This window comes from Paenibacillus sp. SAFN-117 (assembly GCF_051966115.1).
Taxonomy (GTDB): Bacteria; Bacillota; Bacilli; order Paenibacillales; family NBRC-103111; genus Paenibacillus_L; species Paenibacillus_L residui.
Genome location: NZ_JBQCLK010000033.1, coordinates 1 through 57671 on the forward strand (window position 1 = coordinate 1; position 57671 = coordinate 57671).

The 57671-nt window shown below is 46.5% G+C and carries 53 protein-coding genes and 1 pseudogene (1 of these 54 running past the window's edge); 19 read left to right on the forward strand and 35 right to left on the reverse strand.

Annotated features, from left to right (window positions below):
- The first annotated feature begins 311 nt into the window (after positions 1-311).
- From ACTHRH_RS19500 to ACTHRH_RS19525, 6 genes are all read left to right on the forward strand, one after another.
- Entirely contained in the window at positions 312-617 is a 306-nt protein-coding gene (locus tag ACTHRH_RS19500; protein ID WP_440417262.1) for a PadR family transcriptional regulator, read from the forward strand.
- Entirely contained in the window at positions 617-964 is a 348-nt protein-coding gene (locus tag ACTHRH_RS19505; protein WP_379290656.1) for a DUF1048 domain-containing protein, read from the forward strand. Before ACTHRH_RS19500 ends, ACTHRH_RS19505 begins: the two co-directional genes overlap by 1 nt.
- Positions 965-978: 14 nt before the next feature.
- Entirely contained in the window at positions 979-1320 is a 342-nt protein-coding gene (locus ACTHRH_RS19510; RefSeq protein ID WP_440417169.1) for a DUF1048 domain-containing protein, read from the forward strand.
- Positions 1321-1335: 15 nt separating this feature from the next.
- Positions 1336-2100, forward strand: coding sequence for an ABC transporter ATP-binding protein (locus ACTHRH_RS19515; RefSeq protein WP_440417171.1), 765 nt, complete (start codon positions 1336-1338; stop codon positions 2098-2100).
- Complete coding sequence (locus ACTHRH_RS19520) at positions 2097-2855, forward strand: ABC transporter permease (protein WP_440417173.1); 759 nt, start codon at positions 2097-2099, stop codon at positions 2853-2855. Before ACTHRH_RS19515 ends, ACTHRH_RS19520 begins: the two co-directional genes overlap by 4 nt.
- Positions 2856-2971: 116 nt before the next feature.
- The gene (locus tag ACTHRH_RS19525; protein WP_440417175.1) at positions 2972-3841 is read left to right on the forward strand and encodes a GNAT family N-acetyltransferase; all 870 of its coding nucleotides are present in this window, start codon (positions 2972-2974) and stop codon (positions 3839-3841) included.
- 201 nt (positions 3842-4042) lie between these two features.
- On the opposite strand, the gene ACTHRH_RS19530 is transcribed toward ACTHRH_RS19525, so the two are convergent.
- Positions 4043-4387: a DUF1801 domain-containing protein gene (locus ACTHRH_RS19530; protein WP_379290648.1), complete on the reverse strand. Its 345-nt coding sequence runs from the start codon at positions 4385-4387 to the stop codon at positions 4043-4045.
- Positions 4388-4615: 228 nt separating this feature from the next.
- Between ACTHRH_RS19530 and namA the strand changes: the two genes are divergently transcribed.
- The 4 genes from namA to xerS all read left to right on the forward strand — a co-directional run bounded on the left by namA (position 4616) and on the right by xerS (position 9371).
- Positions 4616-5632, forward strand: a complete 1017-nt coding sequence (namA, locus tag ACTHRH_RS19535) for an NADPH dehydrogenase NamA (protein WP_440417178.1) — start codon at positions 4616-4618, stop codon at positions 5630-5632.
- 336 nt (positions 5633-5968) lie between these two features.
- Entirely contained in the window at positions 5969-6859 is an 891-nt protein-coding gene (locus tag ACTHRH_RS19540; protein ID WP_379290644.1) for a Vgb family protein, read from the forward strand.
- A gap of 153 nt (positions 6860-7012) precedes the next feature.
- Entirely contained in the window at positions 7013-7681 is a 669-nt protein-coding gene (locus tag ACTHRH_RS19545) for a DUF4085 family protein (protein WP_379290642.1), read from the forward strand.
- A gap of 619 nt (positions 7682-8300) precedes the next feature.
- A complete protein-coding gene (gene xerS / locus ACTHRH_RS19550; RefSeq protein WP_440417181.1) occupies positions 8301-9371 on the forward strand; it encodes a tyrosine recombinase XerS in 1071 nt (356 codons plus the stop codon).
- 364 nt (positions 9372-9735) lie between these two features.
- Here xerS and ACTHRH_RS19555 read toward each other — a convergent pair whose 3' ends face one another.
- The 7 genes and pseudogenes from ACTHRH_RS19555 to ACTHRH_RS19585 all read right to left on the reverse strand — a co-directional run bounded on the left by ACTHRH_RS19555 (position 9736) and on the right by ACTHRH_RS19585 (position 17799).
- Complete coding sequence (locus tag ACTHRH_RS19555; protein ID WP_440417183.1) at positions 9736-10278, reverse strand: CopD family protein; 543 nt, start codon at positions 10276-10278, stop codon at positions 9736-9738.
- A 589-nt stretch (positions 10279-10867) separates the two neighbouring features.
- Complete coding sequence (locus tag ACTHRH_RS19560; RefSeq protein ID WP_440417264.1) at positions 10868-11086, reverse strand: GNAT family N-acetyltransferase; 219 nt, start codon at positions 11084-11086, stop codon at positions 10868-10870.
- 148 nt (positions 11087-11234) lie between these two features.
- A complete protein-coding gene (locus tag ACTHRH_RS19565) occupies positions 11235-12251 on the reverse strand; it encodes an aminoglycoside phosphotransferase family protein (RefSeq protein WP_440417185.1) in 1017 nt (338 codons plus the stop codon).
- The gene (gene rsgA / locus ACTHRH_RS19570; RefSeq protein ID WP_440417187.1) at positions 12248-13315 is read right to left on the reverse strand and encodes a ribosome small subunit-dependent GTPase A; all 1068 of its coding nucleotides are present in this window, start codon (positions 13313-13315) and stop codon (positions 12248-12250) included. Before rsgA ends, ACTHRH_RS19565 begins: the two co-directional genes overlap by 4 nt.
- A 511-nt stretch (positions 13316-13826) precedes the next feature.
- Positions 13827-16458 (reverse strand): annotated as a pseudogene (ppsA, locus tag ACTHRH_RS19575) (phosphoenolpyruvate synthase).
- Between the two features lie 276 nt (positions 16459-16734).
- Complete coding sequence (locus ACTHRH_RS19580) at positions 16735-17202, reverse strand: phage tail protein (protein ID WP_440417189.1); 468 nt, start codon at positions 17200-17202, stop codon at positions 16735-16737.
- 117 nt (positions 17203-17319) lie between these two features.
- Positions 17320-17799 carry a GyrI-like domain-containing protein gene (locus tag ACTHRH_RS19585; protein ID WP_379290630.1) on the reverse strand — a complete coding sequence of 160 codons (480 nt, stop codon included), beginning with the start codon at positions 17797-17799 and terminating at the stop codon, positions 17320-17322.
- Between the two features lie 110 nt (positions 17800-17909).
- On the opposite strand from ACTHRH_RS19585, the gene ACTHRH_RS19590 reads away from it, so the two are divergent.
- Positions 17910-18866: a helix-turn-helix transcriptional regulator gene (locus tag ACTHRH_RS19590; protein WP_440417191.1), complete on the forward strand. Its 957-nt coding sequence runs from the start codon at positions 17910-17912 to the stop codon at positions 18864-18866.
- A gap of 368 nt (positions 18867-19234) precedes the next feature.
- On the opposite strand, the gene ACTHRH_RS19595 is transcribed toward ACTHRH_RS19590, so the two are convergent.
- Positions 19235-19639, reverse strand: coding sequence for a GNAT family N-acetyltransferase (locus ACTHRH_RS19595; protein ID WP_440417193.1), 405 nt, complete (start codon positions 19637-19639; stop codon positions 19235-19237).
- 336 nt (positions 19640-19975) lie between these two features.
- Here ACTHRH_RS19595 and ACTHRH_RS19600 point away from each other — a divergent pair, with 336 nt between their 5' ends.
- On the forward strand, positions 19976-20506 hold the full coding sequence (locus ACTHRH_RS19600; protein ID WP_440417195.1) for a hypothetical protein: 531 nt from the start codon (positions 19976-19978) through the stop codon (positions 20504-20506).
- A gap of 84 nt (positions 20507-20590) precedes the next feature.
- Here the strand turns inward: ACTHRH_RS19600 and ACTHRH_RS19605 are convergent, their stop codons facing one another.
- From ACTHRH_RS19605 to ACTHRH_RS19615, 3 genes are all read right to left on the reverse strand, one after another.
- On the reverse strand, positions 20591-21487 hold the full coding sequence (locus ACTHRH_RS19605) for an RCC1 domain-containing protein (protein ID WP_440417197.1): 897 nt from the start codon (positions 21485-21487) through the stop codon (positions 20591-20593).
- Between the two features lie 295 nt (positions 21488-21782).
- The gene (locus tag ACTHRH_RS19610; protein ID WP_440417199.1) at positions 21783-22853 is read right to left on the reverse strand and encodes a flavin-containing monooxygenase; all 1071 of its coding nucleotides are present in this window, start codon (positions 22851-22853) and stop codon (positions 21783-21785) included.
- Positions 22854-22905: 52 nt separating this feature from the next.
- Positions 22906-23355, reverse strand: a complete 450-nt coding sequence (locus ACTHRH_RS19615) for a MarR family winged helix-turn-helix transcriptional regulator (RefSeq protein WP_440417201.1) — start codon at positions 23353-23355, stop codon at positions 22906-22908.
- A gap of 178 nt (positions 23356-23533) precedes the next feature.
- Between ACTHRH_RS19615 and ACTHRH_RS19620 the strand changes: the two genes are divergently transcribed.
- Genes ACTHRH_RS19620 through arsC form a run of 3 tightly spaced genes read left to right on the forward strand, consistent with a single transcriptional unit; the run spans position 23534 to position 25374 of the window.
- A complete protein-coding gene (locus ACTHRH_RS19620; protein WP_440417266.1) occupies positions 23534-23857 on the forward strand; it encodes an ArsR/SmtB family transcription factor in 324 nt (107 codons plus the stop codon).
- A 15-nt stretch (positions 23858-23872) separates the two neighbouring features.
- Positions 23873-24928, forward strand: a complete 1056-nt coding sequence (arsB, locus tag ACTHRH_RS19625) for an ACR3 family arsenite efflux transporter (protein ID WP_440417203.1) — start codon at positions 23873-23875, stop codon at positions 24926-24928.
- Positions 24929-24945: 17 nt separating this feature from the next.
- On the forward strand, positions 24946-25374 hold the full coding sequence (gene arsC, locus ACTHRH_RS19630; protein WP_144939004.1) for an arsenate reductase (thioredoxin): 429 nt from the start codon (positions 24946-24948) through the stop codon (positions 25372-25374).
- An 83-nt stretch (positions 25375-25457) separates the two neighbouring features.
- Here the strand turns inward: arsC and ACTHRH_RS19635 are convergent, their stop codons facing one another.
- Both ACTHRH_RS19635 and ACTHRH_RS19640 read right to left on the reverse strand, forming a co-directional pair.
- Positions 25458-26342: a hypothetical protein gene (locus tag ACTHRH_RS19635; protein ID WP_144939002.1), complete on the reverse strand. Its 885-nt coding sequence runs from the start codon at positions 26340-26342 to the stop codon at positions 25458-25460.
- Positions 26343-26389: 47 nt separating this feature from the next.
- Positions 26390-27322: a helix-turn-helix transcriptional regulator gene (locus tag ACTHRH_RS19640; protein ID WP_440417268.1), complete on the reverse strand. Its 933-nt coding sequence runs from the start codon at positions 27320-27322 to the stop codon at positions 26390-26392.
- Between the two features lie 158 nt (positions 27323-27480).
- Here ACTHRH_RS19640 and ACTHRH_RS19645 point away from each other — a divergent pair, with 158 nt between their 5' ends.
- Positions 27481-27732, forward strand: coding sequence for a hypothetical protein (locus ACTHRH_RS19645; RefSeq protein ID WP_440417206.1), 252 nt, complete (start codon positions 27481-27483; stop codon positions 27730-27732).
- Between the two features lie 208 nt (positions 27733-27940).
- Here ACTHRH_RS19645 and ACTHRH_RS19650 read toward each other — a convergent pair whose 3' ends face one another.
- The 21 genes from ACTHRH_RS19650 to ACTHRH_RS19750 form a co-directional block, all read right to left on the reverse strand.
- On the reverse strand, positions 27941-28102 hold the full coding sequence (locus ACTHRH_RS19650) for a hypothetical protein (RefSeq protein ID WP_440417208.1): 162 nt from the start codon (positions 28100-28102) through the stop codon (positions 27941-27943).
- Between the two features lie 98 nt (positions 28103-28200).
- Positions 28201-29235 (reverse strand): sensor histidine kinase, encoded by a 1035-nt coding sequence (locus ACTHRH_RS19655; RefSeq protein WP_440417210.1) that lies wholly within the window; start codon positions 29233-29235, stop codon positions 28201-28203.
- Between the two features lie 9 nt (positions 29236-29244).
- Complete coding sequence (locus tag ACTHRH_RS19660) at positions 29245-29910, reverse strand: response regulator transcription factor (RefSeq protein ID WP_440417212.1); 666 nt, start codon at positions 29908-29910, stop codon at positions 29245-29247.
- Between the two features lie 36 nt (positions 29911-29946).
- Positions 29947-32115 carry an ABC transporter permease gene (locus tag ACTHRH_RS19665; protein WP_144938993.1) on the reverse strand — a complete coding sequence of 723 codons (2169 nt, stop codon included), beginning with the start codon at positions 32113-32115 and terminating at the stop codon, positions 29947-29949.
- Positions 32105-32884 (reverse strand): ABC transporter ATP-binding protein, encoded by a 780-nt coding sequence (locus ACTHRH_RS19670; protein ID WP_144939033.1) that lies wholly within the window; start codon positions 32882-32884, stop codon positions 32105-32107. Before ACTHRH_RS19670 ends, ACTHRH_RS19665 begins: the two co-directional genes overlap by 11 nt.
- 264 nt (positions 32885-33148) lie before the next feature.
- Entirely contained in the window at positions 33149-34333 is a 1185-nt protein-coding gene (locus ACTHRH_RS19675) for an aminotransferase class I/II-fold pyridoxal phosphate-dependent enzyme (protein WP_440417215.1), read from the reverse strand.
- Between the two features lie 92 nt (positions 34334-34425).
- Positions 34426-35916, reverse strand: a complete 1491-nt coding sequence (locus tag ACTHRH_RS19680) for a PLP-dependent aminotransferase family protein (protein WP_440417217.1) — start codon at positions 35914-35916, stop codon at positions 34426-34428.
- Positions 35917-36032: 116 nt separating this feature from the next.
- Complete coding sequence (locus ACTHRH_RS19685) at positions 36033-36512, reverse strand: nucleoside deaminase (RefSeq protein ID WP_144939031.1); 480 nt, start codon at positions 36510-36512, stop codon at positions 36033-36035.
- A 279-nt stretch (positions 36513-36791) separates the two neighbouring features.
- A complete protein-coding gene (locus ACTHRH_RS19690) occupies positions 36792-36941 on the reverse strand; it encodes a hypothetical protein (protein ID WP_440417219.1) in 150 nt (49 codons plus the stop codon).
- Between the two features lie 215 nt (positions 36942-37156).
- Positions 37157-38170, reverse strand: a complete 1014-nt coding sequence (locus tag ACTHRH_RS19695) for a phosphotransferase family protein (protein ID WP_144938987.1) — start codon at positions 38168-38170, stop codon at positions 37157-37159.
- Positions 38171-38580: 410 nt separating this feature from the next.
- Complete coding sequence (locus tag ACTHRH_RS19700) at positions 38581-39780, reverse strand: VWA domain-containing protein (RefSeq protein WP_379290597.1); 1200 nt, start codon at positions 39778-39780, stop codon at positions 38581-38583.
- A 2-nt stretch (positions 39781-39782) separates the two neighbouring features.
- Entirely contained in the window at positions 39783-42206 is a 2424-nt protein-coding gene (locus ACTHRH_RS19705) for a DUF5682 family protein (protein WP_440417221.1), read from the reverse strand.
- On the reverse strand, positions 42203-43306 hold the full coding sequence (locus ACTHRH_RS19710) for an ATP-binding protein (protein ID WP_440417223.1): 1104 nt from the start codon (positions 43304-43306) through the stop codon (positions 42203-42205). The genes ACTHRH_RS19705 and ACTHRH_RS19710 overlap by 4 nt, the downstream gene beginning before the upstream one ends.
- Complete coding sequence (locus ACTHRH_RS19715) at positions 43306-45138, reverse strand: HEAT repeat domain-containing protein (protein ID WP_440417225.1); 1833 nt, start codon at positions 45136-45138, stop codon at positions 43306-43308. Before ACTHRH_RS19715 ends, ACTHRH_RS19710 begins: the two co-directional genes overlap by 1 nt.
- A gap of 29 nt (positions 45139-45167) precedes the next feature.
- Complete coding sequence (locus ACTHRH_RS19720) at positions 45168-46610, reverse strand: SWIM zinc finger family protein (protein WP_440417227.1); 1443 nt, start codon at positions 46608-46610, stop codon at positions 45168-45170.
- 471 nt (positions 46611-47081) lie between these two features.
- The gene (locus tag ACTHRH_RS19725; protein WP_440417229.1) at positions 47082-47822 is read right to left on the reverse strand and encodes an ABC transporter permease; all 741 of its coding nucleotides are present in this window, start codon (positions 47820-47822) and stop codon (positions 47082-47084) included.
- On the reverse strand, positions 47819-48733 hold the full coding sequence (locus ACTHRH_RS19730) for an ATP-binding cassette domain-containing protein (RefSeq protein ID WP_440417231.1): 915 nt from the start codon (positions 48731-48733) through the stop codon (positions 47819-47821). Before ACTHRH_RS19730 ends, ACTHRH_RS19725 begins: the two co-directional genes overlap by 4 nt.
- Before the next feature lie 89 nt (positions 48734-48822).
- Positions 48823-49428 carry a response regulator transcription factor gene (locus tag ACTHRH_RS19735; protein WP_440417233.1) on the reverse strand — a complete coding sequence of 202 codons (606 nt, stop codon included), beginning with the start codon at positions 49426-49428 and terminating at the stop codon, positions 48823-48825.
- A complete protein-coding gene (locus ACTHRH_RS19740; RefSeq protein ID WP_440417235.1) occupies positions 49425-50525 on the reverse strand; it encodes a sensor histidine kinase in 1101 nt (366 codons plus the stop codon). Before ACTHRH_RS19740 ends, ACTHRH_RS19735 begins: the two co-directional genes overlap by 4 nt.
- A gap of 591 nt (positions 50526-51116) precedes the next feature.
- Entirely contained in the window at positions 51117-51515 is a 399-nt protein-coding gene (locus tag ACTHRH_RS19745) for a VOC family protein (RefSeq protein WP_213582675.1), read from the reverse strand.
- Between the two features lie 91 nt (positions 51516-51606).
- Positions 51607-52410 (reverse strand): AraC family transcriptional regulator, encoded by an 804-nt coding sequence (locus ACTHRH_RS19750; RefSeq protein ID WP_440417238.1) that lies wholly within the window; start codon positions 52408-52410, stop codon positions 51607-51609.
- 196 nt (positions 52411-52606) lie between these two features.
- Here ACTHRH_RS19750 and ACTHRH_RS19755 point away from each other — a divergent pair, with 196 nt between their 5' ends.
- From ACTHRH_RS19755 to ACTHRH_RS19765, 3 genes are all read left to right on the forward strand, one after another.
- On the forward strand, positions 52607-54031 hold the full coding sequence (locus ACTHRH_RS19755) for a PQQ-dependent sugar dehydrogenase (protein ID WP_440417240.1): 1425 nt from the start codon (positions 52607-52609) through the stop codon (positions 54029-54031).
- A gap of 222 nt (positions 54032-54253) precedes the next feature.
- Positions 54254-54436 (forward strand): hypothetical protein, encoded by a 183-nt coding sequence (locus ACTHRH_RS19760; RefSeq protein WP_379287481.1) that lies wholly within the window; start codon positions 54254-54256, stop codon positions 54434-54436.
- An 808-nt stretch (positions 54437-55244) separates the two neighbouring features.
- A protein-coding gene (locus ACTHRH_RS19765) for an S-layer homology domain-containing protein (RefSeq protein WP_440417242.1) crosses the window boundary here: on the forward strand, positions 55245-57671 show its 5' end (the start). It continues 2439 nt past the right edge of the window; only the first 2427 of its 4866 coding nucleotides appear in the window; it begins with the start codon at positions 55245-55247; its stop codon lies off the right edge, out of view.

Consider the following 57671-nt stretch of genomic DNA (forward strand, 5'->3'; position numbering starts at 1 on the left):
GCAACTCCAACAATGGTTTGCTGGTTTACCCAGCTACATCAAGGCCTATCTGCCGAATTTAAGCTGCGAAAGTTGAGATAGTAACGTTTAAGCTCCTCTTCCGTAGGCATTAGGGGGAGCTTTTTGCTGCTTTTGGAAGCATTAATACACTGATTTGAACTTGAGATAAGGTATAATAACCCGTCAATTGTTCGTGCAAACGCCATTGACAAAACAAACTACTATGTGTTACTTTATAGCGGTAGTAAGTAACACTTCATACTAGTCACACAGAATAGCAAGGAGCGATTGTCTTGGAAAATCTTACGGAAATGCTCAAAGGAGTGCTTGAGGGCTGCGTCCTTGAAATTATAAGCCGCCAAGAAACCTACGGGTACGAAATCACACGGCGGCTGAACGCCCTCGGCTTTAAAGATGTTGTGGAGGGAACGGTATACACCATCCTGGTCCGTCTTGAAAAAAACAAGTTGGTGACGATCACCAAGAAACCCTCCGACATGGGACCGCCGCGAAAGTTTTTTGCGATCAACGACGCGGGGCGCGAAGAACTGCGGAGGTTCTGGGACAAATGGGAGTTCGTATCATCAAAAATAAACGAGTTAAAGGAGAAAGAATAATGAATTTTTGGGAAAAAATCACCGGCAGCGACATGACCAAGAAAATGAAAAGTTTTGAATCGCGAGCCTCAAAGCTGCCGGCTGATTATCAGGCGGCATGGAAACAAATTAATGCATGCCTTTGGCCGCGCTCCGATTTTTCCGGTCGCAACCTTATGCCAATTCTTGACGGTGTGCTTGGCCTCCTTGAAGAAACGGCGGCGGACGGTCAGCGTGTCCAAGAGGTGTTAGGTGACGATATCCAAGGTTTCTGTTCGGCGCTGGCCGGCGAAGAAGGGGCAAAGTCTTTTCGCGACAAGTGGCGCGAGCAACTCAATCATAATATCGCAAAAAAATTAGGCAAGTAGGAGTGGAGGATAACATGAGAATACGAGATATCATCGAAGGAAAAAAAGAGTGGCGGGCGCATGTGGCGCGTGTCAAAGCGCTCCCGCGAGATTATCAGATCGTTTATAAAGAGATCCAAAAATATCTCTTTAAGGTCGGCCCTGTTGAGCTAACCGAAGTGCTCTCGGGGATTGTCGATCTTTTTGAAGAGGGCGCTGCCGTGGGAAAAGACGTGCTCGAAGTGACGGGGCGTGACGTAGCGGCATTCTGCGACGATCTAATCAAAGATTCCAAAACTTACGCTGATAATTATCAAGAATCTGTCGAGCAGGAAGTTAACAAGGCCATACAAAAGGTTACGGATAAAACAAAGTAAAAGAGGGATGTCCGGATGGAAAAAGCAATTGAAGTCAAAGGTCTGCGAAAATGTTTCAAGGCCACAGATGTCCTAAAGGGTGTCGATCTTGAAGTGAAGCGAGGTGAGATTTTCGCCCTGCTTGGCTCGAACGGGGCGGGCAAGACGACGATGGTCAGAATCCTCACCACGCTGCTCAAACCGGACGGAGGCACCGCCGCCGTAAACGGCTTTGACGTCGCGTCAAAGCCCGACCAAGTACGACAATCAATCAGTTTGACGGGACAATTTGCCGCCGTGGACGAGATATTGACCGGACGGGAAAATGTGATCATGATCGCCAAACTGCGGCACCTCAATAATCCGCGCCAGGTTGCGGATTACATGCTTGAACGCTTCGGCCTGACAGAAGCTGCGGACCGCAAGGCCTCTACCTATTCGGGCGGTATGCGCCGCAGGCTCGACATCGCCCTAAGCCTGGTGGGTAATCAGCAGATCATTTTCCTCGACGAGCCGACCACAGGGCTTGACCCCGAGGCTCGCATCGAGGTTTGGAAGACCGTCAAGGAGCTTGCCGACGGCGGCACGACGATATTTCTAACCACTCAGTACTTGGATGAGGCCGAACAGCTTGCCGATCGAATTGCCATTTTGCATGAGGGTCGGATTATAACCAACGGCACGCTTAAGGAACTGAAAAAGCTGTTCCCGCCCGCAAAGGTGGAGTATGTGGAAAAACAACCTACCTTGGAAGAGATTTTCCTCGCAATCATCGGTAATAAGGAGGGGAAAAAATCATGACTAAATACTTTTTCAGCGACATGAGCGTTATGCTTGGACGTTCCATGCGTCATATTTTCCGCAGCATGGACACCATCATCACGGTCTGTATCACCCCGATCGCGATGATGCTGCTGTTTGTCTATGTGTTTGGCGGCGCAATCCAAACCGGTACGGATAACTATGTGAACTACTTGTTGCCCGGCATTCTGCTGATTGCGATTGCAAGCGGGATATCCTATACGGCTTACCGCCTGTTTATGGATAAGCAGCGGGGCATCATTGAGCGGTTCCACTCCATGCCGATTGCGCGTTCCGCCGTGCTGTGGGGGCATGTACTGACCTCGCTGGTATCTAATGTGATTTCCCTTGTGGTCATCATTCTCGTAGCGCTCATCATGGGTTTTCGCTCGTCCGTAGGGATTCTGCCATGGCTCGCCGTAACCGGTATTCTCGTGCTGTTTACGCTGGCTTTGACTTGGGTCGCGGCAATTGCCGGATTGTCCGGAAAATCGGTCGAAGGGGCGGGCGCATTTTCCTATCCGCTGATCTTCCTGCCGTTCATCAGCTCGGCCTTTGTGCCGACGGAGTCGATGCCGCCGGTCGTTCGCGCCTTTGCCGAAAACCAGCCGGTAACCTCGATCGTGGAAGCCATCCGTTCGCTACTGTCAGGTCAGCCGGTGGGCCATGAAATATGGGTCTCTCTTGCGTGGTGTGTTGGGATTTTGCTCGTAGCGTATTTTTTTGCGATGAGGGCGTATAAAAAGCGGGTGTAATAAACCCAAACCCTGTTAGCAGAGATATTGGACTCCATTTTGAGCAAATCGTCATGCCTTCATCGTGAACGAAGATTCTCCGATCAATTAGCATCGAAGGGAGGGGAAGGAAAGCTATGAAAATAATACCTATTGGACTGTGCAACGAAAGCGCCCTTTACCAACACTGGAAAGAAGTTAATAAGAAGGTACCCTATTGCTTTGAAACAGAACAAGGAACCTGGAATTATTACTTCTATAATCATGATGGAATGTTTAAGTTTTTGGACGGATTTACTGCTATTGACGAAAACAATAAAGTGGCGGGCTATATTCAATTCGGGATCCCAACATTTATATATAACAGAGTCGGACAGCGGATAGAAGATCCTCAGGTGGGGGTAATAAGACATTTTGTATTTCTTGAGACTCGTGAAGATATTGGGGTGCAGTTGTTTAGAAGGACGGAGTCATTTTTGCGCCAATTTGATGATTACTATGCTTTCTACCACGCATTAGGAATGCCGAATACTGCAGGGCACGGAAAATTGTTTTGTCCTACACAGAACCATATCGGAGATTTCTTGCTTAAAAACGGATTTCAAATTGAGCATGAAAATAGATATTTTATATTCAGCGATGTGTTGAGAACCAGTCCTGATCCTGCTATGAAATTGGAGATCCAAAGAGTGAATGAGTTGGAACAAATCAATGCATTGGTTGATGGGGAGCCCGTAGGGACAGCAACAGTAATCCTGTTAGAGGATCTAACTGGCGGTGAAACTAAGAATATTATTTATTTAAAGTGGATAGGGGTTCATAGCGAATTTAGGGGCCAAGGGAAAGGATCAGCATTGCTTACTCATATTATTGATCATTATAGAGGTAAAGGCTACGATCAGATTCATTTAGACACAGCACTTAATAACGAAGTAGCGCGGAATCTGTATATAAAACATGGCTTCGAAGAGGTTGGGATTACAAGAAGCTATATGAGATTGTTCTAGGGACCTTACATTTTTGAACAACTAGGATACCGAAACAGCATAAAGTGCAGTAAAAAAAGCACCTGGAAAATACGGTTGATACCGCACTCTCTCTGGTGCTTTTATTAGTATAAAGTTATTTCTGGTTGGCGAGGTACTCGGCAAGTTGATCTAAATCGAGGCCCCGCTGCAGCATAGGTAGAACAAGGTCGATTCAGCTCATTAGAGCGAACTGGAAGCCTTTTCGAGCAATTGACTTAAAAGACCGTAGTCCGGCGAGTCGCCTTCACGGATTTTCAACCATTTCCGTTCAGGCGGTCCTTCAAATTCTTTCGGTACTTCCAGCTCGGCAGCATTCATAATCATGAACGCAATAGCGTCTTTGGAAGGGGAAATCACCGCGGCGTAATGTCCGTTCTTAAGAAAATGCGGTTTCTTGTACTGGATACGTTCTTCGACCGCCGGAATGGTTTCATGAACCAATTCACGGAGCCGGTTGGATACCTCAACTTGCCATGGTTGACTGAGGTTTTCGATAAAAGAGGTTACATCAACATCTTTATTCAATCCGATACAGCTCCTTTGTCAGGAAATTATTTACATAAGGAAAATATACAACGATCCGAATCATTCTGTAAAGAAATATATGGAAGCCGATGTGTTTACTTTAGGTAAAGAAGCCTCGTTAGACCATAATTGGTTTAACAAAGCAAGATTGGGGAAGCATAAGCAGGAATTAAGCCAAAAGAAGAAGTATACCTAATGATAAAGACAATCTGAAACAGGAGGCTATCCATGTCTAAGCTTTTTTCATCCATAGATTTTAAAGGGGTTACACTGAAAAATCGTATCGTTATGTCTCCAATGTGCATGTATTCATCATTGGATAAGAACGGGATGATTACACCTTTTCATTTATCCCATTATATTTCCCGTGCTGTTGGTCAAGTCGGACTAGTCATGGTAGAAGCAACAGCAGTCCGACCTGAAGGGCGAATCTCGGAACAGGATTTAGGGATATGGGATGAGGAGCATGTTCCCGGCTTAAAACAGCTCAATAAGGAATTTCATAGTTACGGAGCGAAATCGGGGATTCAACTCGCACATGCCGGAAGAAAAGCAGAATTGAACACTCCCATTTATGCACCATCGGCGCTGCCGTTTAATGAGACGTCAAGCAAACCCGTCGAGATGAGCGCTGAGGATATCAAAACGGCGATTGAAGCTTTTAGAAACGGAGCCAGACGTGCGAAAGAAGCCGATTTTGATATTATCGAAATCCATGCCGCCCACGGTTATTTAGTCAATCAATTTTTATCGCCGCTCACCAATAAACGCGCGGATGAATATGGAGGCAGCAGAGAGAACCGCTACCATTTCCTGAGTAAAATTATCGAGGCAGTAAAAATGGAATGGGATGGTCCTCTTTTCGTACGCATCTCAGCCAATGAATATCATGAACAAGGAAATACAGAGGAGGACTTCATCTTTTTTGCATCCCGCATGAAAGAACAAGGGGTAGACTTAATTGATTGCAGCTCAGGCGCAGTTGTACCGGCACATGTTAAAACCTACCCCGGTTATCAGGTGAAGTACAGCGAAGTAATTAGAACTAAATCAGCGATTGCCACCGGGGCGGTCGGCTTAATCACCAGCGGCATCCAGGCGGAGGAGATATTACAAAATGAGCGGGCTGATCTCGTGTTCATTGGCAGGTCCTTATTAAGAAATCCATACTGGGCCAAGGCTGCGGCAGATGAATTAGGATATGATCTGGAGGCTCCCAAACAATACGAACGGGGGTGGAACTAACACAATAGCGGCCAATATGAATTGTTCAATGACACAAACAGGCACTAATAAGTTGATTCCATGTGCGGAGTATGGTAAATTTAGTTTATTCAGTAATGAAAGGGTGACCAGAAGCCGATGATCTACTAATCCTATCCGCTAAAGAAAATCTACTTTTCAGGTTTTCGGGATAGGGGAAGTGCGGGCTTTTATATATTAACATAGAGTGCGACTGCTTTTTTTGTATAGCAGAACGTCTTATTGTTTGTATGTATGCCTCCTATCCGTTAACCGGAAAGGGAGGTTTTTTTGTGGCTAATTTTGGATTAGATAATGATTTGAAAGGGGATAAATCTAATGAAAGGCACGATACGCGAATATGCAATCGCCGGATCAGATGCGGGACCGTATGGGATAACTACCGGAAAAGATGGAGCACTATGGTATACGGAACAAAAAGGGAATCGAATCGGACGAATAACAGGCAAGGGTGAAATGAAGTCATTTCCAATCCCAACACCGGATGCCGGTGCTATGACTATCGTTTCGGATCAATCTGGAGACTTGTGGTTTACGGAATATAAAGCAAATAAGATCGGGAGAATGTCGATGAACGGTCTTTTTGCAGAATATGAGCTTCCTTCGGCGAACTCTTCGCCTTATGGCATTACGGAAGGTCCTGATGGCGCAATATGGTTTACAGAAATGAACAGCGGCAGAATCGGGAGGATAACAAAATCCGGGGAAATAACGGAGTTTGACTTACCGAATCCAAAAGCCTTTCCTTCCTTTATTATTCAGGGGGCGGATGGAGCATTATGGTTTACACAGAATCAATATAATAAAATCGGTCGAATAACTACAGAAGGTGAAGTTAAGGAATACCCAATTCCAACTCCTAACTCTGGCCCAGTCGGCATTACAAGCGGACCTGACGGTGCGCTATGGTTTGTTCAGATTACCGGCAATAAAGTTGGAAGAATTACGACATCAGGTGAGATGAAGGAATATACTATACCTACGCCTGGCGCTCGTCCTCATGCCATCGTTTCCGGGAAGAAAGGGGATCTCTGGTTCACAGAATGGGGCGCAAATCAAATCGGTCGAATTACTACAGAAGGAGTTATTACGGAGTATGAAATACCGACAAAGAATGCAGAGCCTCATGGCATTGCGGTTTGTGCCGAAGGAAATGTTTGGTTCGCCGAAGAGTGTGATCAGATTGCTTGTTTATTATTTTCGGAATAAATTTGATCGCGAGCAGGCTACAGTTGTAGTCTGCTTCTCGTATTTATAAACCTGAAGTCATTATTTGATTGGGATAAAAATAAGTTATTTAGCTGGTTTTATATGGTAATGTTAATGTATACTAATTCCGAAATTAATAGGCGGTGAGTAAAAATGAGAAACATTTTTACCAAGAAATGGCACAGAAAAATGCAAGTTGCTGGCTTTTTGACCTTTCATGAGACGAAAGAGGATTGGGATAATGATGTAGCTTGGTACGAAGCAGAGGGAAGAAATTTTGAAGAGGAATGCAGGAGGGATTTAGAGCATTATAAGCGTGATTTATTAGAATTTCTTCCAGAGTCATTTCACCCTTATATACATGACGGAACCATTAGAAGTCAATTTCCTTCACCAGAGCTTAGAGCAATGGCGGAACAATGGAAAAAGGAATACGACGAACATAATAGGAGTCAATATAGCGAGTATCGGAGCCGCTTTTTATCAATACAAGGTAGGCTTCCTAAGAATGTCGTTCAATTGTATGAGAAGTCTTTACATGATGCTAGAGTATTATCCTTTGAAATCCCTAATAAGGACACTTTTAGTATGGTTTTAGATTGCAGCGGAGCATTTCATTATTACACTGACATTAGATTAACATTTAAAGGTGTCGATATCGATTCGTTGAACATATCGGAAGTATTCGTAGGTAGTTCTTGGATATATGATGAAGTTTATTTAGCAAATACAGGATTTGAGCTTCATGTTTTATTGGAAAGTCCTTTAGGGGAATTGACCATCACGGCGCAAGACATAGAAATTGAAATTTTGGATAGATGAAGAAAATGGTAGACCAGACAAATAAAAGAAATAAAACTATTGAGTCCGATAATGTATATTATGTAAACTAATTGAAGAATGTGAGACGTACCAATAACAGGCAAGAGCCTGTGGATTTGACTTGGGAGCAAATCGATCCAGCAGCCGGCACGCTGCTGGCGTACGGAAAAGGCAAAAAAAGAACGGCTGCTGCCCCTCCATGAAATCGTCATTCCACTCATTGAGCGATATCGTACTTTGCTTGATGAGGCCGCGTTGCACCCTAAAGAACCGGTATTTGTAAACCGGTACGGCCACGCGATCGATCCCGCGGGGCCTTCACCGCATATTTAAATGGGAACTGATTAAGCGGGTTTGCCGCAGCATCGCTATTCCCTTCACCAGTCTCTCGCAACGAAGTCCATTTCATTTACACGCACTTCGATCTGGAGCAATTGCTGCGCTGCTTACGCCTAATAGATCGCTGCCCTAAACCGGGCAGCGATCTATTGACCATCTTACGCACAAAATACGTTTTTTGTGTATATAGTTAATGATATTAATAATCAACACTTTACAGGAACTAATGTTCCCGTTACAATAATTAATGTGGTTAACTATATATTGGAGGTGTATTGCTATGAATGTTATCAAGGCTCAAGACTTACATTTATTGGAGCGGCGGCTCCCCCTGTTTCCCTGGTATGTCGAGCAATATATCCAGCACAAGCTTGCTGATCTCTCCCCTTCCACCCTTTTGGAATATACACGGGATTTCGAAATGTTCTTTCACTGGATGATTCAGGAAGGCCTCTCCTCTGCCCTTTCTATGGATCAGATCACCCTATTCGATCTCGAACAGCTAAATTTGCAAAATATCGACACATACAAGCTTCATCTGCAGCTTCGAAACCAGAACAGCAAGGTGACACGTGAGCGGAAAGTCGCTTCCCTCAAGTCATTGTTCCATTATTTAAGCCAGATTGCCGAGGATGACGACCACTATCCCCTTTTAAAGCGAAATGTCATGGCAAAACTAAAAACACAACGGCTCACCAATGCGAAACTGATGGCAAGCCGGTTGCACGGCAAGATTCTTGAAGACGATACGGAGATTCATGACTTCTGTGCATTCATTGCGCGTGATTGCATTACTCAAATCTCCGACAACCCGCAAGCGCTCCATTATTATCAAATGAACAGAGTTCGGGACACAGCAATTGTCACCCTCATTTTAGCCTCTGGTATGCGCGTTTCCGAGGTTGTAAACCTGGATATCGATGACATCGATGTAACGAAAAAAGTAGCGCACATTTACCGTAAAGGCAGCAAGGATCCGGGCATCAAACAGAGCATATTTTTTACGGAAACCGGTAAAGAAGCTCTGGTGCAATATTTGCAAATGCGTTCTATCGTTTACCCTCATGATCGAACGGAAAAAGCATTGTTTTTGGCCATTCCTAGAGGTGCCTCGCAAGCCAAACGTATGTCAAAACGCGCCATTCAACAAATGGTGAGCAAATATGCTGCTGCATTCGGCAAGCCGATGCTCACGGTACATAAGCTCCGGCACTCGTTTGCGACAAGCTATTATTTAAAGAATGATATTTATAAAACGCAGCGGCAACTAGGTCACGCAAGCACGGACACAACGGAGCTGTATGCACAGCTCACTGATAAAACGATGGAAGCGGCCATCAATCGTTTATGATGATAAAATTGCCATGGGCTCTTCCCTGCCGCTAGATCAGACGTTTGGGGGTCCCGCCAACAAAACGCGGAATATGTACGCTAAGTGAAGATTTGATCAAAAAAGCCGGAATTTCCGAACACTTAGGAAATCCGGCTCGTTTTTTATTCTTCTGGTGAAGGATGTATAAGTGGAAGTAGTCAATTACGTGTACCGCATCCCTGCAACTCATTATTATTCCGGCAAATTCCCAGATCTCGTTCCTACTTTATAAGAAGGAGTGATGTTGTCGTACATCAAGTGTAAGATCATCCCTGTCGCAGCATGGTCCAAACAAGTTGGATTCCGCAATGTCAAAATCATAGTGGAAAAAATGTGGAACAATTCATACCCCCCTTTCGCGCAATGATTTGGATTTGTTAAGCTTTGGGTTGATTTTGCCGAATGGTTTGAAATAAGAGATCGCCGTCATAAAAGTAAGCGCGATGATGTTTGCGATAGCGCCTCCGAGAAGGGAATAGCTTTTATCGAGAAATGCTGCATTAGTCAGGGCCAGAGACCTTCCCAGGTCCGCTTCGCGAAGGAGCTGCGATAACCATGGGCTCAAATATGCGATCCCGAATAAAATTAAAATTATCGTCAAGATGAATTTGGCTACAATCCAGTAGTACTTAAATAATCCCCAGTTTGTCCAGAGTGACAGCGCGAGACCTGATAATAAGGCGACAAGCGCGGTATAGCGAATCAAGATGACATCGACCAAATGCATGTTTTCAAGAGTGTAATAAAGCTGTTCACCATTTTCTGAGTTCAGCATGTACAACCCGAGCATAAACATACAAAAAACGCCGCCGAACCAACTTATAATCGAAATGACATGAATCGTAATCAACAATTGCTTCTTTTTCAAAGATAATCTGTAGCTCATTGATTTAATCCTCCTATATCGTGTTTTAAAACTATGCTAACACCAAATTGTTGCGAACTTGTGATGGCATTTTTGAGAGGTTGTGATGCTTCCTTTCGTCGAATCAACCGACATATTCGGAGAACTTCAAACTCCTTCGCCGAGCATTGAACAGGTTGATTTCGAACATTCACTTCGTAAGCTTTGAGATTGAGTTCTAAATCTTTATTTTAACGGATGAGATCCGATGGTTGCATAGGTGATGACAGCGAATAAATACAAGATCTTAAAAGCTAGCCGGAAAGATATTAAAATTTCATATCGAATTGATTAACATTCGATAAACCGCACAAAAATACAACCCCCAAATTTTTATGATTTGGGGGTTTGGGCTAACGATTAAATGCGGTTTTGACAAGAACATATATCGTTTGATTGCCGCAACTATACGGGTTTTATCAATACATGTTTTTGTCGTCCTTCAACTGAGAACAGGGTTAACATTACTTCTGCACGATCTGAATCAGGTTGCCGCATGTATCGTTCTTGAATAAAACTCCAGTGCCTTGTCTTGATCTTGTAAGGACCCATTTTTAATTAGAGATCAATTCTAATTTGTATTTTTATGACGATGAAATGATTTTGTTAGTGCATATTGTTCAAAGCCAATCGACTTGTAAAGCGCTAATGCACTTGGGGAAGTACAAACGACAATTGCAGTTTTTGCCCCTTTTTCACTCAGTGCATTAAGAGCTAGCTTGCAAACGGAGCTAGCTAACCCCATTTTCCTAAATCTCGGGTCTGTCCCCACTGCTTCTAGTAATCCCACCTTGTTCAATTCATCAAACCAAACATCCTTGGACAACCCAGTTTAGATTTGCATAACCAATGTTTTTAAATGCTCCGCTTCCAATTTCATCCATTATACTTCAATTCGCCGCGACACTCGCCTGCGGAATAGTACCGATTTCTAAGATCTACATATTTCTCATCTCATGGATTTTTTGCAAGGTATTAAGGTGCATTGATTTATCTTCGGGCGACTCAGCGAATTTATACCATTCCACAAGCCTGTAGCCGAACATAACAAGGATAAGTTCATAGATACAATGGTCGGAGATATGGGACACATCCGCATATTCCGAAAAACCTCTGTAATACGCCGGAATGCATTTTTGGTAGTATTCAATCATATGACGGACGTCTGCTTCATCCGTTATTAAACTCGCGATATCCTCGCCCATATACCCCCATCCGGCGGTATCCCAATCGATAAGTACGATTTTACTGTCCGAATAGAATATGTTTGCCACCCAAAAATCTCTGTGGCAAAGCACTATTGGCAGCTTTTCAATGCGTCTGAATATTTCGTCCGCGTGGTTATCTATGTCTATGAGCATTTTACATAGGTGCTTCGGAATTTCGCAGTCATCGGAGCGTATATAATCATACAAAACATTCCATGACCGATACCGCAGATAGTAGTTTTTCATAAACTCAACCTTGCTTAAATTGGACAGATTCTGCAATACTTTCGGCCGTTCAGTATACAACCTGCCTTGAAATCGCCCCAATTCCTCGGCTATACGTTCATACATTTCCGAGGTCAGATTTAAGCCTGATACACCATCAATATATTCCATCCACAGTTGAATCTCATCGCCATTTATTTCGGCGTGATAACACTCCGGACAACGGAACGAATCGAAGAACAACTTTTGGAAATCTGATGCGTAGAGGTCGTATTCCCTTCGCCATGATTCCGGATCACCGTAACGCTCAAATTTTTTCTGTGTTTTCCAAACCATCTTATACGGCAGATTTTCACCATCGGAAGTTTCAACCATGCCTGTTACAAGCCAAACATCTCCTACTGTCCCGCCTTGCAGCTCTTTAAGTTGATAATCCGCGCGGATTATCGTCTTGTCGAGCATTTTACCCAAAGCAAGCGCCAGTATTTCGGGCTTTACAATCCTTTCATTATGGTTGTTCATTTCTTGTACCCTCCGTTTTTACCCTTATGTCGCATGGCAATCGATTTTTGCCACGCCCGTTTATCCATTAGATACCCCGATTTATCATCCACAAACTTGTTTTCCCGCTTCTGTACAAGGTAACGCTCCCATTGCTCTGGCGCCAATGTTCCATCGGCAAGGGCGGCAAGGACTGCGCAGCCCGGCTCCGTCTGATGACGGCAGTCATTGAAGCGACACTGTGTGAATAATTCCTCCACATCGTTAAATCCCGCGCTGATCCCGTCGTCCGCACCGCACAGCCCAAGTTCACGCATACCCGGCGTATCAATAACCATCGCGCCGGAAGGGAGCATGAAAAGCTGGCGATGCGTCGTTGTGTGCCGGCCCCGGCTGTCGGCCTCGCGGATAGCATTGACAGTCATCACTTCCTGATTCATCAGGGCGTTTAGCAGCGAGGATTTTCCCACGCCGGACATGCCGAGGAATACCACGGTTTTCCCTGGTTGCAGATATTCACTCAACCCGTCTAAACCACTCCCGGTGTGACTGGAAACTGCGTGTACCGGCACATCAGGAGCGGCTTTCTGAACCTCGGCTAACGGTGCGCTGAAATCCGGGGCCAGGTCAGCTTTTGTTAAGATTACGACAGGCTGGCCGCCGCTCTGCCGTGTCTGCGTCAGGTAGCGCATGATGCGGCTGACCTTGAAATCCCAGTTTAGGGACGTCACGATAAATACGTAATCAAAATTCGTTGCTACGACTTGCTCCAATATGGTTTTGACATACCCTGCCGAGTGTCCCGAATAGTCAGCGCGAGAAAATTTCGAGCGGCGAGGCAGCAATTTGGCAATGCGCGAAGCGCCGTTTTCGTTGTATTGTAGAAATACAAAATCGCCAACGCACGGAAAATCTTCCCGAGTCCCCGCAGTGTGGTAGAACGAGCCCTTCAATACAGCCTTCACTTCTCCGTGTTCGGTGATGACGGTATATTGCTCTCGCTGTAGTTCCGTAACCCTTCCGGGTATTAAGCCTATCGGCGGCGTTTCGGCTTCAATATAGCCGTATTGTTTCAAATCAATCATTGGACCTGTCCTCTCCTAGAAATTAAAGTTGTTTTTGGGCATAAAAATACCGCGAACAAGCAGCCTCCTAAGAAGCTGCTGTTTCGCGGCGAAAAGCCAAGAGTCGGCTTATAATCAAAAAAGGATACGACCTTCATCGTATCCGGGTTGCATGGACGAGCAGTTGCCGAAGGCAACGACCATCCCGCTAACAGCAGTATTCACGAAAGGTTACTGTTTATGGCATAGCAAACAAACACGGGAGACGGTGATATTCCCGGTTACTCTCATTCCAAGCTATAATAAAGATTGGAATATACTATGCCCGATATTCGGTTAAGTTAAAACCACCAATACCATATAAGCAGTCATTAAAAACATCTCCTTTCGCGGGAAAAAGCTGGAATACAATCTCACTTCTATAGTGTGGCATAACCCTTTATAAGACATCAATAGAAAATTTGATTATAAGCAAAGTTTATCAGCCAGCTACCTCTTCACATGGCGTTCCGCCAACTAACGTATTCAGCCATTACAATATTTCGATATACCCTTCGGCTCCATGCACGCGAATTCGTTCCCCATCTTTTATCCGTTTGGTAGCATTCTCCACTCCGACAACGGCCGGTAAGCCATATTCACGTGCGATTACTGCGCCATGGGTCATCAGTCCGCCAACTTCGGTGACCAGGCCTTTGATGGATACGAACAATGGTGTCCAGCTAGGGTCCGTAAAGGTGGTGACTAATATATCTCCTTCTTCCAGATCGGCGTCTTCCATGTTTAAGATGACACGCGCCCTTCCCTCTACAACTCCGGAAGAAACAGGCAGACCTACGATCGCTCCGGCCGGGAGATTTTCTCGTTTGTATTTACCCAGGATGATTTCACCATCGGACGTGATCACACGAGGCGGAGTTAGTTTTTCATATAATTTGTACTCGTCTTTTCGTTGGCTGATGATCTGTCTAATCGCTAGCCCTGCTTGCTGCTCGACCATGCAACCCGGGTCATCCGGTTTCTTTGTGCGAACGGCTTCGTGAAGTTCTTCAAAAGTGAGATAATATATATCTTCTTTGTCATGAATAACGCCCGCTTGTACAAGCTGTTCGGCCTCTTTCATTAAAGCCTGCTTATAAACGTAGTAGCGATGGACCATGGCGTATTTCGGATATTCCCGATACCCGATAAAATTCCGAATTAGGTCGATCTTTTCTTTGGTTTCTTTTGCTTTTTGTTCCCCATCCGGTAATTGCTTCAATCGATCCAATAACTCTTGTTCTTTTTTCAATGCTTCCTGCCGCCCTTGCTCAAATTTCCGTTTGCTGGCGTTAGGACCAAAGTTTTTGATGTTACTGAGAATCAATGGGATAAGCGTAATCGGTTTTTCGCTCCATCGAGTTCTGGTGATATCGATTTCTCCGGTACATCGCATGCCGTATTTATCGAGAAAAGCAAAGATAGCGTCTCGGGTTTCCTTTCCGCCATTGAATTTCATCAGTTCATCCAAAAAGTGATCATCTTTTGCATGTTGTAAATATTCAATGACTTCCGGATAAGGACGAATCACATCGGCAACATCCAATAGCGCCAGACCCATTTCCGAAGTAATATTGCCCGATACAGATTGAGAAAGCGTATCTGCCGCGTTTTGTTCACCCAACCACTCGTTCATTTTTTCATTGATCCATGATGATGCATCCATAGCAGCTATAATCACACCCAAACTTTGTGGGTCGGATAACATCTTCGTTAATTGCTGGATATCTTCTTGAATAAAATCGAATAAATCCGATCCGGATTTCGTTTGGATATTTTGTTTTAACGCCTCGATCGATGTTTGACTACGCTGAATCAAATCAGAAACGATGGTCGGATCGATTTCGAGTTGTGCTTGAGAACCCGCAGGCGGTATAGCTTCTTTGCTTTTACCGGCACTCTGTTCTTTGTCACTTGGTAATGATTTTATAAAATCTCCTCGCTCGATGACGGTCATCAGTGCGTCTTTGATGAGCGGATCGGATTGCCCCAGATTATTTAATACCATTTCTCTGCTAGCAGGTGAAGCCAGCATAGGTGTTACATCAACAAACAACCTTCCGCCAGCGTTACGCATGGGGGCACGAGTCGTTAACAGCCAAAAAGATAATCCCAATGGCTTTATGGGGTCTGTCATCATTTGTTGGTGACCGACGGAGACATAGACGTGATTTTCCTGATCATTGGCTTCAGGGATGGGGTATAAAGTCGTAATTGGCCGACTCTGGACAATGTAAAAGGTATTATCAACCAAACACCATTCGATATCTTGGGGCTGGCCGAAATAAGCTTCGATCTGTCTGCCGATGCGTGCCAGTTGCAAAATTTGCTCATCAGTAAGTGTTTGAATCTTTTGCTGGACGGGATCGATTTGCTTTGTCTCTGTTCCGCCTTCTTTTCGTGCATAGATAGCCAAATCTTTAGTTGCAATCCTCTTATCGATGATTTCCCCTTCCCGTACTTTATAACAATCGGCGGATACCAAGCCGGAGACCAGTGCTTCTCCAAGTCCAAAGCCGGCATCGATGGATAGCAGCTTTCGGTTGGAGGTGATTGGATCAGCGGTAAATAAAATCCCCGAGGCCTGCGGGAAAACCATCCTTTGAATGATAACGGATAACATGTTGCATACGGTAGATTACCGCGCGATCCGTAAATAAGGAAGCCCAGCATTTGCGGATATGCTGCAAGATGGATTCTTTGCCGATAATATTTAAATAGGTGTCTTGTTGACCCGCAAATGAGGCATGCGGCAGATCTTCGGCCGTCGCGCTCGAACGCACGGCATAAGCCTGTTCCTCGCCAAATTGGGAGAGATAATGAGTAACGGCTTTCACGACGTCAGAAGGAATTTCGGCTTCCATAATAATTTGCCTGATCTTCCTGCTGGTTCCAGCAATATCGTCTCGATCTTCTGCTTTTAGCATGGTTAGTCGATTCAACAAAGAATGATAGGTTTCGTTTTGTTCGATGGCTCTTTGATACCCCACGGTTGTCACACAAAATCCTTCGGGTACTTGTATCCCCTCAATTTTTGATAATTCCCCTAAATTTAAACCCTTTCCGCCTACAAGCAAAATCTGCGTTTTGTCGATTTCCTGGAAGCCGAGAACCAACGAACTCATCAACATCTCTCCTTAAATTAGATTGAAAAAAAACATTTGACAAGAGTTTTTCGGCATGTTATACTTAAAGTGTAAGATAAGATAATTATATCTATATCTCTTGTCGCAGTCGTGATCTGATTATATCATCATGTCTGTTTTTTTGCAATACAAAAGAACCTGATCAAACGATCCAGGTTCTTTTTTGGTTTCCGCTATCATTTTCCAGATTCTAAAATCTCGTAGTTTTTTAACGGCATACCGACATATTCGCGGAAGTATGCACCTGTGTTTCCCTTAGTATTCGCCTTTAGTGACGAAAAACGATCCCCGAATTGTTCCGGCTAGTTTAGACTTCTGCCTGGCAAACTTAAACTTCTTCTCCTCCAACTCCTTGGGGACCTCCATCCCCTCAGAAAGCTTAAAACCAACGGCCCGCTTCTTCGGGTCATCAACCGTATACATGACATTGAGTCCAAGACCATCCTCGTAAAAAACGAAGGTCCACTGGATATTTTCCACTTGAAAACGCGACGTTTCCAAAGGCTTGGCCGCAAACTCAATGTCACGTTCTTCTTTCAAAATTCGGTTTACATAATCTAGGGTTTCCTGGCTTTCGCTGGCTGGTACAACCGTAAATTCATGCTTATATTTGTTCATAAAGTAACGGGCTTCATTAGCTCGCAAACCGGCAAGCGCTTCTGCTACGGGTGAAGACTCTAAACCAACCGTAGACACGTTTTTAAAGTCAACGATAAAAGACATTCTCATCCCTCCAAAAAGTTTTGTAAGCGTTGTTCCAGAGCCTGCTTCGAGCATAAATCGCACGGAAGCAGACTCTAACCCCTATTTTAAAATAAGGACGGAGATAGCCGTTTATCCTTATTTCCTAACAACGGGAATCCACATTTCACCATATACTAAGCCGTCTCTCTGCCCCATCTCAACCGTTGCATTTGGCCCGCCAACATAGGCAATATTCTGTGCTTCCGGCAGGACTTGTCCGAAGGCAATGCCGGTAAGCATATTACTCAACTCTTCAGCCGTCTTCCCTTCCCCTTTTACAACCAGGTATTCTCCTTTAGGAAATTGAATAACTCTTGTTGCTTCTGGTAGCGAGGCCTCTGTCATGACGCCGGCATAATACATCATCTTGTTATTCACCGCTTCATTTACGGCAAAAATGTAGTCATTGGCGGCTACGGCCTTTAGAGTGTCAAGCCTTCCATCTTGTTTCACAGCTTCCCAAAAGTCTGCTTTCTCCTTGTTTATGCCGACATAGTCCGTGTAATCGCTCTGAAGCTCAATTCCAATTCCTAAAACGATAAAGCTGTCTTTTTCCTCAAGCGTAAAATTCGCCATATTCAAAACCTTCCCTTTTATAAAATTTATCAAATGATTTATCTTTTCACTTGATGGGTTTATAATAACTTTAAATCATGTCAAAAAATGATACTGTTTAGGGGGGCCCGATGAAAAAAGTTGAACGGATAAATGTCATCATGCGGTATATCAACAACCGCGCCCACTTTACCATTTCTGAAATCATGCGAGAATTTAATATCTCTCGTTCGACAGCTATTCGAGATATCCGAGAAATTGAAGCTATGGGGATGCCGCTTGTCGCGGAAGTTGGAAGAGATGGGGGTTATTTTGTCATGAACAACTCGGTCCTCCCCACGGTCCGCTTTACCGATAATGAAATTAAAGCACTGTTTATTGCCTTTATGGCCACGAGAAATCAGCAGCTGCCTTATCTGAAGAGCCGCCAGTCTTTAGCTGAAAAATTATTAGGTCTCATCTCGGAAAACCAGCAAGATGACCTTGTTCTATTAAATCAAATCTTGCTGTTTGAAGGGACCAACCCCAATAATCCCGACCTGCTTGATTTGTCAGACCTGCCCCATCCTATGTTAGAAAAATTGATCCAAATCCTTCTTGTGGACAGCTATTTATTGGTTTCCGTTAAAGAAGGGAAGGATACAAAGTCTTATCCCATTTATCTCTTGCACCTTTATCGTGAAAAAAGCCTATGGCAAATTGAAGGCTTTGACTTAGAGGAAGAAAAACGGCGGATCATTCCGGTCGACAATCTCACCGATGTAAAACCATACCCTACGAAAAAAAGATTAAGTAAGAAAAAGATTTTAGAAAAACTACGCAAGCAGGAAGAAGTCATCAACCTTGTTCTGGAGCTTGGTCCAAAGGCGATTGCCCAGTTCAAAAAATACCATCCTTTAAAGCTTTCCATTTCCTATACGAATCCTTACCAAACCACAGCCATCTTAAAGACTTTTATCCATGTTGATCATCCAGAAGAATTAACTGAAATCACCAATTGGCTGCTGTTCCTGGGTGAAGATATCAAGGTCAGGGAGATCCCGGAAGAAGTCATAGCAGGTTTAAAAGAGAGATTAAGCTTATTTTAAACCACAACCAATGCAAATGACCCTAGCCAACGCAAGGAAATTCCCGGATAACTGAAAATATCCGGGTTTCCTCTCTTCCCGATCCAAAGTAGAGCAGGACTCGTTATTTTAGTAATCTAATGGATTAAACGAAAAATGAAAAGTTTTGGATTGTTTACCTCCTATTTTTTTGTAAAAACTTATAGCATGTTGGTCAACTCCATCAGCTTGTACAAACAAATCCTCGATGTTCTTCGACTTACATAACATAATTATGCTTCCTCGCTACTCTGGGTGGGGTAAATAGACAGCGATTTTATATGGAGAGGCGGGCATGATAAGCTGGTTAGCAACGCGAATTCCTTACCCTTCGCGGCTTTCGCGAGTACTCATGCCCGCAGAGGCTCCATGTCAAATCGCTCTATTATGCCTCTCAAACGTAGTTTTTCCCATGTAGTATAGCGAAGAGCCATAATTATTTCATTAACTAACCTACTTCCAATCCCTTTACGCTGATACTCTTTACTAACAGCTAAATCATATATATACATGGAAGATCCTTCACGATCATACATCTCTAATTCGTATGCGGTTAATCCTCCTATAATCCTGTTATCGATCTGAGCTACAATACATACAAATTTGAGATTATTCAACAGATTCCCGATGTTCTTTGTATTTACATATGTCAAACTTGGTGATTCAAATTCTTCGTTAAACAATAGCACCAAATCAGAAAACTGCGAATCGTCTCCGCTTTTTAATCTTCTATACTTGACACCTATTATATCCATTTAGATTCACCCCTCCTACGTTGATCCGTGTTCAAAAGAACCTCCTCAAATGATCGCATAATTGGATTTACTTATTTAAATCTATCACAATATCATGAGTAATCACCTAACGAAAGCAATTCGTCATGCCGGCCTTATCCAACTAACTACCGGGCACCATTTGTCAGATAATCTTTAGAAATAAAGGTAGATTTTCTAAACAACAGAAATCAATATTGACAATTACTGAATATATGAGTTAATTTGTTTCAATGAGCATTGTTATTTTCTGGGGAAATCATCTTTCACCAAGTTATTATTACTACTTGGCGTTTAAAAAGGGAGGTATCCCGGATCTTGAGAAAAAAATTGATATTTATTTTTATTTCTCTTCTGCTGGCAACGATGATTTTAGCGATCATTATATATTACTATCCGAAGCAGCAATCACTTACTTTTGAAGGTGTAATGTTTCAATTAGGTGAAGATAATAGTGATCATGTCAAACAGGTGACTATAAATATTAATGGGAAAGTTCAAAGAAATATTGTCGGAATAAAAACATTTAAAGGATTTATCGATATTGAGGGCGAAACTATACCTGTTCCTGAACAGCAAAGGGAGCTAGAACTTCGCCTTGGAAAATATGGAGAAGCAATCATTGTTTATACATACATTGTAAACGGAGTACCGAACACCTATTCCTATGGTGGAATATTTGTTAATAATAATTTCAGCAAGATAGCTATTTGGAAAAATGATTCTAACGGATACTGGGATGTTAATAATGGCTTTATGATTTCAGCACCGGCCAATAATAGGAAGGAAGCACTTGGTGTAGCAAACGAGCTTATGGAAAAATATTTGAAGGGTTACCCATTAAAATAATAGTTACTCCATCGACTAAAGCTTAGGGCTGCCATTCGGCAGCCCTGTAATTCTGTAATCCACAAGCCAATGGTTAAAAGAAAACTAATTGCCTGGCAGTTGGATGGCTCGCCATCCGTCTACATCGCATTGGCCATACCGATTATTTCCCACGGCCACCACCGTGCCATCCGATTTAAGGCCGAGAGTATGAGCGCAACCCGCCGCTACCGCTACGATATCGCGCCGGCTACTTACATTGCATTGGCCATGCTCATTCCAACCCACAGCGATCACAGAACCGTCCGATTTAAGGCCGATGGTATGATTACTACCCGCCGCTATCGCCACAATACCTCGCCAGCCGCTTACATCGCATTGGCCTTGCTTATTCCAACCTACAGCCGTCACCGTACCGTCCGATTCAAGCCCGACGGTATGAAGGTAACCCGCCGCTGCCGCCACGATGTCGCGCCATTCGCTTACATTGCATTGGCTATACCGATTATTTCCCACAGCCGCCACCGTACCGTCCGATTTAAGTCCGACGGTATGCCAGTCACCCGCCGCTACCGCCACCATATCACGCCAGCCGCTTACATTGCATTGGCCTTCATTATTTCGACCCACAGCCACCACCGTGCCATCCGATTTAAGCCCGACGGTACGACGCCACCCTGCCGCGACCGCTACAATATCGCGCCAGCCGTTTACATTGCATTGGTCATGCTTATTCCAACCTACAGCCACCACAGAACCGTCCGATTTAAGCCCGATGGTATGAGCATTGCCTGTGTTTGTCGCCATATGAACATTACCAGCCGCAACTGCCACCATATCGTGCCAGCCGCTTACATTACATTCGCCATGTTTATTATTTCCCACAGCCGCCACCGTGCCGTCAGATTTAAGACCAACGGTATGACGACAACCCGCCGCTATGGTAGCTTTAGGCCATCGTTTCCCCTTTAACGCCGCTTCTTTCGGTGTAATGCAATCCATGTTGACCTCCTTGCCGAACAGTCTGCTATCGTACCATGTCATTGGAATATAAGTGATATCATTATAAACCAACATTGGATATTTGCGGAATTGATTTTTCACCACTTGTTCGCGAACCCTCCTTGGAGGGCGTTGCTGCGGGCGCGACTCCCATTACCGACGCCATGTCGACCCCGACTTTCCGAGAGGCCAAAAAACATTCGAAACCTCCTCCGCTGGTCGAGGTCCAAAACGACTTCTCCCGGTTTAAGATCCGCGACGGCTAACCAATTCATGTTTATGGGAACTTGCCTCCCTACAGGTGATTTCTTGTTTTCAGATAACGCCGTAACTTGCGAACAACGTAATTCGCGTCCGGCCCCACCCCCCTTAATGTGGCGGAAGCAAACGAACGCTGTCCTTCCAATCCGACATAATACAGTCCCGGAACGGAAAGGCTGATTCCTGCTGTCTGTAGCGGTTTCCCCTCGGCGTCAAGCGCCCCGATGGGCTGAAGGTAAGACAGATTGGGACGATATCCGGTCGCAAAGATGACGGTCTGTATCGGTTCTTTCGTACCGTCAGGCCAGACGACGCCTTCCGAGTAAAAAGAGGTAAACATGGTCCGTTGATCCGGCTTTCCAGCCTTTAATCTTGCCCTGTAATCGTCCAAATCGGCAACGGAACTCGGATTTGGAGGCTTTTTGCCAAATCGCCAGAATGGAAAGGTATCCAAGCCGACGGCTCTGATCCAAAAATGCAGATCAACTCCCAACACTTTTGTTTTCGTAAGCTGAACGGGCCGAAGAACGGCGAGCGATGTATGGCTGTTGTCGGCAAGCTCTACCGCAATTTGAACCGCAGAATTTCCTCGCCCGACGACCACCACTCGTTGCCCCCGATAACGATCCGGATTTCGATACGCTGAAGAGTGGAGGACTTCCCCTTGAAAGGCTTCCCTTCCGCTTATTGCTGGCGTATAAGGATTATGAAACGAGCCTGTCGCATTGATGATCGTTTGCGCATGATATTCGTCTCCTGCTGCCGTTCGGATCGAAAAGCCGTTCTCGCTATTCTCCACGGCAACAACCTTCTGGTTAGTCCGGATCGGTAAGTCAAAGCGCTCGGCATACTCCTTTAGATACTGAATCACTTCATTTCGTAATGGATAGTGGGTTGCAGCTCCGGGTATCTTCATGCCCGGCAATGATGATAACCGAGCTGGCGAAAACAGCTTTAGACTATCGTAGTAATGTGGCCAAGAACCGGTTGCTTGCTCGCCTGCTTCCAGGATCATAAATTTCAACCCGTTCTTCTTCAAATAATATCCGGAAGCAAGACCGGCTTGCCCCCCTCCGATAACAATTGCATCTAAAACCGGTGTCATTCCAAGTCCTCCTCAAATTATTTGCAAATTGCAAGTTTTTCAGAAAAAAAGATCACCCACTAGGGGTTGAGCTGCATTGACCCGATTTCGCCATTGCTTCATTCAAAAGCTTGATTGAGTGAATGACGGTTTCTTTTTCAAAATCGTTCATGTGTGAGAAAATTTCGTTTAAATATTCGTTCATTTGCCGGTCAATCGACGCCGCAACATATTTGCCTTCCGTTGTTAAGGAAAGCAGATTCACCCTCCGGTCGTCCGGATCGGGCGTTTTTTTCACCAATTTTATTTTAATTAACGATTGGACTTGTCGGCTGAATGTCGTTATATCTGTCCCTAATGCTTCTGCTACTTGCTGCATGGAGGGCTTATGCTGACGATCAATTTCGTAAAGGATATGGCTTTGAATTAAGGAGATATCACAGCCGCCGGCGGAACAGCAGTTTTTATTCATAAAGCCAAAGCGACGAGTCATGATTTGAAATAGTTCACGTACATTTTCCACTATGCTTCACCTCATGAAACAGTTATATCGCATTTATTTGCAAATTGCAATTATTTAGTTTACCTTAGTCTCAGAAAATCGGTTGTGAGAGTATGATAATTTTTGTATTGACTTTTTCTCATATACAAATAACAATATGGTTATATGGTTTATAACTGCTGGGGTGATATTCATGTCAATGGAATTTGAAAAAATAGCGGATATTTTTAAAGCCCTCGCCGATCCGACAAGGCTGAAAATCTTATCCTTGCTTCGTACTCGTGATTGCTGCGTGTGCGAACTGGTTCCCATCTTTAAAATTTCCCAGCCAGCCATTTCTAAACATGTAAGCCGTCTAAAAACGGCCGAACTGGTCCGCGAAACGCGAAAGGGGCAGTGGGTGTTCTATTCGATTAACGAGAAGCGGTTAGAGGAAATTGGTTATGCTCTTTCCCATTTGCCTGATCTAACCGAGGAACTGCGGAAATTGGAGCAGCAAGGGCTGATGGTTACATGCGAGTAAAGGAGTGTACAGCAAGTGAGCAAACAAGAGAAAAAGCGCCTCTCTTTTCTGGACCGCTATTTGACGTTATGGATTTTTGTTGCGATGGCGCTAGGGATTGGGCTGGGCTATGTATTTCCTAACTTGATCGCCGCTTTGAATGAATTTCAAGTCGGAACTACATCGATACCGATTGCGCTTGGCCTCATTTTAATGATGTATCCGCCGCTAGCGAAGGTACGATATGAAGAAATCGGCCGTGTCTTCCGAAACGGCAAGGTGTTAACTATTTCATTGATTCAAAACTGGCTCATTGGCCCGATCTTAATGTTTCTCTTAGCTATTATTTTTCTCCAAGGTTACCCTGAATATATGGTTGGACTGATTATGATCGGTCTTGCCCGTTGTATTGCAATGGTTATTGTTTGGAACGATTTGTGTAGAGGGGATACCGAATATGCGGCGGGACTCGTTGCTTTCAACTCGATCTTTCAAGTTTTGTTTTACTCCGTGTACACCTACATATTTGTTACGATTTTGCCGGGGTGGTTCGGTTTGGAAGGCGTCGTCGTCGATATTACGATGGCCGAAGTCGCCAAGAGCGTGTTTATTTATTTAGGAATACCGTTTCTGGCCGGGATGATTACTCGCTATACGCTTGTAAAAGCAAAAGGCCGGTCCTGGTACGAAACCGTCTTTATTCCGAAAATCAGTCCCATTACACTGATTGCTTTATTGTTTACGATCATAGTCATGTTCTCGCTTAAAGGCGAAATGATTATCCAATTGCCTTTGGATGTCGTGAGGATCGCGATTCCGCTCCTGATTTACTTTGTCGTCATGTTCCTGATTTCGTTTTTCATGGGCAAGAAAGCCGGAGCTGGTTATCCGGTGACTTCTACACTGGCAATTACCGCCTCGGGAAATAACTTCGAGCTGGCGATTGCCGTTGCCGTCGGGGTGTTTGGTATTCATTCCGGCGCGGCATTTGCGGCCGTCATCGGTCCTCTTGTAGAAGTCCCCGTGATGATTGCCTTAGTCAACGTCGCGCTTCGATTTCAGCGGAAGTATTTTTCGAAGCAATCAACTTAACATTTGGAGGACTCGTCATGTCGGATAATAAAAAACTAGTTTATTTCCTCTGTACAGGAAACTCTTGCCGCAGCCAAATGGCGGATGGCTGGTTGAAGGCACTCGGCAATGATCGCTACGAAGTACAAAGCGCCGGGTTGGAGGCACATGGGCTGAATCCGCGTGCCGTCCAGGTAATGAAGGAAGTCGGTGTCGATATTAGCGGCCATACATCGGATGTCATCGACCCGGAGATTTTGAATCGGGCTGACTATGTGATTACGCTATGCGGCCATGCAGACGAACATTGTCCGGTTATTTCCAATAAAAACGTAGTGAAATGGCATTGGGGCTTCGATGATCCAGCCAAGGCCACCGGAACCGAGGAAGAAATTATGAACCATTTTCGAGCGGTTCGGGATGCGATTAAGGCGCGTTTGGAACGGTTTCTAACCGAGGATCGTTAAAATTGCGGGAAAAAGCGTGCAGTGTTATGGCACGCTTTTTGGCTCCACTTCGAATCGGTTTCTGTATTGTTCTTTACGCGTTTCTATAAAACTCCGTAAGATTTCAATGTTTTCAACCGTTCGACAGTAATCCCTCCCCGCCATTCCAAAGCGGCTCCTAAACTAACTTCCTGCCATGACATAGGCCATCCTCCATCTTCCTGTTGCTGCTCCACGAGATGGGATAAATGCTGTTTGAATTCTTCTTCCGAAATAAACTTGGCAGCGTAACATTCTCGTGAAGAAGCCCAATCTAGAACTTTATGTACATATCCTTTAGCCGCTGGATTTCGTTCAATGGTATCCTGTCTGCTCAACCATTTATCTACTTTAGTGGCCAGAATCGCCTCTGCTCTTTGTCGGTCCGGTGCATGCTCTAAAAAAGAAATCCACTGTACGCCATCGTGATAGCCTGATGGCTCCTCACGGTCAACATAATCCCAGAGATATTGCAGCGTTTGCTGAAACCATTCTTCTTCATAAAAGTCAGTGACTTCATTTTGTTTAAGGAGAAGCCCCATAATTTGTCCTGTTGGGTTAATATTTGCTAATGGATCTGATTTTACCGTCCACCAAGGAGCATGAGGATATTCATTAAGTTCTCGTAAAGCGATAGGGAATCCACCGGTTGAAACGGTAATTTTCTTTAAATAGCAGGCAATTCCTCTGATGATGTCCCTATCAAAGCAGCCCATCTCATCCATAACCAAGAGGGCGACTTCCGTTGCAACGGGTTGACTATGCGGACAGCGGATGTCGGGTTCGAGTGCGTTTCCAAATCCTCCGTCATGATTTTGATAAGCCTGAAGTGCGGAGATTACGGCTTCTTTACTGCCGCCTTCAAAAAAGTACTCAAAGCGCCTCCTGTCTAACAGTCTGCCATGGTTATAAATAAATGATTTTGCCCTTTCCACTATTGTTTGATTCATATTATTCACCTCGTTATAATTTCTCTTTCATTATGTATCCGCTATATTTATGATTTGTATTGATTACATAATCGTTCAGCCATTCTATAAATCTCTTTACGTAATGTTTCCGGTTCAGTCACTTCAGCGTCTGATCCTAGTGAAAAGAAAAAACGTACCGCCCAAGACCATTCTGTCGCTGGACATTGAAAGTCTGCCTCCCACTCCTCATTGGAAAGAGCGTGAACACATTCCCCGATATGGATATCCTGTTCAACTTGAAGCATGCCCCTATATGTAAGCTTTGCCTTAACCCTAAATGAGCTTGACACTTTATTTGAATTGCTCTGATCCTTATGGGAGAGGTGATTCTCACTTTCATACTCCGGGCGTTCGATGACTTCTATCTTATCCATACGATCCACCCGAAATAATCGCTCTTCTTCATGAGTAGGTGAATAGGCTTCGCAGTACCAAAAACCATGAGATGTGTATATTCTTTTCGGTAAAATACACAGCCAGCGTTGATGCCTCTGAGATCTATAAAATACTTTCAGCCATCTGGATTCCGAGGTATAATCTATCAACGCAGACAGTTGAGGGGCTTTATAATTTCGCTTTGGCACTTCAACTTCCGTTCGTTCAAGAATCGGTTCGATTTGTTTTAAGATATTTTCGGGCAGGCTGTTTTTAATTTTATCGATAACAGTCCATCGTTCTTTATTAAACGGTGTATCGGTCATTTTAGTCATCGCCTGAAGAGACACCAATATAGTGAGTGCTTCTTGGGAAGTAAACTGCAAAGGGGATAATTGGTACCCCTCCATTAATTGAAAGCCGCCTGTTGGACCGGTCATGGAGACAAGAGGAACTCCCATTTCCGAAAGGGATTGCATATCGCGAAGAATCGTCCTCTTGGAAACTTCAAATTTATCGGCTAATGACTGTGCCGTTTCCGCCCGTTGCTGTAAAGCCATGAGGATAGCCATCAGCCTATCCATTCTCTTCACAAACGCTTCCCCCTCTGAACAACTGGTTAACACATTATACCATTTTATTAATGACACCTAGTATGTCACCAATTCTAGGCTATAAAATAAAATCATTGCCTTACGACCGCTCTACAAGCCGCTAAATAAAAATAAAAGAACCCTCACGAGTGGAGAGTTCTATTTGTTTCCCGCAGGGAAGTTATTTGCCCGGTATCGAAATCTATCGAATAATTCTGTCATTGTCATCAAAATCTACTTCAAAACTGCAGGTCTTTTTGGGAAAAAGCCGCGCGTTGCCTTATTCTAAAGCGATTGTGCAGGTCTTTGGAGCGATTTTTGCGAAATGGCCCCATTTTGGCAAAAAGAACTGCACATTTGAGCGTCTTTCGCCTTATTTTTGGAAAAAGGCGGGATTTTAATGCACTTTTGCTCGTCTTTGCGATATCCTTACCGGCAAGATGCAATATGCGGCTTTGCCTTGCCCACTATTTGCTCCAAAGGTCCGATGACGACGATGAAAGTGAAGAGCGATTGTTTTTTGTGGGATATATGTAACAATCATTTGAACCTCTAATGCCTTATCAGTCTGGACGCTCCTTCTCGCGGGCATCTATTTTTGCAAATACTTCATCCACTCCCATTGCTTCCGGTCCAGTGCAGTGTCAGTACAGCGTAGCTGTCAGGCTGATTGGGTTTGTCTTCCGGCAACATATGCGTAATTTGACAGGCGGCATATGCGCCCAACTGCTCGTCCCAGAAGCTGTATACATCACCTGGTTGTATTGTCATGTCTTCTCACTCCTTTCGCCCTGTACGACATGCGTTTCAGAATTGGTCGTCTGTCCCTTGTCAGGACACGAACATCCTATCAAAATGATAGATTGGAGTTATTTCACATGCGGAAATATGAGCGATAGGGTCAATCCCGAACCAGGCTCTGATTTTGCATCCAACTGAATAGCTAAATCATAAGCCATTTTGCTCACCAAGAAGAGCCCCATACCTGTTGCTTCTCTTGTATAAGTACCTCTCCTTCCAGTAAAGCCCTTATCAAAAATAAAGGGTAAATCTTCCCCGGATACACCGGGTCCATTGTCACTAATATTTAGTATGGTGCAATCACTCTCTTTGTCATAAGCCGTTTCAAATGTCAGAATGGGATGGACCTGGTTCTGTGCCGCGTGTTTCATACTATTCGCGATGATTTGTGCTAATATAAAAGCCAATCCTTTGCGGTCGGAAATCACTTCCCTTTCTTCACCTATGAACTGTATTTGAAAGCCGGATTCGTCCAGTATCGTTCGATGGTCTTCCATTGTCTGTTTACAAAATGCGAGTAATGGTATGGATTCAAACATATAATCTTTATGAGCGGCCTCAAGCCTGGCAAAATACAAGATTCGCTCTACGTCTCCGAGCATTTGATCTCTAACATGAAGCATACGCCGTCTTACAAGGGGAGACATTTCGTCACTGCGGTTATCTAATACCAATGTTATCAAAGACAGAGGCTTTTTAATTTCGTGAACCCAGCCTTCGATATAGTTTTCATAATCGGCCAACTCCATCACTTGTTCGTTGAGTTCCGTCTGATAGGATCTTAAGACGCTACCCATTCTGCGGATAAACGGATGATGTGTCTTTGGAGATACCCGGCATAATATGTCTTCGTTCGTCTCGTTCGGTTCTAACAAAAAATCTTGAAGGGCAGCTTCGATTATTTTTTGTTTTCTCATAATTACGATGACAGGTAATGTTATCATTGCCAGCGTAAAAACTATCATCAGGCCCACTAACACCTTGAACGTTTCAGGGTAAGCCAACCAGGCGAAAAAAATAAACAGGAGATTTGTCACTATTAAAATAAGAAACCATAGCTTATAAGCATGAAAACAATTATAAATTTCCTTTATCCATCTCATGGTTTTCACCTACCCCCTAAGCCGATACCCCTGACCCCTTATCGTTTCAATTTGATTTTCCAGGTTTAATTGTCGAAGTGTTTTTCGTAAGCGAGTGAGATTTACTTGAAGGGCATTTTCGTCTATATATTGGTCTGTTCCCCATAAAAGCTCACTCAGTGTTGACTTGGATACAATCTCAGGCCTATGCTGCGCTAAAGCCAATAAAATTTTCCCTTCATTAGCTGATAATAATAACGATTGTGAGCCCTTATACAAAGTAAAGGTGTTGGGGTCCAGCCAAAAACCGCCCCCGTCTATCCAGCCTGGTTGGCTTTCAAATCTTCTTAGCAGGTTCTGAATGCGCGCTAATAATCGATCGCGATTGCATGGCTTTGTGAGATAATCATCTGCACCTAAATGAAGACCATGTAATTCATCCTGCAGCTTATCCCTAGAAGTAAGAATCAATATGGGACCAATCCCCCTTGATTTTAGACTTCGGCATATGTCAAATCCGGATTGTTCCGGCAAATTGATGTCTAATAAGACCAAGTCTGGTGCCAAAGCGGCTATTTGTTGAGCTATATCATGAAAATCCGTAATGGCTGCCGCTTCGTAACCGGCTTTTTGCAATATGTCTATTAACTCTTCTCTCATCCATGAATCATCTTCAACAATGATAATCCTTGCCACTTCGGCACCTCCTTCGATGGGATATTAAACGGTTCCTTAATCTATATTTGGCTTCCAGCGTAATTTATCGATCTCGTGATCTGCCGTACGGGCAACGGTTACTCCATAAATGGCCAAAATTACGATGACAATACAGGCAAAGATAAAGGCGATCGGATACATCAGCGCGTTGTCCTCGATGCGAATCATAACAAAAGAAATCATAGCCCTTATCCCGACCGCTCCACTGACGCAGGCTAGAGATATTGGTAAGAGAAAGGTCAACAACACCTGTCTATGCATTGATTTTTTCATTTGATGACGTTTGGCGCCCAACATGGAAAGCGTTACATAGCGCCCGGCTGTCTGCTTCATCTGTGTCAGAAATTGTAAAGCCAACACCGTACAAGCAATAATCAAAAATAAGAATCCCATATATAATGTCGTATAACTACCGGCTACTACATAGAAAAGTTTCCGTCCAAAGTTTTGTAAATAACTTTCAAAGTCGAAGCCAGAAGCTTTTAATAAATCTCTAGCCTCCATCATTGGAATCATTAAACCTTGTTCGTCTTGCAGCTTTGGCGGGATGCGGAAATTCCAATAGGACACATAGGTTTCCGTATTTATTAGTCGTTCAAACATAGGATCGGGCACGATAAATGCTGAAAGAATCTGTATAGAACGGTCTGCGACTAATCCTCTCATTGGAGTGGATGGGCGGATAAAGATTGCCTGATCGTTAATGCTCAGCAAACTTTCCCCTTCCATTGCAGCCTTTTTCAGAATATGATCCAGTACGGGCATGCTTCCGAGATCATCCATAGGCACAAAATCCGGATTAAAGTATAAAGCAATTTCATCTGAATGCAGATTCAGAGGTCTCTCGCCTATAGCTTCTAAAAGTCCATTATAGGATGTTTCAGGAATGAGGTAAGGCTTCGCTGCATCAATCTCTAGCACCCCAAGCAGATTAAGTGCTTCAGGGTTTTCCGAGCTGATACTGTAGCCCTGCATTTCTCCCGATAAAAATCGCTCTTTATAGCTGCTTGGCAGAGCCATGATGATTTGCTCCCTTAATTTGGACCAATCAACTAAAGATAAAGGCGAGTCTTCTTCCCCATGTTCATAAAGGTATTTCATCCTTCCCATTTCCAAAAGATTTAGGTCCTCAACATAGGGTACCATTTTTTCTGAAGTAAGAAATTGCTCAACCTTTTGCCGATCCCCTTGAACCGTAAAATCATATAACGAGGAATCTCTATTATATAAATGACTTCCCGAACTTAAAATCGTTGAAGCGCCGTTGGCCAGCAAAATGATTGACAACGTAATTAGAATCGATGTTACGGCAACAGATGCAGATCGATTCGCTATGTTCTCTTGAAACTGCCTTAATGTAAAGGTGTGCAGCCCTTTAGTCGTTTTGCGCTTGGACAAGCTAGCCATTAAGCCTAGTAATTTGCCAAATCCCCTCATAAAAAGGATCGTTCCCAGGCTTCCAAGCGCCAAGGCCACAAACAGAAGCAGGCCTGCAAAGTCCATGAAATGATATAAAACAATCCAATAGGCTGCACCTAACATGACAGAACCTGCCATAATATGGATTACGTTGCCTTTAAAATGCCCCATATCTGTTTTCTTATCCATTTGCTCATAAAGCAATTGATGGACCTCTTGATTAAACAATCTTCCACCAAGAATGACGAGTGCTGTACACTGAATGAATAAAAAACCGATGATGGTAGAGAAAATCGCACTCACCGACAAGCTCATTTGATGCCCGATAATTCCCTGCCCGACTAATTTAGAAACCGTCAAGCTGATGATTTCCGCCACAAATGCGCCGATTAAAATGCCGCCAAGAAGTGCCAAAACAGAAGTAACGAATCCCTCTGCCAAAAGCTGAAGAACAAGGCGTTCCTTACGCATTCCTAACATGAGATAGAGCCCAAACTCTTTGCTTCGTCGATTCAATTGGTACCGGTTAGCGAATAAAATCAAGAAAAACAATAAAAATAAAGCAAATACATATACAAGTCGCATTTGAGCTAAAAGTTTATCAATCGCATCACTTTCAAACTCCCTTAAAAATAAAATAACATCTTGTCTTCCAAGTGAAAGAATGATATAAAACGAGGCGACTGCCGTTACAAGTGTTGCAAAGTAGATCAAATTTTCCTTGCGGCTGCGTTTGGCATTACGAAAAATCAATCTAGAGAACATTTGCGCTTCCTCCCCCAAGCTGGGCCAGCACCTGCAAGATTCTTTCATAAAATTTCTCGCGAGACTCCTCTTGTTTGCGGCGCAATTCATGAAAGATGACACCATCTTGAATAAACAGGATTCTAGAGCAAAAGCTTGCCGCATTCGGGTCGTGGCTAACCATTAAAATCGTTCTACCGCTGCTTCTATTCATACCGTCCAACTTATTCATTAAAGTTCTCGCGGAGCGTGTGTCCAATGCCCCTGTCGGTTCATCCGCCAGAACGATATCCGGATCGGAAATCAAACTGCGTGCGGCGGCTACTCTTTGCTTTTGTCCCCCGGACATTTGAGATGGAAATTTGTCAAGGATGTCGGTAATTTCCAAGAAACTTGCCAGCTCATCTAATTTCGCACGCGCTTTTGTCAGCTCCATCCCATGGATGGATACGGGTAATAATATATTTTCTTGACCCGTTAGATTATCCAGCAATTCAAAGTTTTGAAACAAATAGCCGATTCGACTGCCGCGGTATTCGGCTAAATCCTTACTATCAAAAGCGCTGATGTTTTTCCCGTTTAAAAGGACACGCCCGGATGTCGGTTTGATAATGGTCGCAATGCAGTTTAGCAATGTCGTTTTACCGGAGCCGCTGGGTCCCATGATTCCCAGAAATTCTCCCGGGAGAATGTCAAAACTGATCCCGTTTAACGCTTTTGTTATATTGTTTTTCCTTCCGTAGCTTTTCTGCAAGTCTTGAACCTCTAGCAATTTTTCTTGCCTGACCATGTATAACTCTCCTTTTTTGAATATCACTTTCCGGAATAATCATCGATCGATTTGAGCTATACATATTATAACCAGTATAAAAAGCTAAAAATACTTACAGATGGTGTAAGGAAAAATGAAGAAGATTGATAGACTAGCTGCAATGATAGAACATAGGTTTGGTGAGAGGACAGGAAGTGTTTTTAAATAGCAAAAAGAGCTTCAACCTGCCGCAATGAAGAGTTGAAGCTCTCTCTCAGTTTTCTCTTTACGCTTAGATTTTCATCAGACCGGCTGCATTGCCTGCATAAACCTTCCCATCCGCTCCAGTGCCTTCTCCAAATCGAAGAGCGAAGCCGCATATGAGCAGCGAATAAAGCCCTCTCCGCCTGATCCGAATACATGTCCCGGCACGACCGCCACCTTCGCTTCCTCAAGCAGCCGAAGAGCAAACTGCTCAGATGACATACCGGTAGAAGTAATCGAAGGGAAAGCATAGAAAGCCCCCTCAGGCTCGTGACAGGCCAATCCGATTGCATTCAAGCCACTGACAAACAGCTTGCGGCGTTCATTGTAGCTCGCCATCATTTCATCCTTGGCAGCCAAGCCACGACGCAACGCTTCGATCGCGGCAATCTGGGCAATGGTGGGAGCACACATGGCCGTGTACTGGTGGATTTTCAGCATGCCGCCGATCAGCTCACGAGGACCACAGGCATAGCCTACCCGCCAGCCTGTCATCGCAAACGCTTTGGAAAAACCGCTGATGACAATTGTACGCTCCTTCATGCCCGGCAACGAGGCGATACTGACATGCTTCTTCCCATACGTCAACTCGGCATAAACTTCATCCGAAATGACAATCAAATTATGTTGGATTACGAGTTCTGCAATCGGCAGCCAATCCTGCTCCGTCATAACGGTTCCGGTCGGATTACATGGGTAATTGATCATCAAAACCTTGGAATGAGGCGTAATGGCTGCTTGCAGCGCCTGCGGGGTCAGCTTGAACTGTTCTTCTGCCGCAGCAGCCACCTCCACAATTTTACCTCCGTGCAGATAAGCAATTGGTTCATAGGCAATATAGTTTGGCGCCGGAATCAGCACCTCGTCTCCCGGATCAATCACTGCCCGCAGTGACAGGTCCACGGCTTCACTGCTCCCCACCGTCACGATTATTTCCTGCTCAGGGTCATAAGAAAGCGCGAAGCTTCTGGATAAATAAGCGGAAATCTCCTCCCGCAGCTCCTTCAAGCCGGCATTTGAGGTATATTTCGTCTGCCCATCACGCAATGCTTGAATACAAGCTTCACGTACCCTGTCCGGCGTAACGAAATCGGGCTCTCCGACCCCAAGGGCGATTGTGTCCCCGCCTGCTGCATTCAAATCGAAAAAAGCACGAATTCCCGAAGGCCGAATACCCCGTACACGCGAGGATAGAAACCGCCCTGCCCCCTCTTCTCGAAACATACTGCATCATCCCCCATTCCTGTTTCCGCTCATAATACGATCCGGCAGCTGCATGTAGGTTATACCCGCAGCGGCCGCACACTTATAAATCCTTATATTTTAAAAAATCTGCGCGCCTGTTCTCCGATGATTTGAATACCCCGTTCGATATTTTCATCCGTTACTCGTGAAAAACCAAGCCGCAATGTATTCGTCCCTTCGCCTTCTTGAATAAAAAACCTGTCACCCGGCGTAAAGATTACTCCCTGCTCTGTGCAAGCTTCCAGCAGCTGGCGTGTATCTACGCCTGCCGGGAAGGTGAGGAACAAATGTAGGCCCCCATCGCCAGTCAGCTGCGCCTCCGGGAGATGTGCTTCACAGCATGCTTTTGTCAGCTCATATTTGCGCTTATACTCTGTCCGAGCTTTTTTTACATATTTATCGAAATTTCCGTTAAGCAAATATTGATATAAAATCGACTGGTCGACTGTGGAGGTATGGATGGTGCGGGCACGCTTAATGCTTTCCAGAGCGTCGATCAGCGCCCGGTCTCCAAGCACCCAGCCTACTCGCAAGCCAGGAAACAGTACCTTGGAGAAGCTGCCGATGTAGATTACTCCGTTTCCTTGCCCCGCTGTCGCTATTAAGGGTGCAACATGCGCTCCCGAGTAGCGCAGCTCCTCGTTGAAGCCATCCTCAATCACCGGAATCTCATAGCGCATCATTAATTTCATAACGGCCATGCGCTTCGCCGGCGACATGACGATGCCTGTAGGATTGTGGTAGGAAGGGGTCAAATAGGCCAGATCGAAGCGGTTTGTCTGTTTCTGTAATACCGCCTCGAGCAGCTCCACATTAATACCGTCACGCTCCATCGGAATACCGGTAATCTCAAACCCTTGCAGCCGCAAATTTTTGATCGCGGTATGATGGGTCGGGTTTTCACAAATTGCCGCTCCGCGGCGGGCGGAAGGGCGCAATGCCGATAGCACAATGTCAAAGCCCTCTGTGAAACCTCCTGTAATCAACAAATCCTTGCCGCTTATATCGACGCCCTTATTCTCCATATATCGCATCAAGTACTCGATCAGCGGCTTGTAGCCCTTGGCATAGCCGTAATTAAGCAGAACCTGACCTTCGATGGCCATCCGATCCAGGAAGGCCCGCCTTACATCTTTTAGATCAAACAGCCGCTCATCCGGAGCGATGCTTGTAAACGAGATGGTTCCTTTGTTGGCACGAATGCCCTGCTTCATCATATCCAGCTCTACAGCCGATACAGCATATTCGTTCATTCTTGCCTTCCAGTGAATCTGCCAGGCGGCAGAGCCGTCAGCTCCCCGATTATCTGCAGCCGACTGGTTTGCCATGGCGGCCACATAGCTGCCCTTGCCGGGAATTGCATACGTAAATCCGTCATCCTCCAGGCCTTCATAGGCAGCAATGATTGTATTGCGGCTCACCCGAAGCAGCCCGCTCGCTTCTCGCGTGGAAGGCAGCTTCTGGTCCGCCTGAAGCGCCCCTTTTATAATTAAACGTTTGACGTATTCTTTGACTTGAATCGCTACCGGACGGTCGCCGACGATCTTGAAATCCTGGAACATCCTTCATCGCCCCCATTCATAATAATGGCATAGAAGAAGAGAGAAATAAAAGAACCACCGCACTGGATTTTTCATCCTTCGGTGGTTCTTTCGCGTCCCCTATACTCGGCCAGTTACTATTTCTTCTCGTAAAATTGACGATGGAGTTGGCGAACCTGCTCTGCGAGCTCGGGAACAGGGCCTTCCACCACGGTATCACGAATAACGTCTTGGATCGGAAGATTACGGACACGAGACGCGGCAACTCCCATTTCGTTCAGCCACTGGGCCAACTGCGCGGAAGAGCTTGCGTAAACGATCCGGCCTAATCCCACCCAGCCATGGGCAGCAGCACACATAGGACAATGTTCGCCCGAGGTATACACTGTCGCCTTGGCTCTTTCTTCCGGTGTCATGTTCCCCGCCGCCCAACGTGCCAGAGCAAATTCCGGGTGTTGGGTATGGTCGCCGCCGGCAACATGGTTATGATCTTCCATAAGCACGTCACCATCCGCCGAGACCAGTACAGAACCGAACGGCTCATCGCCGGCCTCCAGAGCAGCCTTTGCAAGTTCAATACAGCGCTGCAGATGCTTCAGATCCGTATCATTTATCATCATTGAACCCTCCTTGAATTTGGCAGTGAATTATCTTGCAGGGACCGTATTCAACGTCCCCTGCCCTTCTACTGTTTATGCTAACACGAAAATCACCAAACAAAAAATATATAAAAAATTAGATTTACTTAGGTTTTACATATAAGCTCAATAGTTGCGCCGATAATCTCATTCCCGTTAAATAAGAAAAGCTCCTGACGGAGCCCTATTTACACCACATTAACGCGTCATGAATGGAGCTGTAGGCCCCAGTACCGCCGGCATTGTTAATTAACACATCTACCCGCCCAATTGGGCTAATACTTGATCCCGCAGCCTGTGAACCTCTTCTGCATTCGTTACATCCGCAGGAAACACCAGGGCTCGGTCACCCGACTGCTCAATGACTTGGGCCACTTCCGCCAATTTTTCTCTACGCCGGCCTACCAAGACAACTTCCGCTCCCTCAGCCGCCATTATTGTAGTGTCTTTTTGTAAACCACAGTTTCTTGCCCCAACTCTAGCGTCCCCGAAAAATCCGATTTTCTGCTATGATTTAAACCCGGTAGGCGAAAGCTATTGGTCCAAGGCCCAAGTGAGCTTTATTTATTTCCGCCGCTTGGCGGGAACTCGTCAAAGTTCCGTTTGTCTGTCTCTCATTTTGATTAGTTGATAAGACCAAGCAGCTTATTGTCTATGAACTCGGAAGCCCATTCCTTAAATGAAAGCTCCTTGCTCCAAGTTACATTATTTATTGCGTAAGCACATCCCCAATCCAGCACTTTCCGATAAAGAATATGTATTATGAGCCGCTCCTTAAGAGCCACATTTGCATTAGTTAATTTCGCATATTCGGACAGAAGATGTCTGACGAATTCCTCTTCTCCTTTATCGAGATATAACACGGTTATCTTGGCCAAGTCGGCAATGGGGTCACCAAAATACGAGTTAGTAAAATCGATTATTCCGCATAAATTCCAGTCTTGTTCTACAGGTTGCAGTAAGATGTTTTCAGGTTTGAAATCCCCCATAACAAATGCCGCAGACTGCAATTCTTCGAAGGAATTCCTTGAACTCTCCAGCAATCCTTCCACCCAATCTTTGTCCGCTTGGCTAATGCCGGAGTATTTTTTAGCATCCTCCAACCAAAATCGGATTTCGTTGAAAAGCCAGTTTTGATAGGATCCTTGAAATGGACGCAGTGTGTTATGAATCGGGTCGAATTCGCCGAAAATATCGGATTTCCAGGCATGCATTTCCGCTAAGGCTCTTGCCAATACTCGTGCTATTCGTATCCTGTCGTTAAAAGTCATTGCCGCTTCTATCTTAGGGTCGTTAAAATGTACTCCGGGCAAACGAGGCATTATCGCATAGGGCCAGCCAAAGATGTCCTTCATCTCATCAAGGACGTAAGGAACGGGGACGGGAATGTCTGTTCTTGCCTTTAAATGATCTATGAAAAATTTTTCTTCAACAAACTGTCCTTCATAGATGGGATTGCCTTTGAGAACATAATCACCCGAGGTGGATGAAACGAAAATGGTTTGTTTCATAACTCCCTTCTCAGTCTGTTTAAAAGATATAAGTTCTCCCAGGTTATAGCGATCCAGCATTTTCTGCAATTGTTCCTTGGTCACCGAATCTATTTTCTTAGAAGAGAAAAGGATCTTGGCAGTCAATGAGATTACCTCCTGTCGTTAAAAAATAACGGCCCAATTGAGATTGGCGATTAATGGTATACAACCAAAGATCATGCGAAAATCATGCACGGTTTGGTTTTAACGGAACCCAGAGACCTTAATCGCTCCAAAAGGGCCTTTCGATCATTTTAACGGAACCAGATGACCTTATTCCCAAGAAATGCTCGCGAAAGTAGGAGAATTCCAAGCAATAAGCGCACCTGTTTCCGTTAGTCTAAAAAAACCGCCCTATTTTGACGAAATAGGGTCTCCCAGGTCCGTTACGTTTTCGCCTGTTGGACTTTTCACTAGTACAACATCCGGTTGAACGCCTTTCCCACAATGAATCGACAGCCTCCAATTGCTGCATAGATACAACAATTGGAGGCTGTCATACGTCGGCAGCCTGGCTAAACGAGCTTGGTGCCGGCCCGCTTCGCGAGCTCAAACAAGTCTGCGCCCTTAAGCGCACCCTCTACAAAGCTCGGCAGAAGCTGAGGCGTGCAGGCAAAGCACGGCGTGCCATCGCGCGAGAGCGACTTGGCTATCCCTTCATCATAGTAAGGCTCCCCGCCGTCGGATAAAGCGAGCAAACCCAGCGTCTTCACGCCGGATTCGCGCATTTCGCGCATACGCCGCACGAATGCGGCGCGATTGCCGCCTTCACACATATCCGATATAAGAATAAAGATTGTCTTGGCCGGCTCCTCAATAAACTGCTCGCAATAAGCGACCGATTTGTTGATATCGGTGCCGCCGCCGAGCTGGATGCCGAACAGCATATCTACGGGATCGTTGGCACATTGCTCGGTCAAGTCGACGACCTCGGTGTCAAAGACAACCACTCGCGTGCGCAAGGCCGGAATGCTGGCAAAAATCGAGCCGACGACCGATGCCCAAATGACCGAGTCGGACATCGAGCCGCTTTGGTCAATATCCAGAATGACCGTCCATTCCTGGCTTCTGCGTGCCCGATCGAAGAAGTAGAACTTCTCCGGAATGAGCTTGCGCCGCTCCGGATCGTAATTGTGCAAATTGCGCCGGATCGTCCGTTTCCAGTCCATCCCGCTAACCGAGGGCAGCGGCGTATGCTGCCTGCGGTTCAGAGCGCCGGTCACTGCGCGGCGGATATCGCTTTCCAGCCGCTTCGCCAGCTCCTCCACCACCATTTGCACAAGCATGCGCGCCGTATCCTTCGTCTTCTCCGGAATTTTGCCTTTGAGCGACATCAAAGTTCCGACCATCTGAATATCCGGCTTCACCTTGCCGAGCACTTCCGGCTCAAAGAGCAGCTGCTTCAGCCCTTTGCGCTCGATCGCATCATTCTGGATGACCGAGACGACATCTTCGGGAAAGAAGGTCCGGATATCGCCAAGCCACTTCGCCAGCCGCGGCGCCGACTTGCCAAGCCCCGCCGAACGGGCTTCCGGGGTTCCTCCTTCATCGCCAGTATCGTCATACAAAGAGGCGAGTGCTTCATCCATCACCTGCTCCTCTTCGCTCAACCCGATCCCGCCGCCCTGGCTGTATTCCTCCAGCTGCTGCTCCGCCGATTGGCCGAGAAGCAGCCGCCAACGCGTCAATTGCTTCTGTCTCTGTTCGTTATTCATCGCTACAGATCTCCAAAATCAAAATCGTTCAATTCGTCGAGCATCTGCTCCTCTGCCTCCTTCAACTCGCCGGTCAGCACTTCTGCTGCAGCTTCGGCGTTCACGTTCCATAGTTCGCCCAGCATTTCGGCGACCATCGTCTTCTCTCTGCTGTTAAAGCTGCTGAAGGCTCGGCGGAGAAAGACGAGCGCACGACGGAATTCCTCATCGTCAAGCTCTGCGATATACTCATTCAACTGCTCCCAGAGACTCATCCGCGACAGCAGGCTGTAGCGGTTGCGCATCGACAGCCCCTCGAACCAGCCAGCGCCGAGATCGGCCGGTACGCCCGGCGACAAGCGCCGTGACACTTCCTCCGCACATTCGCCGGCCGACAATTCGCCGCGTTCCAGCAAAATGGCGCAAGCATAGCCCGACAAACGCGGATTGCGGTCATCGCGGCCCGCGAGATGATGAAGCTCCTTCACCCATAGCGCCTCATCGACGAGTTCATGATGCTCCTGCGCAATTTGATTCAGTTCATGGATAGCAGTGAGCAGTGCACCGGAGGCTTCGTCGTTGCAGCCGCAGGCATCGACGAGAAAGAGGCACGCCCGCAGAAACAGCTGCTCCAGCAGGGGCAGGAGCGGCGCCGTATCCAGCTTGCGAATATCTCCATATCCGATGATGATGGCCAACTGATGCGCCGCACCGGCAATCTGGCCGACATCCTGGCTGTCGACGGCCAGCTTCTGCAGCGTTTCGCGAGCGGCTTCCATCTGGGACAGCATCGCACATTCGCATGCTACCCGAATAAGCGCCGAGGCTTCCGACACGGAAGTGCAGCTCTCGAGCTGCTGCTGCAGCCGGAAGGCCGCGGCAAGTTCTATAGTTTCTCCGAGCAGCGTCGACTCTACCACTTCGATTTCCACTTCCGGCGTCCACTGTAATACCCAGTGCTCCGCCCAAGTTGCGCTATCCTGCCCGCTTGCCTGCTTTCTTGCAAATGTAATGCCGAGAAGCTGCATCCGATGCAGCAGCACAGAACGGTGCAGGTCCAAATAAGCAGCCTCTTCCGACTTGACGCGGCGATTTTCCCGCAGATCGAGCGCCAGATCGGCGGCGACGGACGACTTATATTTGTCCAGCTTCAGCCGTTTGAATTGGCGATTCAGATCGTCCTGAATCGGCGTCTGGCTTACCCCCTCGGCCAACTCGCCGATGGCCGTCCCTACATCGACTCTGGCCAGCGGCTCCGCGACAACAGACAGCTCGCCGTGCCCAAAGATGGACTGGGCCGCATCATGCAGATCCCGCAGCGTCGGCGCGCTGCCCCCATGAAGCGCGGCCAGCGACTGTGCCAGACGCACCGCTTCGATCACTTCTGCCGTCGAGCGATGCGTGCCTGATTGTCGCAGCCTGCCGGCAACCTGAGACAGATAGCGGTATGCCAAGTCCTGCGGCCGCCCTGCCTCCATCGCCTCCCACATCATCTCGAAATAGCGCGGCGCCCGGTTGCCGGCACCGTAACCGGACATCGACGATAAGCGATAATACGAATAAGGCATTAAAGTCAGCTTCGTATTTCGTTTCGGCAGCAGGTCAAATTCAGCATCGGTCATCCCGGCAGGCAGCGTCGCCAATGCCGATGCATGATACGCCCCGCACACAACAACAATACGCTCCGGCGCATGTCCTGCCGCTATGGCAGCCTCAATCTGCGACAGCATATACAGCTCGCGCAAAGCGTTATAGGCGTATTCTTTACGGGCCGTTACCCACTCCTCTTCTTCCGTCCATTCACGCATTTGGGCGGATGAGGCCAATATCGCCTGCCGATAAGCATCGCGGCTCAAATTATGCTCATAATGCCGCTCCCAATACATTTCATAATCATACTCGCCCGCTAGCTCTGCAATCCGTTCATACAGCGAGCGGGAATGCAGGCGCTCCTCCTGCACTTCGCGCTCGCCATTGCCCTCATCACGCTCTACGATTCCTCCGCCCTCGTCGCTGACATCGCCTTCGCCACCCTCATTACCTTCATTGCCCTCATCGCTCTTCTTGTCCTCACCACGCTCATCGATCCTGCTTTGCCCTAAGTCCAACGCCAGCATGACAGAGGAGGGCAAATCGATGAAAGCACAATAAGCTCCCTGCTCCTCCGCCCATTTCATCGCCTGGTATTCCGGCGAATAGACAGCCAGCGGCCACATCGCGGTTCGTATGGGCAGATCGGCCGTGAAGGCGAGCAGCGCGACAGGCGGCTTGGTGGACTTGTTGACCAAGTGACGAATTTCCTGGGTGGCGTCGGAGGGCCCTTCAATTAACACTGCCGTCGGCTGGATTTCATGCAGAAATTGCTTGAGATGCTGAGCGCCGCCCGGCGACAGATGCCGTACCCCGAAAATATGTACCGCTCTCTCCGTTTTCCCGCTCGAACTCACGGATTCATCTCCCTGCACGCCTGATAGAGCCCGCGCCATTCGGCTCCGCGTTTCTTCATCACATTGTCCAAATATTCCTTCCACACGACCTGATCCTTGTCGTCATCCTTGACGATCGCACCCTGCAGCCCCGCAGCCAAGTCTTCATCGGACAGCTCTCCGTTGCCGAAGCTCGCCGCCAGCGCCATGCTGTTCGTCAATAGTGAGATCGCCTCCGCTGTCGAGATGGCATTGCCCGGCGACTTCACTTTATTCTTCCGGTCGAGCGTCATGCCGCTGCGCAGCTCCCGGAAAATCGTCACGACTTTATGCAGTGCCTCATCGGCAGGCAGTGCCGCCTGCAAATCATAGGATGCCGCAATTTCCGCCACCCGCTTCTTGACAATCTCCACTTCGGTCTGCAAATCGGCCGGCGTCGGCAGCACGATCATATTGAAGCGGCGTTTAAGCGCGGCGGACATATCGTTAACTCCGCGGTCGCGCGTATTCGCCGTAGCAATAATCGCAAAGCCCTTCTGTGCGGACACCTCCATGCCGAGCTCGGCGACCGAAATCGTCTTCTCCGACAGAATCGAGATGAGCGCATCCTGCACCTCGGAAGCGCAGCGGGAAATTTCCTCGAAGCGGGCAATTCCGCCGACTTCCATCGCCCGCATAATCGGGCTCCGCACGAGCGCTTCCGGCGTAGGCCCATTGGCCAGCAGCATGGCATAGTTCCAGGAATAGCGCACCTGCTCCTCGCTCGTGCCGGCCGTTCCCTGCACCACCTTACCGGAATCGCCATGAATCGCCGCCGCCAAGTTTTCCGACAGCCACGACTTCGCCGTCCCCGGCTCGCCGATCAGCAGCAGTGCCCGGTCGGTAACCAAGGTAGCGATCGCCATCTCTACCAGCCGGCGATTGCCGATATATTTGGGCGTTATGACGGTATCCCCGGCTTTGCCGCCGCAAATGAAGGTGAGCACCGACTGCGGCGACATCCGCCAGCCTGCCGGTACCTTGCCTTGATCTGCCGCAATCAGTGCTTCCAGCTCCGCCGCATACAGCCGCTCGGCCGGCAGACGCATCAAATTTTGTTCAGCCTGCGCTTGTTTTCCCATTAGTGATTTCCTCCCGCTCCCATGGTAGATATCAAATATTCCATTTGCTTTTTCGCGCTATAGCGGAATTTCGGCAGGACAGCCTCCAGCCGTTCCCGGTAAGCCGCCGGCATTTGCAGCATCATTTCCCAGACATGACCGTCAATGCTGTACAGATCGTCGCGATTGCGCTCATCCTCCAGCGCAGTCATGATCAGCTCCGGCAGATCCTCCGCTCCTATGCGCTTCAGGCCGAGCAGCAAATATCCGGCAAATCGGTTCCGCAGCTCCGGATTTTTGGCCAGCTTATAGCGCAAGAAGGTTTCCGCCTTGCTGTGACCAGGCACGGCCAGCAAAGAGACGAGCTGCAGCTCATTATTCTCGATGGCAAAATCCAGCCAGCGAATGTCCCAACGGCTGCGCAGCTCCTCCGCGTCAAGGCCGCGCAAGATATAGACCGGCACCTGATCGTCATCTCCGTCCCACGGCGCATCGATATATTCGTAATTGGCCTCCATGACTTGATCCTTGATGAAATCCATTAGCACGCGTACAAATTTTTTGCTGCGCTTGGCTTTAGTCGTTCCCTCCGGAGTCAGGGCAAACCGCTCATAGAATTGTGCAGGAGTTAGCGTTCGGAATGCACCTTGAAGAGCATATGTAATAAATGGATCATTTTGTCTTCCGATTTCATCCAGGAGCTCCACAGCCTCCGGAGTTCCATAATCGGCCAAATATTCCGCCGCCTTGTGTGCCATAGACAAGCATGGCGTCGATAAAAACATCGGCTCCCGCAGCATGCCGACATATATGTCATGCAGCTCTTCGCTTTGTCTATCCGCGAGCCCCTGTGACAAATACAGCAGCTGCTGCACGGCCTTTTCCTGCTTCTTCGCATCCTGCTCTGTCGCAATCAGCGCCTCAGTTCTCGCCCGCAGTTCCTCCGTAATCATATTCGCAAGCTCCTGCGACTGGTTTGCTGCAGCCGCTAAGGCTGCCAGCTCAGCATCCTTGCCCGTCAGTCCGGCAAAAATGCGGTTAACCGACGATTTCGTTTCCAACGCAGACAAAGCATGGAATGCCGCTTGGCGCACCGGTTTTTTCTTATCCTTGGTCCACTCGATCAACTGCTCTTCATATTGTTCTAGCCCGTGCAGCAGGGAAATCGCCGCGACCCGCACTTCATCCGATCCCTCTTGGGCCGCGCTGTACAGCAGCTCCTCGTTCCCATCGCGGTCAATACTGGCAATCACCTTCAGTCTGCGGGCATCCAGCTTGCCGCCGGTCGGATTAAACGACTCGAGCAGCAGCGGAATAATGTCCGCTCCGAACGAAGGCAGCACCGTGGTTTCCATATAATCGGCAAGCTCTGCATAAGGATCGCCCAAGCCGGCAATCGCCAGATCAATCATGCGCAGATCATGGAACAGCCCCTGCTCATAAGCTTCGGCAACGATCTCGTAACGTCCGCTGCCCGTTGTCGTCAGCGCCTCCTGAACCGCCGCCAGCCTCCGGTACGATGCCGAAGTCCGGAGCTTGGTCGGTTTGCTGGTTATGGGCTGCAGCTCTCCTGCAGGCGCCGTGACTCCTTGAGTGTACAAAATGGAGCCAAGCAGCGAGCCCAAATCCTGGAGCAGCTCGGCTGACGATTTACGCTCCCCCTCCTGCTTCTCCGGCTCGATTAAAGCATGGATCATTTCGCCAAGCCGCTTGAATACCGGCGCCCTCTCTCCCAGCTTCTCAAATTGCGGCAGCATGCGTTTCAAGCGATAATCGCCTGCCGCCAAATCGCTGCCGGCAATGTAGATTCGTCTTACTTCCTGGTGCAAATCTTGCAGCAATGCCGTACTCATATGCATTGTCCTCCTTTATTGCCGGCCGATTAATAAAGCAGCCGCGTAATACGTGATTGACCAATAACCGAAAGCGGCTGTGCCAGCAATTGCCCGCTGTCCAGACCATGATGAAACATGACCAGCATTGCCGAATTCACCAGCAGCTCCGGTTCCAGATACGGCAGCAGGTGAGTCGTCCGCTGAGCATTGCCGGGTGCATCGCCCAGCGTCAAATATTGCCCGTGCTCGTCCGCGATCGCATAGGTGCCATCCGCCGTTTGAGCAGCGGCAGCAACATGCATTAGCAGCACCGGGCGTTTGTCCGCGAGCGGATTCTTCAGCTGGTTCTTGACCAGCTTCACCGTATCGGCATAGGAGCGGCGGGCGCAGGCCGCAATGGCAGCATAATCTGCGTCCTGCAGCGGTCGGCTGCTGAGCGACTCCCAGCGCACCCGGCGATTCAAATCTCCGGGGTAGCGGTACAGCTCCTTGACTTTGGCCACTTCGAAGAAGCTGTCCTCCTCGCGGATATGTTTGGCCGCCTTGTAAGGGCGGTAATGCAATGTTTTATGTATATCGCCGGCACCCAAATCCAGCCAATAACCCAAATCGACAAATTCCTGGCGCGCAGCATCGTCGTAGGATTGGAAGGAAAGCTGCACCAAATCGGCATTTTCGCTGACCAGCCCGCATTCCTTCAATTCGCTCAACTGCCACGCATGACCCAGCCATTCCTCGATCGTCGTTTCATGGTCGGGCTTCATATCCGGCGTCTCCAGACGGGCGGTCAAGGTCGCTCTGCCTTTTTTGATCAATGCGTGCAGCACCGTCAACTGCTCCATCGCCTCTGTATAGACCGCCTCGCGGTCGTCTCCCGCTTCAGCCAGCAATTGCGCAAAACGGCGCAGCGCGGTCTGTGCTCCCGGCAAATAATAATTGCCCAATTGCTTGACGTGGCCGTCGATCACCTTGACCGACTTCTTATCGATGGTGCCGAGGCCGCTGCGTACGAGGGATTCGACAACCTTATCCAACAAATCCAGCCCTTCCAGCTGGGCGGCAATTTTCTTCTTCAATGCGGATTTATTGACCTTCTTCGGTTTCGCATCCGCCCCTTCAACAGCTTTCTGCGCCTTCTGCTCCTCCCGCTTCTCCGCCTTCTCCCGCTTGGATAAAATATCTTCGGGGATTGGCACTATTTCGAAAGTCTCATTGCCCGCATAGGCGTATAGTAGGCCCAATCCGTGCTTGCACGGAAACTGCCGGCTCGGGCATGAGCAGCGCAATACCGGTTTATCCGGGTCTATGAAATCGGCGGAGCATTGATAATTGGAGCTGCCGCTGCCTTTGCACTCGCCAAACAGCAGCGTCCCGTCCTCCGACTTGTATAGTTGGACAAAGCTGCGTTTCTTCACCAGCCCGCGCCCGTTTTTCACCGCCGAATCATTCGGAGCCAATGCATCTATGTATGACTCTGTCAGTGTAATCAATGTGTTCGTCTCCCTCCTGGCATCTCCTGGTTTTTCTCTCCATTACCATCATATCACGCCATAATATGTCAGCTCTCCCGGCCAAAAGTCATATTTCCCGAACGAAAAGCGAACATATTTTGAACAAGCTATCCATTGACTGCAGCTTTGGATCCGATAGAAAGTCAAAGCAGCTCCAGGGAATGGAGCTGCTTATAATCAACCTATCTCTATAGACTTGTTTATTAGCCAGAATACAAGGGATAGTTGCACTACTCTTGATCTTCTTCCATCGATAATGGATACTAAAAAAAGCTCCTAACGGAGCCATTTCGAAGATGAATAACCCGGTATTAAAGGAAGCTTTTTATGCCAATAAGAATCTATATTTTCATCGTATTAACGCTGTAAAGAACTTAAAGATTCCTATGTGGTTATAATAACCTTCGGGCTTAAACGTATTTTTGTAAAGATTTCTCAAACATGATCATCTTATTCCGCGCTCCAGCGGAAAAACCGTGAGGACAAAATGATAGATATAATGGCGACACCTACTAGAACCGCAACATCCACCCCATTCTCCCAAATCGGTGTGAAATTCCATGTTTGCCTTATTAAATCAATGACGTAGTAAAGCGGTAGGATGTGGGCGATAACACGTAATAGGTTTGGCATCCATTCAATCGGAAAGGTGGCTCCCGATAGAAAAATCATCAAATTCAAGGCAAGTGAGCTGACGGCCGAGGCCGTCCGAACGTTTTTGGCAATGGAATTGATCAACAGTCCGAACGGGAAGAAGGCAACCAGGCTTAATAGGATGGCCAACAAGGTACTTCCCAAATATTTCGGTACATGTAAATTGAAGACGAGGAATCCAAAAATGAGTATAATTACGGCGCTGATGGTAAAAATGACGGTTCCCTGCACGGTTTGCGCCGTTAACACCATCCAGGGCCGCACGGTTGTGACCTGATAGCGTCGCAAAATGCCCTTTTCACGATAGTTGGCCATCACCGTTCCGATTCCGAAAAACGCAGTGGTCAGGATGTTCACGGCAATCCAGGACGGGATGTAAGCATTGCTGTAAGTCATCCCTCCGATTTCTGTATTTCCGAACATCACTCCGAATAGCCAGATCATCAGAACCGGAAACAGAAAGGTCCAGAACACGGCCATTTTTTCTCGAAAAAATAATTTTGTTTCCATTACCGATAGCTTCACAATTTTATTCATGCTGATCGCTCCTTTAACAGGTGGACAAACAAATCATCCAGCGTGCCTCGCTCGAAACGGAATGCGGTCACTTTCCAATCGCGTTCTTCACATTCTTTTAAAACCAAATAGGCGGAACGCTGTAGATTCTCCGTTTGAATTCTCACCCGATCCCCGGATTTCTCCACGTGAATCACGCTGGGCAGGGCGATCAAAACATCGGGATCCACGTCGAAACTCTCAAACGCCAGGTAGTTAGTCGCCAGGTCTTCTAGCAATACATTCGGTTTCCCAAGTGCCCGAATTTGACCTTCGTACACCATTGCCACTCGATCACAGAGCTTTTCGGCTTCTTCCATATAATGCGTCGTGACCAGGATGGTGGTTCCTTGTTCCCTCAGGGTATGGATGACTCCCCACAACTCGCGGCGGGCCTGGGGATCCAGCCCCATGCTCGGTTCATCCAAAAACACGATTTCGGGTTGATGCAAAACGGATAAAGCGAGCGTTACCCGTTGTTTCCAGCCACCGGAAAGATCCTTGAAATACGAATTGAGTTTGTCTTTCAATTGTAGCTGTTCAATGATGTCCATCAGGACATGATTTGTGTCATAAAAAGAGGCAAACAAATTTATCGCTTCTTTGACTTTCAATAACTCCTGTATGGATGTGGCCTGGAACTGCACCCCGATTTTTTTATTTAATGGATAGCGGTCGGATTCCTTGCCGGGATCAAGGCCGAGTACGTGTTCCTTTCCAGAATCTCTTGTCCGCAGTCCTTCCAGGATCTCAATGGTTGTGGTCTTACCGGCTCCGTTCGGACCGATGATACCGAAAATTTCGCCTCTTTCGACTGTAAACGAAATCCCCTGTACGGCTCGAGTTTCCCCGTATTGTTTGGTCAAGCCTTCAACTTCAATGACAGGTTTCATCTTTTTTCTCCTTCTCTCATAACAAAAGAATGGATTTTTGCTATTCAGTCTTGCATCATATAAAATCGGTTTTGTTTTACAAAAAAAGGTTATTCCGGCAGCCATCCTTTGTTTTCGGCAATGGAGACGGCATCCATCCGGTTTCTCGCTTCCAGCTTCTGAATAATTTCGGAGATGTAGTTGCGGATCGTAGCTGGAGAGAGATAGAGAGTTTTACTGACTTCTTTGACCGAATCTCCCTTCTTCAGGTGCAGCAAAATCTCGGATTCTCGTTTCGTGAGCGGGTTTATTTCTTCCATCATGGAAAAAGTAAGGTGCGGGCTAAAGACACGCTTGCCCGCGTGAATTTTTCGCAGCGCTTCCGCCAATTCGGACACGGGCGTATCTTTTAGCAAATACCCCATTACCCCGGCCTTCACGGCACGTTGCAGGTACCCGCTTCGGGCGAAGGTGGTCACGATGGCGACCCTGCATTCACTGCCTTCATCCCTCAACTTTTCCGCTGCCTCCAGTCCGCTTAACAATGGCATCTCTATATCGAGCACGGCAATATCGGCGTTTTTTTCCCGAATCAGCCGGAGAGCCTGTTCACCGTTGTCGGCTTCCCCGACAATTTCGATATCTTCTTCCAGGGCCAACAGCTGGCTGACCGCGGATCGAAGCATTCCTTGATCTTCCGCAATGACGATTCTCATTGGATTCCCTCCGTTATCACCGGTTTCTTAACTTTCGGCACGATGATCGTGATTTTTGTCCCATTTGTTTCCCCGGCTGCCATTTCAAGTTTTCCCTCGATCAGCAATAACCGTTCTTTCATTCCCAACAAGCCGCTGTGAAACTGGTCGTGATTTTCCTTCGCAATGCCGACCCCATCATCCTCCACCTGAAGAATGTATCTTCCAGGTTCTTCTTCAATGCGGATTGTGCATCTGCGCGCGCCGCTGTGTTTTACGACATTGGTAACACATTCACGAAGACACAGGCTCAGGATATTCCGGATAATCGGCGGGGCTCCCGAAAGTTCATCCTTCCGTTCCACGTTGAATGAAATCCCGGCAGACTCGCAAATTTGAGCGGCCTGTCGGCACTCCTCATCAAGATCGATGGACTGCATATCACTGATCAGTTCCCGCACCTGCAATAGGACGGATCTTGAAATATTTTGGATCTCACGTGCTTCTTTCAAGGCTTGATCGGGACTCCGGGGAATGAGCCGCTCCACCAATTCACCTTTCAACGTAAGCAGAGACAGGGTATGGCCCAACGTGTCATGAAGATCACGGGCGATTCGCTGGCGTTCTTCATTTTTAATCAACCGGGAAATTTCATCATTGGCATATTGTAACCCCAATTTCATTTCATGTGACTTCCGGATCATTCTCACCATAAAGGGCAACAGGAAAAGTATGAAAAGAATCGAATACCAGCCTAGGTACAATGAATTCGACTCTCGCAAGAAATTGAACCCGACCGACCCGGCAAAGAGCGCAGCCATGAGTACAGTCATTGCGGTAATTTTGCGGTAGGATGAGTACTTGCCGATCACCAAAGCAGGATAAAAGCCGAAGCTTAATTCCCATGGGGAGATGAAGGCTCCCCATAAAGCAACCGCGACCAGTTGAACAATGATGAAAAAGGTTCGGTGTTTCGCATTCATAATGCTGATCAAATGAGCCGTTGCGATTATAAAAAACAATAGATAGTTGTACCCCGTCTGTTGCGGAAAAATAATCATAGAAATCAATGGAGGAAGCAACATCATTGTTTCCAACGGCAGTCTGACGCGAGCCATTTTTACCACCTCCATCATTTTGCTCTATCATACCATATGGCTTAATAACCCTTTTCTCATTATTACTTGTGCCTCCTTCATTTATTATATAAGAAGCATATCTAAAAGCCGACGGGGCCGGTAGTTATGTATATCACTTCTTTGAAATGATAAATATCATTTTTCTAGAAGGTTTTTCGGATCGATTCATGTTATTAAGTTGAAAGGGAACTGGGAGTTAGATGCTAACTGATCACTCCATCCTCATGCCTGATGAACAAAAAAACAATATGGACCGTTCTTCCTGCATTGTCGATCGGCTCGCAGCGAGGCAAAAAAATAACGGGTCGCGTATGGTTCCGCATACACACCCGTATTTTAGTCACTGGCTTTATTTGATCAACGCAAGCGTTTATCTCGTTTATCCCGAGTACTCTCACCTCATCCAATGAGAACGACCGGCTTGGGAGCGACCAAGCGCAAACCCTGTATCAACAATCCTTGTATTTCTTCAGGATGGACAAGGTTCATCTGAATAAGCATGTAATTAAGCTTCGAGAAACTTTCCGGTAATTAACGCACCTTTGCCGTTGTTCGCAGAACCTCTCTCCTCTACCTAACCGTCCCCATAAATGTCGCGATGTACCAATGATTGCCAAACGGATCTTTCACGCCGGCACTCCGCTCACCATAAGGCATATCCGCGGGTTCATATAGAGAAGCGGCTCCAGCGGCGATCGCTTGTTCATAACATTTGTCAGTATCTCTTACATACAAGTGAATTGCACTTTGCATCGGGGGATATGGATCTCTGCCTTCCGAACATTCAATGATGGAGCCCTCCAGACGAATTTCTGCATGCCGGATACGTCCGTCAGCATCTGTCGAACGGTTCAATTCCTCCGCCCCAAAAGCTTGCTTAAGGAAATCAATCAATTTTTCCGCTCCCTGTACATGAAGATAAGGTGTGACGGTATGAAAGCCGTCCGGCACATAATGGTTCGCCTTCATCAATATATTCCTCCTTCAAACTTATTAGGATAACTTGCTATGCTCTTAATAATATCCTTCTCTCACGGTCAAGTATTGTAAATTTTTGACCTTACGTGACATACTTAGCATGATTATGGTGCCTTCCCAATATCGGACGGTATTCACTCGGATTGATGCCGGAGAAAGAACTAAAGTCCTTTATAAAATGCGCTTGATCGAAATATCCGCAAGCTTGAGCGATATTGACCCACGAAATATTTTCCCCGGAATGAACGAGACGCAGAACTTCCTGGAATCGATAAAGGCGGTTTAGTCGCTTAGGTGTCATACCGACTTCTGCTTTAAAAATTTGGTTGAATCTTCGATGACTGATCCCGGTCTGCTCAATGATCTCAGCGATCTGGCAACCATGAAGGTGGTTCAATACGAATTGTACTGCCGGGTCCCATTTCAAATCTTTCCTCGCAAGAGACAGCAAGCTGCGTTCAAGCACTTGGAACATCTCATCCGGTCCAGGGGAAGCCAGCAGTTCGTCGCGAATCTCGCTTACTTTGGACCCCCACAATATATCTAATGGAAAATGTTTATTGTGAAGCTCTACGAGCGGTTCTTTAAGGAACGGGTGGATACCGCCTTGTTTAAAGTGGATGCCGATCACTCGCGACTCGCAGGCCGTATCGATAACAAAATATTCCGAGTGCGGACCGCAGAGAATTGAATGGCCGAAAACCAACTCGCGATGATTGCTATCGAACAGTCGGATTTTGTCCTCGCCAAGATCGATGATCACATCCACAGATCCGTCCGGCAAAGCCAGTTCCTTGGAATGCGAAGGATTATAATCTTCCATATACCAAAAATAATCGACGAACAACGATAACGGCATTTTCGGAATGTACGTACGATGCAGCAAAGGTGCCCCTCCCTTCATCATTGTAATAACACTAGCAGATTCCTCGTAAATTCGGAAGAATCTCATGGATCGATCCCTACTATTATTGTTTGTAATATTCTGGCTTGCCGTAGGAGCCGGGGTACCCGGGTAATAATAAACAATTATAGTCATATTCTTTATAAAACAAATCAATGAAAAAGGAGGGTAAAGTTATTTGATAAAGGCTAAAGTTAGTTTGCGGCCCATTGTCAGTAAGCTAAATTTACCCACTGTTTTGAAAACGGCTATACTTCCTGGCGATTCCATCGAACGATTGTTTATTGCAACCCAGGTAGGAGAGATCTTTTACATAGGAAACGGAGTTATAAGGACTTTTTTAGATATACGTCCACGAATTATTAAACTGGGTGTTTCTAGTGGCGGATATGATGAACGGGGATTGGTAGGACTGGCGTTTCATCCCCAATTTTACTATAATCGCCTGTTCTATCTCCATTATTCAATAGCTGGAACTCAAGGTCCGGGCGCTCTTCCAGGGGCGTTCGAATCTTTTAAGCCTAATCCGTGTGATCCCAGAACCTTAAGCCAAAGATGGACAAATAGAGAAACGCAATATGATCATATTGATACAGTAGAAGAATGGATTCTGCAATCGAATGGCCGGCCTCAAAGACGACGGACATTACTGAATTTAAGAAGACCATTTTTAAACCATAATGGTGTCAATAGCTTAAACTTTTCACCTGAAACAGGAAAACTTGTTTTGACAACCGGTGATGGAGGGTCGGGCTATGATCCCTTTAATTTAAGTCAAGATGATATGGAAATAGCAGGTAAAATCATCGAAATTGATGTCGCTAAAAATACATTTATCGATAATCCTCCCATAGTTACACGTTTTAATGAGCTGCCCGTAGCTATTCAAGAAACGCTTACGGTAATAGCCAAAGGAGTTCGCAATATACCGGGCATTTCATATCAAAGATTTTATAATCGGTATATCAAATACGTAGGAAATGTCGGACAGGATCTCGTAGAATCGATTTTTTCATTTATACAGTATAAACCAATACCGGTTACTCAGCTTGTTCAAGCTTATTTAATGAATTCAGAAATTGACCAAGAAGGATTTATTAACTTTGGCTGGCGAGGCTGGGAAGGTGCTTTTCCTACCTCCATAATAACAGGCTGCTCTGCAAATCCCGCTTTGACTCAGAAAACAATGGCTTATTACGATGAAGCAGTAAAAACTTCGGTGCAGCGTCTTCTGCCGCTAATCAGTTATTTTCATGAAGATCCCCGAACGGATAAGTTTAAAGCAACTGCACTTACAGGAGTCCAGCCCTATATGGGAAATGAGATCCCCGCTATATCGGGAAACGTTGTGTTTACCGATCTGGCCCGGGCCAAAGAATCCCAACTTCCGGTTAGAGGGGCTTTAGCATATACCAGGATAAGAACAGATTGTAAATTAAATGATTTTAGTGTTATTGAAACCGATTATAATTTTGGGTCTCAATCCGCTTATTACGTTAGTTTAGGGACGAATCTAAATCAAACCAGACTATATCTGGGCGTTTATGGCTCTACGAAAGTGGCTGATGCCAACCAAGGTACTGTTTTAGAAATTGTTCCATGATTCCGGTTTTTTGGGTCCGGACGGAAATCGGGCTTTTGTGGGACAAGGCACTGCCGAACCCAGAAACGGAAAATTGAAATCTGCAAGTAATATGTCACTATCTTCTAGTTACAGAGGGGCATTGGAGGAGGTATTATAAAAGTTACGCCATCAACAGGGCGCGTTCCCCGATTACAACCAGAACTTAAAATATATTAAGCAGCTAAAGGAGACAATGTATGTATGAAGTTTCCTATCTCTGAGCGCATTAAAATTCCGCCAGGATTTTGGGACGGATTACGTCAAATGGGGATTGCCCCCCACGACGCAGCCCGCAAAGCGCAACTGCCGCTTGCCATTATTACAGAACCAGTAGTCAACACTGCCCAATATTTTGCCATTTGGCAGGCATGGATGGGGGAATGATACCCACAATTTTTTAAGCTTGGGATGTGCACCTCTTCTGTCTTTCGCTTTCCGATCCTTTGTTTTTCGTGATGAATAATCTCATATTGAATACTTTAGCGAAATGGCTGGGCGGGCAAGCTCTCCCCTATCAATGGGAAAGAGCTTGCCTTTTGTATTACGAGTTGTGACCGATTAGCGGCGAACCACTTTTGTGATAATCCTTATATACATTGCTCTTTAAGTGGGAGGATTTCAAGGTGTTGACTTTCATGACCGGCTATTTCATAATTAAAATATTACATCATTTGGAGCGCTCCCAGATTAGAGAAATCTATCCTGCAGCCTACACTGGAAGCTATATTGCAGGTGCTGAGGTGTATTCTTCGTCGGAATACGAAGCTTTCCAAGCTGCGTCTTCCTTTCCTTGTTACTGTAATGAGAAATCGGATAGGCACTTACATACGAACAGGCAAAATGACGCACTCATCCCTTTCCTGTTCTCGGGATTGGGAGCGCTCCCATTGGATGGTTGATCTGGCCTATACCTCATTGAGTGATAGAACAGCAGGCTCTTGGCTGGAGAAGAAAATGGTATCTTAGGTGGTGATAGTTCCTCGCGTTCAAAGGTTTGCTCGAGATACAGCTAAAGGGGAATATATAGAAAAATTTGCGGGTAATTTCGGATCAGTCATTCATTATGCTCCAATTACAGGTCTGACGATTCGAGTTAAGCTCGAACGATATAACCACTCATACGCCCCTCTCCCCTTTGCCATCGTTTCATGGTTAGTAATATTAGATGATTTCATATGAGGTGATCCCATTAATGATGAAAGTAACTAAACGTTACCTTTCCATCTTGCTCAGCTTCTCGATAATTTTCGGGATATTCCCGTTGTCTGGGGCTTCGGCAGCGGATATGGGAAATGGCGGTATCGTAAATCCGGGGTTTGAAATGGATTTGGTAGACGGAACTATTCCCGGCTGGAGCCTGATTACGCAAAACACGATCAGTACAGTAACGGTCAGCACCTACAAGGCTCATAGCGGGTCCAAGAGTCTTCATTTCCATAACTCGAGCGCCGAGGAACAGCTGCAAGTATCCAGCCAAGCGATCCCTGTTGTTCCGGGGGGCAAATACAATGCCAAAGCGTTCGCGTATGTCGTCAGCCAAACTCACAGCATCGGTTATGAGGTGCATTATTACAATAACCAAGGCGATAAAGTCGGCAAAGCGGACTTTATCAATTTTGCCAAAGGCAAGCTGAAATTAAACGAGTGGAATGAGTTGGTTGTGCGTTTCGAAGTGCCCGCAGAAGCAACACAAATTCAATTGCGTTTTAATTCAGGCAGGATTGCGGTCACCGAAGTATATTTTGATGATGTTTCCATAGAGCTTTTGGAAGCGCCTTCAGATACGGAATACCCTCGAGAAGTATTGAATCCCGGGTTTGAGCAAGATGCGGTTGATGCCCGAATCCCTCACTGGGCTATTGACCCCGTAACTTCCGGAACGGTGGAATTAAGTAAAGATCGGACTCATAACGGGACATACAGCCTTCATTTTGTAGATTCGGTTGCGGATGCGGGTTCGACAGGCTTGCGGGTATTCAGCGATAAAATTGCGGTTGCCCCCAACGAATCTTACATTGCTTCAAGCTTCGTAAACGTCGTGAAGCAGACCCATAATATTGTATTGGAAGTTCATTATTATAACGCTCAAGATGTTAGGGTTGCCGTCAAGCAGGAGCTGTTCTCGGGGAATTCCCTGGGAACGAATCAATGGTCAGAGATGAAATTGTTAACTACTGCCCCGGCAGGAGCCGCTTATGCAAGAATAGGTTTATATTCGGGAGGAATCAGTTTGACGGAAGCTTACTTCGACGATGCTGCCTTTGAGATCGTGCCGCCGGAAGTTCCATTAGAGCGTGATTATCAGGAGCCTGTTGATCTCGGTCCGATGGTAAGCGTAAGCTTGGGGCAAGCGGGGGCGATTCAACAGAATGTTTTGGGTGACAATGAAGTCTATTTCCACACGAACGGCAAACCCGGAACCTTCGTAGTCGTCGATGGCGAAACCGGTAAGTTAAAGTTCTCTCAGGTCATCCCCAATACGGAAGCGACTTGGGCGATGACGATAGGTCCCGACCAGAATGTCTATTTCGCCGGCACTGGAGACGGGAAGCTGTACCGTTATCTGCCTGCGAAAAAGGAAGTGGAGCTGCTCGGTGTCAACCCTTCCGACAGCTGGGTATGGGATCTGGAAGCTGCCCCTGATGGGAAAATATACGGCGCAACGTACAATGACAAATCGTATGGCAAAGTGTTCGAGTATGACATTCACACCGGGAAATTCCGTGATTACGGCACCATTATGGACGGACAAGATTATGTGCGGGGGATAGCCGTCGATGAGAAATACATTTATGCCGGATTAGGGACCAGCATCCATTTGTTTAGAATCGATCGGGTTACGGGCGAGAAGACGGAAATTATTATTCCGGACAATGAACTCAATTTGGCAACGGGAGACACGGGAACTATTGCCGATGTGTTCGTTGTAAATGGAAAGCTCTTTGTTTCAGTCAGTACGATCAATATGGTCGTCATGAATATGGAAACATACGAGATTGAGCATACTTTCCAATACAGCAACATGATCTCGGAGCCCTCCCCTTTTAACCCTAACCTTATTTACTATAAAAATGGCACGGAGCTCTTCCAATACGACTTCAGCACGAACCGCTCGAGCCAAATAGAGCTGTCTGTTCCACTCCCGGACACCATTCGGGTTAAAGATATGCAGTGGATTAAGCTGCAGAGCGGGCCGAAAGCAGGACAAACCGTACTGACAATCATTACACAATACGGAGAGTACATCTTGTATGATCCAACGGATCAATGGCTGTCCTTTATCGAACTGGAAATTTCACCACAGCCTGTCGCCATTCAAGCGTTAGAAAAAGGCACCGACGGCCGCATCTATCTGGGCGGATATCAACGCGGCATGAGCATTTATAATCCTTTTACTAACCAGATTGATCTAAATATCTCTTCCTTCGCTCAGCCTGAAGGAATCGGGTTCCTTAACGATCATGTCTATTATGGAACGTATGTTGCAGCGGTCATGTATCGCCTTGACCCGTCGCAACCCATGGAGCTGAATACGAACCCGAGGATGGTCTATCCTTTCGAGAACATGCAGGATCGTCCATTCGCCATCACATCCGGAGACAATAAGCTGTTTGTCGGC

Excerpts from the sequence above, each read along its gene's own strand:
- ACTHRH_RS19515 (WP_440417171.1), top strand. The coding sequence starts at position 1,336 with ATGGAAAAAGCAATTGAAGTCAAAGGTCTGCGAAAATGTTTCAAGGCC.
- ACTHRH_RS19590 (WP_440417191.1), top strand. The coding sequence starts at position 17,910 with ATGAAAAAAGTTGAACGGATAAATGTCATCATGCGGTATATCAACAAC.
- namA (WP_440417178.1), top strand. The coding sequence starts at position 4,616 with ATGTCTAAGCTTTTTTCATCCATAGATTTTAAAGGGGTTACACTGAAA.
- ACTHRH_RS19730 (WP_440417231.1), bottom strand. The coding sequence starts at position 48,733 with ATGAAACCTGTCATTGAAGTTGAAGGCTTGACCAAACAATACGGGGAA.
- rsgA (WP_440417187.1), bottom strand. The coding sequence starts at position 13,315 with ATGATTGATTTGAAACAATACGGCTATATTGAAGCCGAAACGCCGCCG.
- ACTHRH_RS19500 (WP_440417262.1), top strand. The coding sequence starts at position 312 with ATGCTCAAAGGAGTGCTTGAGGGCTGCGTCCTTGAAATTATAAGCCGC.
- ACTHRH_RS19655 (WP_440417210.1), bottom strand. The coding sequence starts at position 29,235 with ATGAGATGGATAAAGGAAATTTATAATTGTTTTCATGCTTATAAGCTA.
- ACTHRH_RS19665 (WP_144938993.1), bottom strand. The coding sequence starts at position 32,115 with ATGTTCTCTAGATTGATTTTTCGTAATGCCAAACGCAGCCGCAAGGAA.
- ACTHRH_RS19680 (WP_440417217.1), bottom strand. The coding sequence starts at position 35,916 with ATGTTCCAGGATTTCAAGATCGTCGGCGACCGTCCGGTAGCGATTCAA.
- ACTHRH_RS19605 (WP_440417197.1), bottom strand. The coding sequence starts at position 21,487 with ATGGATTGCATTACACCGAAAGAAGCGGCGTTAAAGGGGAAACGATGG.
- ACTHRH_RS19700 (WP_379290597.1), bottom strand. The coding sequence starts at position 39,780 with ATGAATAACGAACAGAGACAGAAGCAATTGACGCGTTGGCGGCTGCTT.
- ACTHRH_RS19580 (WP_440417189.1), bottom strand. The coding sequence starts at position 17,202 with ATGTCTTTTATCGTTGACTTTAAAAACGTGTCTACGGTTGGTTTAGAG.
- ACTHRH_RS19715 (WP_440417225.1), bottom strand. The coding sequence starts at position 45,138 with ATGAGTACGGCATTGCTGCAAGATTTGCACCAGGAAGTAAGACGAATC.
- ACTHRH_RS19740 (WP_440417235.1), bottom strand. The coding sequence starts at position 50,525 with ATGGCTCGCGTCAGACTGCCGTTGGAAACAATGATGTTGCTTCCTCCA.
- ACTHRH_RS19505 (WP_379290656.1), top strand. The coding sequence starts at position 617 with ATGAATTTTTGGGAAAAAATCACCGGCAGCGACATGACCAAGAAAATG.
- ACTHRH_RS19635 (WP_144939002.1), bottom strand. The coding sequence starts at position 26,342 with ATGAATCAAACAATAGTGGAAAGGGCAAAATCATTTATTTATAACCAT.
- ACTHRH_RS19745 (WP_213582675.1), bottom strand. The coding sequence starts at position 51,515 with ATGAAGGCGAACCATTATGTGCCGGACGGCTTTCATACCGTCACACCT.
- ACTHRH_RS19710 (WP_440417223.1), bottom strand. The coding sequence starts at position 43,306 with ATGGGAAAACAAGCGCAGGCTGAACAAAATTTGATGCGTCTGCCGGCC.
- ACTHRH_RS19650 (WP_440417208.1), bottom strand. The coding sequence starts at position 28,102 with ATGACAATACAACCAGGTGATGTATACAGCTTCTGGGACGAGCAGTTG.
- ACTHRH_RS19525 (WP_440417175.1), top strand. The coding sequence starts at position 2,972 with ATGAAAATAATACCTATTGGACTGTGCAACGAAAGCGCCCTTTACCAA.
- ACTHRH_RS19555 (WP_440417183.1), bottom strand. The coding sequence starts at position 10,278 with ATGAGCTACAGATTATCTTTGAAAAAGAAGCAATTGTTGATTACGATT.
- ACTHRH_RS19640 (WP_440417268.1), bottom strand. The coding sequence starts at position 27,322 with ATGGATAGGCTGATGGCTATCCTCATGGCTTTACAGCAACGGGCGGAA.
- ACTHRH_RS19670 (WP_144939033.1), bottom strand. The coding sequence starts at position 32,884 with ATGGTCAGGCAAGAAAAATTGCTAGAGGTTCAAGACTTGCAGAAAAGC.
- xerS (WP_440417181.1), top strand. The coding sequence starts at position 8,301 with ATGAATGTTATCAAGGCTCAAGACTTACATTTATTGGAGCGGCGGCTC.
- ACTHRH_RS19510 (WP_440417169.1), top strand. The coding sequence starts at position 979 with ATGAGAATACGAGATATCATCGAAGGAAAAAAAGAGTGGCGGGCGCAT.
- ACTHRH_RS19540 (WP_379290644.1), top strand. The coding sequence starts at position 5,969 with ATGAAAGGCACGATACGCGAATATGCAATCGCCGGATCAGATGCGGGA.
- arsC (WP_144939004.1), top strand. The coding sequence starts at position 24,946 with ATGTCGGATAATAAAAAACTAGTTTATTTCCTCTGTACAGGAAACTCT.
- ACTHRH_RS19620 (WP_440417266.1), top strand. The coding sequence starts at position 23,534 with ATGGAATTTGAAAAAATAGCGGATATTTTTAAAGCCCTCGCCGATCCG.
- ACTHRH_RS19685 (WP_144939031.1), bottom strand. The coding sequence starts at position 36,512 with ATGATAAATGATACGGATCTGAAGCATCTGCAGCGCTGTATTGAACTT.
- ACTHRH_RS19545 (WP_379290642.1), top strand. The coding sequence starts at position 7,013 with ATGAGAAACATTTTTACCAAGAAATGGCACAGAAAAATGCAAGTTGCT.
- ACTHRH_RS19725 (WP_440417229.1), bottom strand. The coding sequence starts at position 47,822 with ATGAATAAAATTGTGAAGCTATCGGTAATGGAAACAAAATTATTTTTT.
- ACTHRH_RS19585 (WP_379290630.1), bottom strand. The coding sequence starts at position 17,799 with ATGGCGAATTTTACGCTTGAGGAAAAAGACAGCTTTATCGTTTTAGGA.
- ACTHRH_RS19595 (WP_440417193.1), bottom strand. The coding sequence starts at position 19,639 with ATGGATATAATAGGTGTCAAGTATAGAAGATTAAAAAGCGGAGACGAT.
- ACTHRH_RS19735 (WP_440417233.1), bottom strand. The coding sequence starts at position 49,428 with ATGAGAATCGTCATTGCGGAAGATCAAGGAATGCTTCGATCCGCGGTC.
- ACTHRH_RS19565 (WP_440417185.1), bottom strand. The coding sequence starts at position 12,251 with ATGAACAACCATAATGAAAGGATTGTAAAGCCCGAAATACTGGCGCTT.
- ACTHRH_RS19610 (WP_440417199.1), bottom strand. The coding sequence starts at position 22,853 with ATGACACCGGTTTTAGATGCAATTGTTATCGGAGGGGGGCAAGCCGGT.
- ACTHRH_RS19520 (WP_440417173.1), top strand. The coding sequence starts at position 2,097 with ATGACTAAATACTTTTTCAGCGACATGAGCGTTATGCTTGGACGTTCC.
- ACTHRH_RS19675 (WP_440417215.1), bottom strand. The coding sequence starts at position 34,333 with ATGTTTCGAGAAGAGGGGGCAGGGCGGTTTCTATCCTCGCGTGTACGG.
- ACTHRH_RS19760 (WP_379287481.1), top strand. The coding sequence starts at position 54,254 with ATGAAGTTTCCTATCTCTGAGCGCATTAAAATTCCGCCAGGATTTTGG.